This is a genomic window from Bacillus sp. FCW2 (assembly GCF_021228595.1).
Taxonomy (GTDB): Bacteria; Bacillota; Bacilli; order Bacillales; family Bacillaceae; genus Bacillus; species Bacillus velezensis.
Genome location: NZ_CP089436.1, coordinates 1,979,159 through 2,023,183, shown reverse-complemented (window position 1 = coordinate 2,023,183; position 44,025 = coordinate 1,979,159). Strand labels below are relative to the sequence as shown.

Annotated in this window: 40 protein-coding genes, 1 riboswitch and 1 other annotated feature (1 of these 42 running past the window's edge); of the genes, 38 read left to right on the top strand and 2 right to left on the bottom strand. The window is 46.5% G+C overall.

Features of this window, described 5'->3' with window-relative positions; genetic code table 11:
* Positions 1-17: 17 nt before the first annotated feature.
* Entirely contained in the window at positions 18-1,265 is a 1,248-nt protein-coding gene (locus K3G25_RS10285; RefSeq protein ID WP_021493721.1) for a nucleotidyltransferase, read from the bottom strand.
* A gap of 208 nt (positions 1,266-1,473) precedes the next feature.
* On the opposite strand from K3G25_RS10285, the gene K3G25_RS10280 reads away from it, so the two are divergent.
* From K3G25_RS10280 to gerR, 3 genes are all read left to right on the top strand, one after another.
* Entirely contained in the window at positions 1,474-1,992 is a 519-nt protein-coding gene (locus tag K3G25_RS10280) for a YceD family protein (RefSeq protein ID WP_029973505.1), read from the top strand.
* Positions 1,993-2,013: 21 nt separating this feature from the next.
* Positions 2,014-2,193 (top strand): 50S ribosomal protein L32, encoded by a 180-nt coding sequence (gene rpmF, locus K3G25_RS10275; protein WP_003154457.1) that lies wholly within the window; start codon positions 2,014-2,016, stop codon positions 2,191-2,193.
* A gap of 157 nt (positions 2,194-2,350) precedes the next feature.
* On the top strand, positions 2,351-2,926 hold the full coding sequence (gene gerR / locus K3G25_RS10270) for a sporulation-specific transcriptional regulator GerR (RefSeq protein WP_014417712.1): 576 nt from the start codon (positions 2,351-2,353) through the stop codon (positions 2,924-2,926).
* Positions 2,927-2,966: 40 nt separating this feature from the next.
* Here the strand turns inward: gerR and K3G25_RS10265 are convergent, their stop codons facing one another.
* Complete coding sequence (locus tag K3G25_RS10265; RefSeq protein ID WP_012117497.1) at positions 2,967-3,449, bottom strand: N-acetyltransferase; 483 nt, start codon at positions 3,447-3,449, stop codon at positions 2,967-2,969.
* Between the two features lie 162 nt (positions 3,450-3,611).
* Between K3G25_RS10265 and K3G25_RS10260 the strand changes: the two genes are divergently transcribed.
* From K3G25_RS10260 to pyrP, 35 genes are all read left to right on the top strand, one after another.
* Entirely contained in the window at positions 3,612-4,493 is an 882-nt protein-coding gene (locus K3G25_RS10260; RefSeq protein ID WP_031303996.1) for a 2-dehydropantoate 2-reductase, read from the top strand.
* Positions 4,494-4,579: 86 nt separating this feature from the next.
* On the top strand, positions 4,580-6,199 hold the full coding sequence (gene bshC, locus K3G25_RS10255) for a bacillithiol biosynthesis cysteine-adding enzyme BshC (protein WP_232489723.1): 1,620 nt from the start codon (positions 4,580-4,582) through the stop codon (positions 6,197-6,199).
* 125 nt (positions 6,200-6,324) lie between these two features.
* Positions 6,325-6,756 (top strand): division/cell wall cluster transcriptional repressor MraZ, encoded by a 432-nt coding sequence (gene mraZ / locus K3G25_RS10250; RefSeq protein ID WP_003154445.1) that lies wholly within the window; start codon positions 6,325-6,327, stop codon positions 6,754-6,756.
* Between the two features lie 69 nt (positions 6,757-6,825).
* Positions 6,826-7,761: a 16S rRNA (cytosine(1402)-N(4))-methyltransferase RsmH gene (gene rsmH, locus K3G25_RS10245; RefSeq protein WP_232489722.1), complete on the top strand. Its 936-nt coding sequence runs from the start codon at positions 6,826-6,828 to the stop codon at positions 7,759-7,761.
* A 39-nt stretch (positions 7,762-7,800) separates the two neighbouring features.
* A complete protein-coding gene (gene ftsL / locus K3G25_RS10240; protein WP_003154442.1) occupies positions 7,801-8,154 on the top strand; it encodes a cell division protein FtsL in 354 nt (117 codons plus the stop codon).
* 6 nt (positions 8,155-8,160) lie between these two features.
* Positions 8,161-10,305 (top strand): penicillin-binding protein 2B, encoded by a 2,145-nt coding sequence (gene pbpB, locus K3G25_RS10235; protein WP_095060016.1) that lies wholly within the window; start codon positions 8,161-8,163, stop codon positions 10,303-10,305.
* Positions 10,306-10,418: 113 nt separating this feature from the next.
* The gene (locus K3G25_RS10230) at positions 10,419-12,338 is read left to right on the top strand and encodes a stage V sporulation protein D (protein ID WP_014417716.1); all 1,920 of its coding nucleotides are present in this window, start codon (positions 10,419-10,421) and stop codon (positions 12,336-12,338) included.
* A 195-nt stretch (positions 12,339-12,533) separates the two neighbouring features.
* Positions 12,534-14,006, top strand: coding sequence for a UDP-N-acetylmuramoyl-L-alanyl-D-glutamate--2,6-diaminopimelate ligase (locus tag K3G25_RS10225; RefSeq protein ID WP_014417717.1), 1,473 nt, complete (start codon positions 12,534-12,536; stop codon positions 14,004-14,006).
* A 107-nt stretch (positions 14,007-14,113) separates the two neighbouring features.
* Positions 14,114-15,088 carry a phospho-N-acetylmuramoyl-pentapeptide-transferase gene (gene mraY / locus K3G25_RS10220; RefSeq protein WP_007409707.1) on the top strand — a complete coding sequence of 325 codons (975 nt, stop codon included), beginning with the start codon at positions 14,114-14,116 and terminating at the stop codon, positions 15,086-15,088.
* The gene (murD, locus tag K3G25_RS10215) at positions 15,089-16,444 is read left to right on the top strand and encodes a UDP-N-acetylmuramoyl-L-alanine--D-glutamate ligase (RefSeq protein ID WP_232489721.1); all 1,356 of its coding nucleotides are present in this window, start codon (positions 15,089-15,091) and stop codon (positions 16,442-16,444) included.
* A gap of 58 nt (positions 16,445-16,502) precedes the next feature.
* Entirely contained in the window at positions 16,503-17,603 is a 1,101-nt protein-coding gene (gene spoVE / locus K3G25_RS10210) for a stage V sporulation protein E (protein ID WP_003154430.1), read from the top strand.
* 116 nt (positions 17,604-17,719) lie between these two features.
* On the top strand, positions 17,720-18,811 hold the full coding sequence (gene murG, locus K3G25_RS10205; RefSeq protein ID WP_232489720.1) for an undecaprenyldiphospho-muramoylpentapeptide beta-N-acetylglucosaminyltransferase: 1,092 nt from the start codon (positions 17,720-17,722) through the stop codon (positions 18,809-18,811).
* Positions 18,812-18,836: 25 nt separating this feature from the next.
* Positions 18,837-19,748: a UDP-N-acetylmuramate dehydrogenase gene (murB, locus tag K3G25_RS10200; RefSeq protein ID WP_015388267.1), complete on the top strand. Its 912-nt coding sequence runs from the start codon at positions 18,837-18,839 to the stop codon at positions 19,746-19,748.
* Positions 19,749-19,876: 128 nt separating this feature from the next.
* Positions 19,877-20,665 carry a cell division protein FtsQ/DivIB gene (locus tag K3G25_RS10195; protein ID WP_232489719.1) on the top strand — a complete coding sequence of 263 codons (789 nt, stop codon included), beginning with the start codon at positions 19,877-19,879 and terminating at the stop codon, positions 20,663-20,665.
* Between the two features lie 549 nt (positions 20,666-21,214).
* Positions 21,215-22,528: a cell division protein FtsA gene (ftsA, locus tag K3G25_RS10190; protein ID WP_003154425.1), complete on the top strand. Its 1,314-nt coding sequence runs from the start codon at positions 21,215-21,217 to the stop codon at positions 22,526-22,528.
* Positions 22,529-22,563: 35 nt separating this feature from the next.
* Entirely contained in the window at positions 22,564-23,712 is a 1,149-nt protein-coding gene (gene ftsZ / locus K3G25_RS10185) for a cell division protein FtsZ (protein WP_014417721.1), read from the top strand.
* A 272-nt stretch (positions 23,713-23,984) separates the two neighbouring features.
* Entirely contained in the window at positions 23,985-28,280 is a 4,296-nt protein-coding gene (locus K3G25_RS10180; RefSeq protein ID WP_232489718.1) for a S8 family peptidase, read from the top strand.
* A 216-nt stretch (positions 28,281-28,496) separates the two neighbouring features.
* Positions 28,497-29,426 (top strand): sigma-E processing peptidase SpoIIGA, encoded by a 930-nt coding sequence (gene spoIIGA, locus K3G25_RS10175; protein WP_014417723.1) that lies wholly within the window; start codon positions 28,497-28,499, stop codon positions 29,424-29,426.
* A gap of 57 nt (positions 29,427-29,483) precedes the next feature.
* A complete protein-coding gene (gene sigE / locus K3G25_RS10170) occupies positions 29,484-30,203 on the top strand; it encodes an RNA polymerase sporulation sigma factor SigE (protein ID WP_007409714.1) in 720 nt (239 codons plus the stop codon).
* Between the two features lie 140 nt (positions 30,204-30,343).
* A complete protein-coding gene (sigG, locus tag K3G25_RS10165; protein ID WP_003154420.1) occupies positions 30,344-31,126 on the top strand; it encodes an RNA polymerase sporulation sigma factor SigG in 783 nt (260 codons plus the stop codon).
* 128 nt (positions 31,127-31,254) lie between these two features.
* On the top strand, positions 31,255-32,052 hold the full coding sequence (locus K3G25_RS10160; RefSeq protein ID WP_022553375.1) for an ABC transporter ATP-binding protein: 798 nt from the start codon (positions 31,255-31,257) through the stop codon (positions 32,050-32,052).
* A 4-nt stretch (positions 32,053-32,056) separates the two neighbouring features.
* A riboswitch (TPP riboswitch) is annotated at positions 32,057-32,161 on the top strand.
* Positions 32,162-32,236: 75 nt separating this feature from the next.
* Positions 32,237-33,517 (top strand): acetylornithine deacetylase, encoded by a 1,281-nt coding sequence (locus tag K3G25_RS10155; protein ID WP_232489717.1) that lies wholly within the window; start codon positions 32,237-32,239, stop codon positions 33,515-33,517.
* A gap of 60 nt (positions 33,518-33,577) precedes the next feature.
* Positions 33,578-33,829, top strand: coding sequence for a YlmC/YmxH family sporulation protein (locus K3G25_RS10150; protein WP_003154415.1), 252 nt, complete (start codon positions 33,578-33,580; stop codon positions 33,827-33,829).
* Positions 33,830-33,983: 154 nt separating this feature from the next.
* Positions 33,984-34,820 carry a peptidoglycan editing factor PgeF gene (gene pgeF / locus K3G25_RS10145; RefSeq protein WP_014304972.1) on the top strand — a complete coding sequence of 279 codons (837 nt, stop codon included), beginning with the start codon at positions 33,984-33,986 and terminating at the stop codon, positions 34,818-34,820.
* A 4-nt stretch (positions 34,821-34,824) separates the two neighbouring features.
* Positions 34,825-35,517 (top strand): YggS family pyridoxal phosphate-dependent enzyme, encoded by a 693-nt coding sequence (locus K3G25_RS10140; RefSeq protein ID WP_022553373.1) that lies wholly within the window; start codon positions 34,825-34,827, stop codon positions 35,515-35,517.
* Positions 35,514-35,972, top strand: a complete 459-nt coding sequence (gene sepF, locus K3G25_RS10135) for a cell division protein SepF (RefSeq protein WP_007409719.1) — start codon at positions 35,514-35,516, stop codon at positions 35,970-35,972. The genes K3G25_RS10140 and sepF overlap by 4 nt, the downstream gene beginning before the upstream one ends.
* A gap of 6 nt (positions 35,973-35,978) precedes the next feature.
* On the top strand, positions 35,979-36,257 hold the full coding sequence (locus tag K3G25_RS10130; RefSeq protein WP_003154408.1) for a YggT family protein: 279 nt from the start codon (positions 35,979-35,981) through the stop codon (positions 36,255-36,257).
* A gap of 61 nt (positions 36,258-36,318) precedes the next feature.
* Positions 36,319-37,089: a YlmH family RNA-binding protein gene (locus tag K3G25_RS10125; protein ID WP_163093979.1), complete on the top strand. Its 771-nt coding sequence runs from the start codon at positions 36,319-36,321 to the stop codon at positions 37,087-37,089.
* A 94-nt stretch (positions 37,090-37,183) separates the two neighbouring features.
* On the top strand, positions 37,184-37,678 hold the full coding sequence (divIVA, locus tag K3G25_RS10120) for a septum site-determining protein DivIVA (protein ID WP_003154406.1): 495 nt from the start codon (positions 37,184-37,186) through the stop codon (positions 37,676-37,678).
* A gap of 61 nt (positions 37,679-37,739) precedes the next feature.
* Positions 37,740-37,968: a binding site (T-box leader), on the top strand.
* Positions 37,969-38,019: 51 nt separating this feature from the next.
* A complete protein-coding gene (ileS, locus tag K3G25_RS10115; protein ID WP_095060020.1) occupies positions 38,020-40,785 on the top strand; it encodes an isoleucine--tRNA ligase in 2,766 nt (921 codons plus the stop codon).
* Between the two features lie 149 nt (positions 40,786-40,934).
* Positions 40,935-41,306, top strand: coding sequence for a TraR/DksA family transcriptional regulator (locus K3G25_RS10110; RefSeq protein ID WP_003154399.1), 372 nt, complete (start codon positions 40,935-40,937; stop codon positions 41,304-41,306).
* Positions 41,307-41,407: 101 nt separating this feature from the next.
* On the top strand, positions 41,408-41,869 hold the full coding sequence (gene lspA / locus K3G25_RS10105; protein ID WP_014417726.1) for a signal peptidase II: 462 nt from the start codon (positions 41,408-41,410) through the stop codon (positions 41,867-41,869).
* A gap of 1 nt (position 41,870) precedes the next feature.
* A complete protein-coding gene (locus K3G25_RS10100; RefSeq protein ID WP_021493711.1) occupies positions 41,871-42,785 on the top strand; it encodes an RluA family pseudouridine synthase in 915 nt (304 codons plus the stop codon).
* A gap of 188 nt (positions 42,786-42,973) precedes the next feature.
* On the top strand, positions 42,974-43,519 hold the full coding sequence (gene pyrR / locus K3G25_RS10095; RefSeq protein WP_232489716.1) for a bifunctional pyr operon transcriptional regulator/uracil phosphoribosyltransferase PyrR: 546 nt from the start codon (positions 42,974-42,976) through the stop codon (positions 43,517-43,519).
* Positions 43,520-43,673: 154 nt separating this feature from the next.
* On the top strand, positions 43,674-44,025 hold the 5' portion of the coding sequence (gene pyrP, locus K3G25_RS10090; RefSeq protein ID WP_025649477.1) for a uracil permease PyrP. It continues 959 nt past the right edge of the window; only the first 352 of its 1,311 coding nucleotides appear in the window; its start codon is at positions 43,674-43,676; the stop codon falls past the right edge of the window.

Below are 44,025 nucleotides of genomic sequence, written 5' to 3'. Positions count from 1 at the left end.
ACAGTCAGGTGCTTTTTTTACGCATTCAAAAAACGCTTTTCGTCTTCATCATAGCGGATCGGGGCTTGTGAAAATTCCTGCTTCTCAAACAATGTGCGTTCAGGTTCTTTTATCGGCAGGCTGTAAACCCGTCCCGCCAGTATGTCCAGATCCAGAGCGGGATGAGAGAAAGAAGAGAGCTTGCTGACGAGAGGTGCGGTAAGCTCTTTTTTCTTTGCCGACAGGTACGCCTGTCCTTTTTTCGTCATTCCGAGAAGACGGATATAAGGAGCGCTTGAAGGCTGCAAGAGCCGATGCATGTCTTCTTTTTTCGTCCGTGTCAGAATGTGCGTGTTCATCCGCTGCAGCCTCGTCCACGTGTATCGTTTTGTTTTCAATCGTTCCATCATTTCGCGATAGGATCGGGCTTGTCTGATGGTGCGCAGAATTCTGTGCTCAAGGCCTTCTTCCACTTCATAGATTCGGCTCAATTCTTCAGCGGAAAGAGTGCTGAGGCTGTATTTTACATATGAAAAATAGTCTTCCGTGCTGTGCCATATTCCGTATGAATTTCTGTATGCCTCCAGCTGACGCGCAGATGCTTCCGGGAGAAAGCTCTTTGCGGCCGCCGTTCCTTTTTCTATCAGCGCTCTCCGGATGCTTGTTGCGCTGGCTATCCGGCTGTTATCTCCGGGAAGCTCGGCGTCATGATATTGGGAAGCGATTCTGGCTGTTGTATAAGGCTTCATAGCGGAACCGGAGGTGTGTATCGCTCTAACGTAGTGAAAACCGAGAATATTGTTCGGCTTGGACAAATCGAGCATGTCCCGCCCTTTGAATATGTGTGAAAAAGCTTTTGAGGCGGCGGCCGGATAGCTGAGACCCTTTTTCAGCTCCTCTTTCAGAATCAGGCTGCAGTCATCTTCCTTTCGGCTGAACGCTTCAGACGCTTCAATAAAGGGTTCGATCCGCCCGTTTTCGCTGCCGAAAAACAAGCTGCTGCATCCTAAATGATGAAGAAGCGAAACGCTGCCGCGCGCGAATAATTCCGCTTTTTGTACGGCATATATATAAGGGAGCTCAATGACGATATCCACGCCGTTTTCCAGCGCCATTTTTGTCCGGGCCCACTTTGAGACGGCGGCCGGTTCCCCGCGCTGCAAAAAAGGGCCGCTCATCACCGCCGCCGCGACGCTGCTGTCCGTTTTGATTTTTGCTTGTTCCGCATGATAGCGGTGTCCGTTATGAAAGGGATTATATTCAACAACCAGGCCGACTGCTTTCATATTTGTCCCGCCTTTCTTGCTATGTTTTGCTTCGTGTGGTACATTTGCAAATGAAGTGCATATTTTAGTCCGTTTCGTTTAGTGTATGCATAGCCTATCCGGCTGTCAACGATTGCATGACGGCGGCATTATGCTGTAAAGAAAAAATATTGACAAAAACATTCTGAAAAGCTATAATCATGTTTGTTGCTTTCCTGAGGTGATACAAATGAAATGGACGATTTATCAGCTTCATCAAATGGCGAAAAAGAGCTTTGAATTTGATGAAACAGTTGAGTTAAATGAGCTGACAAAATTGAATTCTGACATCCGCCGCATTTCTCCCGTCCGGGTGAAGGGCCACGCGGAGATTGAATCCAAGCAAGTTTCGTTTGACTTTACGATTTCAGGCGAAATGGTTTTGCCGTGCTCAAGAACTTTAGTTGATGTGCCGTATCCATTTACAATCGCGACAAAAGAACTGTTTAGATTTCATAAGTCGGATGATATAGAAGATGAGGACGTTCATATTGCTGAAGACGATACCGTCGACTTAACTCCGATCGTAAAAGAAGAGATTCTTTTAGAAATTCCTATGCAAGTCTTTTGTGAAACTGAACAAAAAGAAGGAGCCGCTCCCCAAGTGGGGAAGGATTGGCAAGTGATTTCTGAGGAAGACAAGAAAAATCAAATCGACCCCAGACTTGCGGATCTGAAAAAGCTCTTAACACAAGATGATGAATCTTAACTCTTTAAGGAGGTGGGAATAATGGCTGTACCTTTTAGAAGAACTTCTAAAATGAAAAAAAGATTGCGCCGTACACATTTCAAACTAAATGTACCTGGTATGACAGAATGCCCGTCATGCGGAGAGATGAAATTGTCTCACCGTGTATGTAAAGCATGCGGATCATACAACGGCAAAGACATAAATGTTAAAAGCAATTAATGTATGAAGAAAAGCGCGGGAATCTCGGTTCCTGCGCTTTTCTTTTTTTTGCCCCTCCGGCCTGCTTCCGCCGAAAAAATTGTGAGCGCCAGTAGTCTATCTAATCTATCAGCGGCATATGTATGAGGTAAATGAGCAAATATGGAGGGAGATACGATTGACGATAACGAGACAAGACGCGTGGACGCAAGATGAAGATTTGCTGCTGGCCGAAGTGGTGCTCAGGCATATTCGGGAAGGCGGGACCCAGCTTTCCGCTTTTGAAGAAGTCGGCAGAGCGCTGACGAGAACGGCTGCCGCCTGCGGGTTCAGATGGAATTCTTATGTCAGAAAACAATATCAGTCAGGGATAGAACTGGCGAAAAAACAGCGGAAGGAATTAAGAAAGCAGATCGGGGTGCATTCCGCCAATATGCCGGGAACCGTCAAACAGCCTCCGATCCGCAGGGCGGAAGGAGAAAAAGAGCTGTCCATTGATGATGTCATTTTGTTTCTGCAGCAATTTAAAGAGTCGCCGGCCGCAGCGGATGTGCGTCATGAAAAAGAAAAACTCACAGAACAGCTGACCGCGCTGCAAAAAGAAGTCGAGGATCTGCGTGAGGAAAATGAAAGCTTGAGAAACAAGCTGGAGATGACGGAAGAAGATTATAAAGCGTTAATTGACATTATGGACAGAGCGAGAAGGATGGTAAATTCAAAAGAAGACGACAGAAAATCGGCGCAGAGCCTGTAAAATGAACCGGCCTGGGGGCGGCGGCCCGGCCGGTTTTTTATTATGCCGTTTCTCCGGATGTCATTTCACCGTCCATATCGGGATGCCAGATATAAGGATTTTCTCCTTTATCACGCGCCATATCATATTTAACGGGCTCAAAATTCATCTTATCCCAGAAATCTGCTGATTTCATGCGTGAATTTGTCCTGATCGGCATTCTGAAGGATTTTGCAAAATCAACAAGCGCTTTTCCGTATCCGTTGTTTTGATAGCCCGGAAGAACCTCAAGCTTCCAAAGTTCCAAAAAGTCCTGACGCTGATCAAAATACGGATTCGTGCCTCCGTTTACCTGATATAAACTCATTCTCGCCACTAGTTTATCCCCGAAGTAAATCCCGTAAAAAGGCGAGGTGCTGTCATTTTCAATGATATTATCCTGAAGATCTTCAAGCATCGACAGCTCCTGCATCCCGTATTCCTTAAACCTTTTAAATTCTTCGAGTGTCTTAAAGTTGATGAGCAGTCGCTCTATTTTCAACACAAACTCCCCCTTTGTTGTGTTCTACCATTATTGTAAACGCTTTAATTGAAAATTCCAACTATAATATGCTTGCCAGTCTTTTTGCTCAAAACGAAATTGAAGTAATTTGCGGCGGCTTCTGCTATGATAATATGGAAAAATGCAGATATAGGGTGTGACAGTGTGAAAATCGGAATTATCGGCGGCGGAGCGGTAGGCCTTTTATGTGCTTACTACTTATCGTCCCGCCATCAGGTAACGGTCATTACGCGGCGGACGGAGCAGGCTGATGCGATTAACTCAGGCGGTATACGGCTTTTGAAAGACGGAATAGAATGTACGGCGGCATGCAGAGCGCAAACAGGCATCACTTCCGGATTCGACCTTTTAATCGCAGCCGTTAAACAGCATCAGCTCAGTGCTGTGCTGCGGGATCTTGAGACGATAAAAGGGACGAATGTGCTGTTTTTGCAAAACGGCATGGGACACATACACGACATGAAAGATTGGCAAACAGATCATTCGCTTTATGCCGGCACAGTTGAGCACGGAGCAAAAAAGATATCAGATCATGCCGTTGAACATACGGGAGCGGGAGCCGTAAGATGGAGTGTATTCAGCGCATCCCGGCCGGAAACGATCAAAAGCATCTTTTCCGGCATGCACCGGGATTTTCCCGTATATGATGAAAACGACTGGTATCGGCTGTTAACGGGAAAACTGATCATAAATGTATGCATCAACCCGTTAACTGCATTGCTGCGCGTGAAAAACGGAGAGCTGTTAAGAAATGACGCTTACAAAAAGTATATGAGAAACGTATTTGAAGAAGCGGAGACAATTCTTGGCCTCGCCGATAGAGAAAAAGCGTGGAACAAGGTTTGCGAAGTGTGCAGACTGACGGAAAAAAATCATTCTTCCATGCTCGTCGATATCATGGCAGGCAGGCGGACAGAGGTTGATGCGATTATCGGCTACCTTGTAAAAGAAGCGGAAAGCTGCGGATTGCCGGCCGTTCATCTCACGTTTTTACACCGCAGCATAAAAGCGTTAGAAAGAAACTGAAACAAAGTCTTTTGAGGTTTTCCGGTAACATGCTATACTCATTTCGGAAACCTAACTATTTATTGGAGAAAGGAAGTTCCAGACAGATGCAGCTAACTGAACTTTCCATCAAAAGTCAAAATAAGTTTGTGCAGCACTATATAGATGGAGAAAACATGTCTTCATTTTTTGATTATGATATTCATTCAGAGGACGTATGGCAAAAGCGGCTCCATGACTTGTCTTCGCGGCCGTTTGCCAGAGAGGAATTAGCGGATTATTTATCCTCCTATCACGAAAAATTTCACTCCGCCGCCATGCAGGCCTCCATCGAAAAACTGAGAGATCCAAAAAGCGCAGCGGTTGTAGGCGGCCAGCAGGCCGGTCTTTTAACGGGGCCTCTTTACACCATACATAAAATTATCTCCATTATCGTACTTGCCAGACAGCAGGAAGAGGCGTTACAGATTCCTGTCGTTCCGATTTTCTGGGTGGCGGGTGAAGATCACGATCTGGAAGAAATCAATTTTGTGCATACGTCAACAGAGAATAAAGGTCCGGTGAAACAGAAACTGCCGCAGTCGTACTGGAAAAAAACATCGGCGGCTAAAACCGAGCTTGATCAGGAAAAATGCGCGGCTTGGATTGATGAAGTGTTCGCTGCTTTTGAGGAAACGGATCACACAAACACACTCCTTCAAAACGTGAAGCGATGTTTACGCTCATCAGAGACATTCACGGACTTTTTTGAGCTGTTGATCGCCGACTTGTTTCAAGAAGAAGGCCTTATTCTGATGAATTCGGGAGATCCGGGGATTAAAAAGCTCGAAACGGGTATGTTTCAGCAGATTTTAAAACACAATCATGAGCTTGCCAAAGCCGTTTCAGACCAGCAGCGTTTTATGCGGGAAGCCGGTTATCAACCGATTATTGAATCGGACAAAGATCAGGCCAATCTGTTTTACGAACATGAGGGAGAGCGTTTCTTAATTGAAAAAGAAAACGGCGTTTTTGTCATTAAGGAGCTTGACCTGAAGTGGACGAACGACGAGCTTCATTCCCATATGGAAGAAAAACCGGAATGTTTCAGCAATAACGTTGTGACAAGGCCGCTTATGCAGGAGTTTCTCATCCCGACTCTGGCGTTTATCGCGGGACCGGGGGAGATCAATTATTGGGGTGAGCTGAAGCAGGCTTTCTCATTAATGGGCTTTCGCATGACGCCGGTAGTGCCGAGACTGAACATTACGATTCTTGAGCGCCATATTGAAAAGAAGCTTTCAGAACGGAATATCCCGCTTCAGGAAGCGATCGAACACGGCACCGGACACCTGAAAGACAATTATTTTGAAGAGCAGATTCCGGAAGAGTTTTCTTCTGTAATGGAGCAGGCGAAGTCTCAGATTGAAGCTGTCCATAAAAGCGCAAGGGACGAAGCGCTGAAGGTCGATTCAAGCCTTGAGCCGCTCTTACAGAAGAATGCCGCTTTCATTCAAGATCAGCTCTTGTTTTTAGAACGGACGGTAACGAAAAGAATTGAAGAAAAAGAAGGCTTTGTGCTGCGTGACTATGAAAGAATCCAAAACAGCATCAGACCGCTCGGCGCTCCGCAGGAACGGATTTGGAATGTGATGTATTATCTGAACCGCTACGGTCCAAAATTCTTCACAACCTTCAAACATCTGCCATTTTCTTTTCAAAACCAACATCAGATTGTCAAACTTTGAAATAAAGTTTTAAAGAACCCTGAATAGTTCAGGGTTTTTTTTTATGTGTAAACAGTGTAAAATGAGGTTGTGGAGAGAAGTGGCGGATAGTGGTGAGTTTAGGGGAGAAAGTGGGGGTCCTTATCATGTTTATGGGTGAATACCGGCATACAATTGATGCAAAGGGCCGCATGATCGTACCCGCAAAATTCAGAGAAGGCCTCGGTGAGCAGTTTGTGCTGACCAGAGGACTGGACCAATGCCTTTTCGGCTATCCGATGAATGAATGGAAGCTGATTGAAGAAAAGCTGAAGGCTCTGCCGCTCACCAAAAAAGACGCCCGCGCATTTACCCGATTCTTTTTTTCCGGTGCGACCGAATGCGAACTGGACAAGCAGGGAAGGGTTAATATTGCGTCATCTCTTCTGAATTACGCAAAACTGGAAAAAGAATGTGTTGTCATCGGGGTTTCCAATCGAATTGAATTGTGGAGTAAGGTAATATGGGAACAATACACAGAAGAGCAAGAAGATTCATTCGCTGAAATTGCTGAAAACATGATTGGATTTGATATATAATGGATCTTCGTGCATCACAACAACAACTGACAATTCAATTCATTCCTTATAAAGGTGGGACCGACACAAATGTTTCAGCATAAGACAGTACTTCTTCGTGAAACCGTCGACGGTTTAAATATCAAACCGGACGGAACCTATGTGGACTGCACCCTTGGCGGCGCCGGGCACAGTACATATTTATTGCAGCAATTATCGGAAAAAGGACGCTTGATCGCCCTTGACCAAGATGACACAGCACTTGAAAACGCAAAGAAAACATTGTCCGAATACAAAGGACAGCTTATTCTGGTGAAAAGCAACTTTCGTTATTTAAAAGAGTGTTTACATGAACACGGCATTACGAGTGTCGACGGAATTTTATTTGATTTAGGAGTATCCTCTCCGCAGCTTGATACACCGGAACGGGGATTCAGCTATCATCATGACGCACCGCTGGACATGAGGATGGACCAGTCGGCCGCCCTTACGGCGAAAGAAGTCGTAAATGAATGGCGGTATGAGGACCTTGTGAGGATTTTCTTTAAATACGGAGAAGAAAAATTCAGCAAGCAGATCGCCCGAAAAATTGAAGAGGCTAGAGAAAAATCGCCTATTCAAACAACCGGCCAACTGGTCGATCTAATAAAGGACGCGATACCGGCTCCGGCGAGAAGAAGCGGAGGTCATCCGGCCAAACGTGTATTCCAAGCCATTCGAATCGCCGTAAACGACGAGCTTCAAGTATTTGAAGAGGCCCTCTTGCAAGCGATAGAGGTGCTGAAGCCGGGCGGAAGGGTGTCTGTGATCACTTTTCACTCGCTGGAAGACAGAATGTGCAAGACGACATTCAAGGAAAAATCATCACTTCCCGAACTGCCTCCGGGTCTTCCCGTGATACCGGAAGAATTTGAACCGGAATTAAAACTGATTACGAGAAAGCCCATTACGGCATCAAAAGAGGAGCTTGAAGAAAATAACCGCGCCCGGTCAGCGAAGCTCCGCATTGCGGAGAAACGAAAATAACGGGCAGCAAATGACAACATTAAAGGAGGTCATCAGCCTATGAGCAACTTAGCTTACCAGCAGGAAAAACAACAACGGCCAGTGATAAGTCCCGAAAAAAAGGTGATTGTCAAAAAAAGGGCTTCCATTACACTCGGGGAAAAGGTGCTGCTCGTCCTGTTTGCCATTGCCGTTCTCTCCACATCAATGTTTATCGTATCAAAGGCATACGCGGCGTACCAATCCAATATTGAGGTGCAAAAACTGGAGGAGAAAGTATCTGAGAAGAATAAGCAGATCGGTGATCTCGAAAAGACGGCTGCTGACTTAAGCCAGCCGCAGCGCCTGATGGATATCGCCAAAAAGCACGGTTTGAATCTGAAAGATAAAAAAGTGAAAAACATACAGGAATGATAACCCATGCCGAAAAAAAATAAGTTTATGAACAGAGGAGCAGCGATACTCAGTATTTGTTTCGCTCTCTTTTTCTTTGTCATTCTCGGGAGAATGGCGTACATTCAATTAACCGGTAAAGCAAACGGTGTAGAACTTGCAACAAAAGCGACCGAGCAGCACGAAAAAAAGCGGACGATAGAAGCGAGCCGCGGCTCTATTCTTGACCGGAACGGCAAAGTGCTTGCAGAGGACACGGCGACATATAAGCTCATTGCCGTGCTTGATAAAAAGATGACGACCGACAAGAAGCATCCTCAGCATGTCAAAGACAAAGAGAAAACGGCGGAAAAACTGGCGACCGTTATCAATCTTGATAAAAGCGAGATTCTGGACATCTTAAACAGGGATGGCGCGAAGCAGGTGGAATTCGGTTCAGCCGGCCGCGATATCTCTTATGCGAAAAAACAAAAGATCGAAAAAATGAATCTTCCGGGTATTTCTTTCTTAAGAGATACGAAGCGCTACTATCCGAACGGCATATTTTTGTCAAATGTTCTCGGCTATGCCGATGTGAATGAAAAAACAAACGAGATACAGGGCTCTTTAGGGCTTGAAAAAATACTGAACAACTATCTGACGGAACGCGACGGATCTGTCACTTACGAAAGTGATAAATCCGGCTGGAAACTTCCGAACAGCAAAGAAAAAATCACCGCACCTAAAAACGGTGACAATGTATATTTAACCATTGATCAGAAAATTCAAACCTTTTTAGAAGACAGCATGACGAAAGTAGCGGAAAAATATAAACCGAAAAAAATTATGGCGGCTGTCGTAGAACCGAAAACAGGCAAAGTGCTTGCGATGGGGCAGCGTCCGAGTTTCGACCCGAATATCAGAAACGTCACCAATTATTACAACGACTTAGTGTCGTACGCGTATGAACCGGGTTCAACGATGAAGATCTTTACGCTTGCCGCGGCGATTCAGGAAAATGTGTTTTCCGCAAACGAGAAATATAAATCAGGAACATATAAAGTGGGAGGCGGGCCTGTTAAAGATTGGAACGATGGCGCCGGATGGGGTATGACAAGCTTCCGTGACGGCCTCATGAGGTCATCCAATGTTGCTTTCGCCAAACTGGCCAACGAAAAACTGGGGTTTGACCGGTTTAATGAGTACCTGCACAAATTCGGGCTCTATCAAAAAACAGGGATTGATCTGCCCGGTGAAGTATCAAGTAAAATTAACTACAAATATGATTTTGACAAAGCGTCTACGGCTTACGGCCAAGCATCGGCGATAACGCCGATCCAGCAGCTTCAGGCCGTCACGGCGATTGCCAATAACGGCAAAATGATGAAACCTTACGTCATTGATCATATTGTCGACCCCGATACGAAAAAAGTCGTCAAGCAGACAAAACCAGAGCAAGTAGGCACGCCGATTTCAGCCGATACGGCGAAAAAAGTCCGGAACCTGCTCGGAGAAGTCGTGACGTCAGACATCGGAACGGGAAAACCTTATAAAATTGAAGGATTTGACGTCGCGGGTAAAACGGGAACCGCGCAAATCGCCGGGACGGGCGGATATTTAAAGGGAACGAGCAACTATGTGTTTTCATTCATGGGCATGGCGCCGAAAAATGATCCTAAGCTCGTCATCTATGTAGCCGTGCAGCAGCCGCAATTAAAAGCGGGTCAAAGCAGCTCTGATCCTGTCGCGGAAATCTTTAACCCGACGATGAAAAACAGCCTCCACTACCTGAATATTGAACCGACGGAAAAAACAGATTCCGGTCAGGAAGAAACGAAAAGCCAAAAGATGCCTGACCTGACAGATAAGACGGTCAAGAGCGCTGAGAAGGAAGCGAAAAATGAACATCTCACACCGATTGTCATTGGCAGCGATGTTGCCGTAAAAGAGCAGTATCCGACAGCTGGAGAAGATGTGATCACCAATCAGAAAATCTTCTTAAAAACAGACGGAAAGATGACGATGCCGGATATGTCCGGATGGTCGAGACGGGAAGTGCTTCAATTCAGCAAAGTATCAGGTATTCACATTGATGTGAGCGGTGAAGGTTACGCTTCAAGCCAAAGTGTGAAAAAAGGCAAAGAACTGAAAGAAAATACCGTGATCAAGGTGAAATTTAAAAATCCTGATTAACGGGACAGAGAAGTCCGCGGATGCCCGCGGGCTTCTTTTTTATACGCCGCCGTTCTATGTGTCCAAGCTGAGGCATAAATTGAAACAAGCCTAAATAAGGAGTGGACGGTCCCTTGCGCGTTTCAAATGTAACGGTTCGAAAACGTTTATTACTGGTTTTGCTTTTTGGCGTAATCATTTTTTTGATCATTGACAGCAGATTAGGCTATGTCCAATTTGTGATGGGAGAAAAGCTGACTTCACTGGCTAAGGATTCCTGGAGCCGGAATTTGCCGTTTGAGCCTGAGCGGGGAGAGATTCTTGACCGAAACGGCGTGAAGCTGGCTACTAATAAAAGCGCGCCGACCGTCTTTGTCGTACCGCGCCAGATCCAAAATCCCATAAAAACGGGCAAGCTTCTCGCGTCAGTTTTAAATATGTCGGAAGAGAAGGTCTACAAACACATTACTAAGAAAACCTCCATAGAAAAAATCTCACCCGAGGGGCGGAAAATTTCCAATAAAAAAGCGAAAGAAATCAAAGCGCTCGACTTAAAGGGGGTTTATGTGGCTGAAGACAGCATCCGCCATTATCCGTACGGAAGCTTTTTGTCCCATGTTCTCGGTTTTGCCGGTATTGATAACCAGGGCCTTCTCGGATTGGAGGCTTATTATGATGATGACTTAAAAGGTGTAAAGGGATCTGTGAAATTTTATACGGATGCCAAGGGGAAGAAAATGCCTGATGAAGCGGATGATTACAACCCTCCGAAAGACGGACTTGATATGAAATTGACGATTGATGCCAAGGTTCAGACGATTATAGAAAGGGAGCTCGACAATGCAGCGGCGAAATATAACCCGGATGGAATGATTGCGGTCGCAATGAATCCGAAAAACGGGGAAGTGCTCGGCATGTCAAGCCGTCCTGATTTTGATCCGGCTGACTATCAATCGGTGGATCCGTCCGTTTACAACCGGAACCTGCCGGTATGGAGCACATATGAACCGGGTTCGACCTTTAAGATTATTACGCTTGCGGCGGCTCTCCAAGAGCAAAAAGTAAACTTGCAAAGAGACCACTTTTATGACAAAGGATTTGCCGAGGTCGACGGCGCCCGCCTCCGATGCTGGAAAAAGGGCGGCCACGGTTCGCAATCTTATCTTGAAGTCGTTCAAAATTCCTGCAACCCCGGGTTTGTACAGCTGGGGGAACGGCTCGGAAAACAAAAGCTGTTTCAATATATTAAGGACTTCGGCTTTGGAAAGAAAACAGGCATTGATCTGCAAGGGGAAGGAACGGGGATCTTATTCCCGCTTGACAGAGTCGGACCGGTCGAACAGGCGACAACCGCTTTCGGACAAGGGGTTTCCGTCACGCCGATTCAGCAGGTGGCAGCCGTTTCCGCGGCAATAAACGGCGGAACGCTTTATACTCCGTTTATCGCCAAAGAGTGGGTTGATCCCGTTACGAAAAAAACCGTTAAGAAACAATCGCCGATTGCGAAAAGGCAAGTTATTTCCCAGGAAACGTCAAAGCAGATCAGATATGCTTTAGAAAGCGTCGTCGCTCAGGGAACGGGGCGGAATGCCTTTGTGGAAGGATATCGCGTCGGCGGAAAAACAGGTACCGCACAAAAGGTTAAAGACGGCAAATATCTCGAAAACAACCATATCGTCTCCTTTATCGGTTTTGCGCCGGCTGATGACCCGAGCCTTGTCGTATATGTCGCGGTTGATAATCCGAAAGGTACGATTCAATTCGGGGGAACCGTCGCCGCGCCGATTGTCGGAAATATGATGAGAGACAGTCTGCCTGAGCTCGGCGTCAAACCGCGAAAAAATCAAATCGAGAAAAAATATCAATGGAACGACACAAAAACAATAGAGGTTCCGAATGTTGTAGGGATGTCTGTCTCTGATCTTGAGTCGCTGCTTGTCAATTTGAATATAGACTCCTCAGGAAAAGGAAGCAAAATTGTGAAACAATCACCTGCAGCCGGAACGAAAGTAAAAGAAGGCTCAAAGATCCGTGTTTACTTGAGTGAAGAATGAGTCTTTTTGAGGCAGCCGATTGTTTTCGGCTGCCTCTTATCATAAAGAGAAAAAAAGAAGATAACTTTTAAGATTAACTGGATGTATCCTTTTATTTACGCTAAAATATGAACTGTATGTTTAAAAGCCATTCTGACTTTTATAAACGGTTATCATGATAAAAGAATGAATAGAATTTCTGAGAGGTTTGATACAATGAAACTTACAAAGCTGCTTACATATTTAATGGCCGAACCTGTTCAAAATGACTTTCATGACCCTGACATAACTTCAATTGAGATGGACTCCAGGGAAGTGAGAAAAGGGAGTCTTTTTGTATGTATAAAAGGGTATACGGTAGACGGACATGATTTCGCCCAAAAAGCCGCAGAAAACGGCGCAGCGGCCATCGTTGCCGAGAAAGAGCTTGACGTCGATGTTCCTGTCATTATCGTCCGCCGGTCACAGCGGGCGCTCAGCGTTCTTTCTGACGCGTTTTACGGGCAGCCGACAAAGCAGCTTCAGCTTATCGGCATCACCGGCACAAACGGCAAAACATCAACGACGCACATGGTTGATGAGATTTTCAAAAAAGCGGGAAGGCAGACCGGTTTAATCGGAACGATGTACATTAAAATCGGGGATGAGACATTCCCGGTCAAAAATACAACGCCCGAAAGCGTCACACTGCAAAAAACGTTCAAGAAAATGAATGATGAGCATGTTGACACAGCTATTATGGAAGTGTCTTCTCACGCTCTGTCACTCGGCAGGGTTCACGGCTGCGATTATGATATCGCCGTATTCACGAACCTGACGCAGGACCATTTAGACTATCACAAGACGATGGAAGACTACAGACAGGCTAAAAGCCTCCTGTTTTCCCAGCTGGGCGGCTCCTTTAACCACGAAAAGCCGAAGCGGGCCGTTTTAAACGCAGATGACAAAGCCAGTGCTTATTTTGAAAAAGTGACGGCGGCGCACATCCTTACATACGGAATCGAGAACGATGCCGATGTCATGGCGAAACAAATCGAGATCTCTGCGCAAGGCACAAGCTTTGAACTCGTTACGCCAAAAGGAACAAAGCAGATCACGGTTTCACTCGTCGGCCGCTTCAACGTGTATAACGTACTGGCTGCAGCGGCGACAGCGATCGCAGCGGGTCTGCCGTTTGATACGATCACAAGCGCTCTTGAAGAGCTGCAAGGTGTCAGAGGCCGGTTTGAACTGGTGAATCATAATCAGCCGTTTCCTGTGATCGTCGATTACGCGCACACGCCTGACAGTCTGGAAAACGTTCTGAATACATGTAAAGACATGACAGAGGGCAAGCTTTTCGTCGTCGTCGGATGCGGCGGAGACCGGGACAAAACGAAACGCCCGAAAATGGCGGAAATTGCGGTGCGGATTGCCGACGAACCGATTTTTACTTCAGATAACCCGAGAAGCGAGGACCCGCTGGCCATATTAAGAGATATGGAAAGAGGGGTAGAAGGCACTTACTATCACAGTATCGCAAACCGCGAGCAGGCTATCTTTTTTGCCATTGCCAACGCGAAAAAGGGAGATGTGGTTCTGATTGCCGGGAAAGGGCATGAAACCTATCAGCAGATCGGCAATGAAACATTCGACTTTGATGACGCCGAAGTAGCGGGTAGAGCTATTGTTGAGCTGAATAAAAAGTAAAACAGGAAAGAGTGTTAGAATGAGGGAAATGAAAAGAATTACGGGGACACAATGTGAATATGATAAATACGTATGTCGTTTGAACGAAACGGGAGGAGAAAAGAGCAATGCTTGAGCAAGTGATTTTATTTACAATAATAATGGGATTTTTAATCAGTGTTCTGATATCTCCGATTCTTATCCCGTTTTTAAGACGTTTAAAATTCGGCCAAAGTATCAGGGAAGAGGGGCCGAAATCACATATGAAAAAATCAGGGACGCCGACGATGGGCGGAGTCATGATTATCGTATCCATCGCCATTACGGCGATTGTCATGACGCAGAAATTTTCGCATCTGAGCGCGGAAATGTTTCTTCTGCTGTTTGTCACGATCGGATACGGCCTGCTCGGCTTTCTGGATGACTATATTAAAGTAGTAATGAAACGGAATCTCGGATTGACGTCGAAGCAGAAATTGATCGGCCAGATCATTATTGCCATTGTATTTTACGGAGTATATCATTATTGCCATTTTTCAACCGGCATCCGGGTGCCGGGCACACATCTGTCAATCGATCTCGGCTGGGGATACTTTATCCTCGTTCTCTTTATGCTTGTCGGAGGTTCAAATGCCGTCAACCTGACAGACGGTCTGGACGGTCTCTTGTCCGGTACCGCGGCTATCGCATTCGGCGCTTTCGCCATCCTTGCATGGAACCAGTCACAATATGACGTTGCGATTTTCTCGGTTGCCGTTGTCGGCGCCGTTCTCGGTTTTCTTGTATTCAATGCCCATCCCGCCAAGGTATTTATGGGGGATACCGGTTCGCTTGCGCTCGGAGGAGCGATCGTGACCGTTGCCATTCTGACGAAGCTTGAAATTCTGCTCGTCATTATCGGCGGAGTATTTGTTATTGAGACCTTATCTGTTATCTTACAAGTCATCAGCTTTAAAACGACAGGAAAACGAATCTTTAAGATGAGTCCGCTTCACCACCATTACGAATTGGTCGGATGGTCTGAATGGAGAGTTGTCGTCACATTCTGGACTGCGGGACTGCTGCTTGCCGTTTTAGGAATTTACATCGAGGTGTGGTTATAAGTGGAAAACGAACTTTTTTTGCAAAAACAAAACTTTCTGGTCCTCGGACTGGCGAAAAGCGGATATGCGGCTGCGTCGATTCTTCATGAAAAAGGCGTTAACGTCGTCGTGAATGATCAAAAAGCCTTTGAAGAGAACGAACCTGCCCAAAGGCTTGCAGAAAGAGGAATTGAAGTCATCTGCGGTGAGCATCCGACGTCACTTTTTGATCAGCATCACATTACCATTCTGATCAAAAATCCCGGAATCCCGTATGAAAATATCATGGTGGAGGAAGCGCAAAGAAGAGGCATCCCGGTCTGGACGGAAATCGAGCTTGCGTATTATATCACCAATGCAAAATTCATCGGCATTACAGGTTCAAACGGGAAAACAACAACGACGACCCTGATTTATGAAATGCTGAAAGCTGACTCGATAAAGGCGCTGATCGCAGGGAATATCGGCACTGTCGCCAGTGAAGTGGCTTATCATGCTGACGGTGATGAATGGATCGTCACAGAGCTTTCTTCGTTCCAGCTTATGGGGACTCATGCGTTCAGACCTGAAATCGGCCTGATTTTAAATGTATTCGACGCTCATTTGGATTATCATCACAGCCGTGAAAACTATGAAAAAGCCAAGCAGAACGTGTATCTTCATCAGCTTGAGAGTGATACGGCCATCGTGAATCAAAGCGATGAAACAGTCGTGCGGCTTGCCGAAAGCGGAAAAGCCGGCACCGTTCCGTTTTCAGTTCACCAGGAACTGTCAAGCGGCGCATTCATTAAAGACGGAATGCTGATGTTCGGCAATGAAGCGATTCTGCCTGTTGATGACATCGTACTGCCGGGCGCGCACAATTTAGAAAATATATTGGCCGCTGTAGCCGCGGCAAAAACGGCGGGCGCGTCTAATAAAGCGATTCAGAAGGTGCTGACAAGCTTTACCGGTGTCAAACACCGTCTGCAGTATGTAACTGCGATCCAGAATCGTAAATTTTATAATGACAGCAAAGCGACGAATATTTTGGCCACAAGCAAAGCGCTCTCCGCATTCAAAGCACCGGTTATTCTGCTTGCAGGCGGACTGGACCGCGGCAACGGTTTTGACGACCTGAAACCGTATATGGACAATGTCAAAGCGGTCCTGGCGTTCGGACAGACAGCGCCGAAGATAGAAAAACTGGGCAATGAGCTGGGAATACAACATGTCAAACGTGTCGATAATGTTGAACAAGCAGTATCTGCGGCGTTTGCGCTCTCAAATGAAGGAGACGTCATCCTCTTGTCACCCGCGTGTGCAAGCTGGGATCAGTTCAAAACATTTGAAGAACGCGGTGACATGTTTATAGATGCCGTGCATATGCTTAAGTAAGGGCTTGTCTCTGTTCATCGGCAGCCCTAAATGACTTATGCTTGGGGTGTCGATTGCTTTGACTACTAAAAAAACAGCGCCTGATTTGTTATTAGTTATCATTACGTTATTGCTTTTAACAATAGGATTAATTATGGTCTACAGTGCAAGTGCGGTATGGGCGGATTATAAATTTGACGACTCGTTTTTCTTCGCGAAACGGCAGCTGCTGTTTGCGGGGATCGGCGTCATTGCCATGTTTTTCATTATGAATGTGGATTATTGGACATGGCGCACATGGTCGAAGCTGCTTCTGATCATTTGCTTTTTTCTGCTTGTGCTTGTGCTGATTCCGGGAGTCGGAATGGTGCGGAACGGTTCAAGAAGCTGGATCGGAGTGGGAGCGTTCAGCATTCAGCCTTCGGAGTTTATGAAACTCGCGATGATCGCGTTTCTGGCTAAATTTCTTTCTGAAAAACAGAAGAATATTACGTCATTCAGACGCGGATTCGTTCCCGCGCTCGGAATCGTGTTTTCTGCATTTATTATTATTATGTGCCAGCCAGACCTGGGAACGGGGACGGTAATGGTGGGCACGTGCATCGTGATGATTTTTGTTTCCGGTGCGCGAATCGCTCATTTTGCGTTCCTCGGACTCATCGGTTTAAGCGGATTTGCGGCACTAGTTCTGTCCGCTCCTTATCGGATTAAACGGATTACCTCTTACTTAAACCCGTGGGAGGATCCGCTTGGAAGCGGATTTCAGATCATTCAGTCGCTCTATGCCGTAGGTCCGGGCGGTCTGTTCGGGATGGGGCTCGGCCAAAGCCGGCAAAAGTTTTTTTACCTGCCGGAGCCGCAAACCGATTTCATTTTTGCTATTTTATCTGAGGAACTCGGCTTTATCGGCGGTTCGCTCATATTGCTGCTGTTCAGTATTTTATTATGGCGGGGCGTCAGGATTGCCCTCGGCGCGCCGGATTTATACGGAAGCTTTGTCGCCATCGGTATTATTTCTATGATAGCTATTCAAGTCATGATTAATATCGGCGTTGTGACGGGGCTGATCCCGGTAACAGGAATTACGCTGCCGTTTTTAAGCTACGGAGGCTCATCACTGACGCTGATGCTCGCAGCGGTCGGCGTGCTTTTAAATGTCAGCCGGTACTCGAGGTATTGATCTGTATCTTGCCTCATCACTCATGATTTATTCGTTATCTATAAAAAAACAGACAACATCAATAACCCTGTCCTAAAAAACAGGGTTATCGCTATGTGATTAAGGGGGACATACGAATGCGTATTGCAGTAAGCGGAGGCGGAACCGGAGGACATATTTATCCGGCCCTGGCCTTTATTAAAGAAGTTCAGCGCCGGCATCCGGATGTGGAATTTTTGTATATCGGAACAGAGAACGGTCTTGAGAAAAAAATTGTTGAACGGGAAAATATTCCGTTTCGCGCCATTGAAATTACAGGTTTCAAACGAAAACTTTCTTTTGAAAATGTAAAAACCGTCATGCGTTTCTTAAAAGGCGTGACGAAAAGCAAATCATATTTAAAAGAGTTTAAACCGGATGCCGTTATCGGTACAGGCGGCTATGTATGCGGTCCGGTCGTATACGCGGCGGCAAAAATGGGGATTCCGACGATCATTCATGAGCAAAACAGCCTGCCCGGCATCACAAATAAGTTTCTCTCGAAATATGTTAATAAGGTGGCAATTTGCTTTGAAGAGGCAAAATCGCATTTTCCTGCTGAAAAAGTTGTGTTTACGGGAAACCCGAGAGCCTCTGAAGTCGTCTCAATTAAGACAGGCCGCTCATTAACTGAGTGCGGGCTGAAAGACAATCAAAAAACGGTGCTCATTTTCGGCGGAAGCAGAGGCGCGGCTCCCATTAACCGTGCCGTTATAGAGATGCAGGAAGAATTGAAAACGAGACCTTACCAAGTCCTTTATATTACCGGGGAAGTGCATTACGAGAAGGTAACGGCTGAGCTGAAAGGCGGAAAAGCCGCTGATAACATGGTGACAAAACCGTTTTTGCACCAAATGCCGGAGTACTTACAATCAATTGATGTCATTGTGGCAAGAGCCGGAGCGACGACGATTGCGGAGATCACCGCTCTCGGCATTCCGAGCGTGCTTATTCCGAGCCCGTATGTGACAGCCAATCACCAGGAAGTCAATGCGAAGGCGCTCAGCCAGCATGACGCTGCAATCGTACTGAAGGAAACCGAGCTCAGCGGAGAAAAACTGATCGCTGCGCTGGACAAAATCGTCATGAATGAAGAAACCTTAAAAGACATGAGTGAGCGGACAAAATCACTCGGTGTTCCGGATGCGGCAGCCAGACTGTACAGTATCATGGAAGACATAAAAAAATAGAGCAAATGGAATGCGGAGGTTTATGATGGAGAACGTAATTCAGGAATTAAGAGACCGCGAAGTCGGCAAAGTGCTGGAACAAGAACCGCTCGCGAACCATACAACGATGAAAATCGGCGGTCCGGCGGACATTTTGATCATCCCCAACCGTGTGGAAGCGGTCAAAGATATTATGGATATTGTGAAGAAACATGATCTGCCATGGACGGTTATCGGCCGCGGTTCAAATCTGCTCGTGCTTGATGAAGGCATAAGAGGAGTTGTCATCAAACTGGGCGCGGGTCTGGATCATTTGGAGATTGACGGTGATCAAGTGACGGTCGGAGGCGGCTATTCGGTCGTCCGGCTTGCGACTTCCATGAGTAAAAAAGGAATGTCCGGTCTCGAATTTGCAGCGGGCATTCCCGGATCAATCGGCGGAGCCGTCTATATGAATGCCGGGGCGCACGGATCTGATATGAGTGAGATTCTTGTGAAAGCCCGTATCTTATTTGAAGACGGCACAATCGAGTGGCTGACAAACGAAGAGATGGATTTCAGCTACAGAACGTCTGTTTTGCAGAAAAAACGCCCCGGTGTCTGTCTCGAGGCAGTTCTTCAGCTTGAGCAGAAGGAACGGGAAGCCATTACGGCGCAAATGCAGCAGAACAAAGATTACAGAAAAAATACTCAGCCGTATTCAAGCCCCTGCGCCGGAAGCATATTCAGAAATCCGCTGCCGAATCATGCCGGAAACCTCGTTGAAAAAGCGGGATTAAAAGGACATCAGATCGGCGGAGCGAAAGTATCCGAAATGCACGGGAATTTTATCGTCAATGCCGGCGGAGCGACTGCCAAGGACGTTCTAGACCTGATTGAGTATGTGAAAAAGACAATCCGTGAGCAGTATGATGTTGACATGCATACAGAAGTTGAAATCATCGGAGGGAATCGTTAAAAGGTTCTCTGATTACATGAGCTCATGTGATATACTTTTAACAAATGTCAAACGGCATCACAGCATGCCGTTTGTTTTTCAATCAGACGAATGTCAAGCTGTTTCATTCTTAGTGAGGTGGACAGGCAGTGAACCCAAATCATGAAAGAGAAAAAATCGTAAATATTGAAGAGCGGATTCCGAAAATCAAAGAGCAGCGGAAACAAAAAGCAAACCGCCGGCTGATTTCATTCATTGTGCTCTTTTTTATGATGGTGCTGATCATCGTGTACTTGCAGATGCCGATCAGCAAAGTGTCTTCTGTCACCGTTTCCGGAAACGAAAACGTGTCTGTAAAAGAGATCAACGCGCTTTCTGATATACATAACGGACAAACCGAGTTCTGGAGTCTGAACAAGAAACAAACAGAAGAAAAGATTGAGCAGAATAAGCTGGTGAAAAAGGCGGAACTTGCAAAAGTATTTCCTAACAAAGTCAGCATTCACATTGAAGAATACAAGACGATCGCGTATCTGCAGCGACATGATGTGTATTATGAAGTGCTCGAAAACGGCACTGTGCTGCCGAACGAAGTCACACCGGATGACGCGGGCCCGATTTTGGTTGACTGGACAAACGCGAAAAAGCGGGTCAAAATGGCGGAGCAGCTTGATAAGCTTTCCGGTTCGCTAAAGCAGTCGATTTCTGAAATCTATTATACACCGGTAAAAATGGATCAGGACCGGATCAAGCTGTATATGAACGACGGGTATGTAGTTACCGCTTCTATTAAAACGTTTGCCGGCCGGATGAAGACCTATCCTTCTATCGTTTCCCAGCTGGACGGCGGGAAAAAGGGGATTATCCACTTAGAAGTCGCTACGTATTTTGAAGAATTTAACAAAGGTAAATCCGGCAAGAAAAAAGAAAATGATTAATAGTTCTAAAGAACTAATTTAAAGGTGATTCAAAAGAATCTATTACAATCAGCGGGGCAGCCGATATAACCGATAGCGGAATCATTATGACTATGTTTGTTTTTGCCCGGGATATGGCTGCCGGACAAGCGGAAAATTCTCAATGCAATGGGCGTGTCTTCTGCAATGAGCATTGCATTTGGAATTTTCCTCCTGTTTCTTCTTTTTTCGGATGTTTCTGGCAATATCTATAGCTTTTCTGGAGGTTCATCTTAGTGTAGACTAATGGAAAGCGGGTATATTTGCATCTGGTTTGCACATTATGGCACCGTGACAGGAAATCTTACGGTAAGGTGGGCCGTCTCTAAAAAAAATAAAAAAAATGCGATATAAAAGAGGATATACATAGAATATAACGAATAGTTTCATTAAACATAAATTGTGAGAAATCAGATAAGAATTTGTTGATGCTGTTGTTTTTGTTACACACTTGTAAAGCCACATTCATTGTATTGTTGTTCCGCAAATAATAGAATAGAATTTGATCGAAATGTGAGGAGGTGCCATAGAATGAACAACAATGAACTTTACGTCAGTCTTGACATCGGTACGTCCAATACAAAAGTGATCGTCGGAGAAATGACAGATGATTCCCTTAACATTATCGGAGTGGGAAATGTACCGTCTGAAGGGTTGAAAAAAGGCTCAATCGTTGATATAGATGAAACCGTTCATTCTATAAGAAAAGCGTTTGACCAAGCTGAAAGAATGGTAGGTTTTCCGCTGAAAAAAGCCATTGTCGGCGTTAATGGAAATTATATTCATATTCAAGATACGAACGGCGTTGTCGCTGTTTCCAGTGAAAACAAAGAAATTCACGTTGAAGACGTCCGCAGGGTAATGGAAGCGGCACAGGTCGTGTCAGTTCCGCATGAGCAGCTGATCGTTGACGTCGTTCCTAAACAGTTTATCGTTGACGGAAGAGACGAAATTACCGATCCGAAAAAAATGCTCGGCGTGCGCCTGGAAGTAGAAGGCACGCTGATTACCGGCTCCAAAACGATCTTACATAATTTACTTCGCTGTGTGGAGAGAGCGGGCGTTGAAATTACTGATATCTGCCTGCAGCCGCTTGCGGCCGGTTCGGCGGCTTTGTCAAAAGACGAAAAAAACCTCGGAGTCGCCATGATTGATATCGGAGGCGGCTCGACGACGGTGGCGGTATTTGAACAGGGGCACCTGAAGGAGACAGCCGTCATTCCGCTCGGAGGCGAAAACATCACGAAAGATGTATCGATCGGATTGCGCACTTCCACCGAAGAGGCTGAAAGAGTAAAAAAACAATTCGGACATGCATTCTATGATGAGGCTTCAGAAGATGAAGTATTTGAAGTCACCGTCATAGGAACGAATCAAAAGCAATCTTTTACACAGCAGGAAATTGCCAATATTATTGAAGCAAGAGTGGAAGAGATTCTTGAGATTGCCGCAGCCGAAATTGAGCATATGGGAATTACAGATCTGCCCGGCGGCTTTGTGCTGACCGGCGGACAGGCCGCAATGCCCGGAGTGCTTTCATTGGCACAGGAAGTGCTGAGGCACAATGTAAGGGTCGCAAGCCCGAATTATATCGGTGTAAGAGACCCTCAGTATATGACGGGTGTCGGCTTGATACAATTTGCCTGCCGAAATGCCAGAATTCAGGGAAGAAAAATAGGCTTTCATATGCCGGAAGAAGCCGTGCAGGAAATCGCGGTCTCTCACGAAGAAGAACATCATCAGCGGCCAGAGGCGCAGCAGCGTCCAAAAGCAAAACAAAAAACACAAGCCGAACACAACAAACCGAGCAAAATGAAAAAACTATTAAGCATGTTTTGGGAATAGATTGATAGTCATTCGGCAGATTAGGAGGATTTAGCATGTTGGATTTCGAAACAAACATAGACGGCTTAGCATCAATTAAAGTAATCGGAGTAGGAGGCGGCGGTAATAACGCGGTCAACCGAATGATTGAAAATGAAGTACAGGGTGTAGAGTACATTGCGGTAAACACGGACGCGCAAGCTCTTAACCTGTCAAAAGCGGAAGTGAAAATGCAGATCGGGGAAAAGCTGACCCGCGGTCTCGGAGCGGGAGCGAATCCGGAAGTCGGCAAAAAAGCCGCTGAAGAAAGTAAGGAACAAATCGAAGAAGCGCTAAAAGGCGCTGACATGGTGTTCGTTACAGCCGGAATGGGAGGCGGTACCGGAACGGGAGCCGCACCGGTTATCGCGCAAATCGCAAAGGACTTAGGCGCTTTGACTGTCGGTGTCGTAACAAGACCGTTTACATTTGAAGGAAGAAAACGCCAGCTGCAGGCTGCAGGCGGTATCACGGCAATGAAAGAAGCCGTTGACACACTGATCGTTATTCCGAATGACCGCATTCTTGAAATTGTCGATAAAAACACACCGATGCTTGAAGCATTCCGTGAAGCTGATAACGTGCTTCGCCAAGGGGTGCAAGGTATCTCTGACCTCATCGCAACGCCTGGTTTAATCAACTTGGACTTTGCCGATGTCAAAACCATTATGTCCAACAAAGGTTCAGCATTGATGGGTATCGGGATCGCTACGGGCGAAAGCCGTGCTGCTGAAGCCGCCAAAAAGGCGATCTCCAGTCCGTTACTGGAAGCGGCAATCGACGGAGCGCAAGGTGTTTTGATGAACATTACGGGAGGTACAAACCTGAGCCTCTACGAAGTGCAGGAAGCAGCCGACATCGTCGCTTCTGCATCTGACCCTGATGTCAACATGATTTTCGGTTCAGTTATCAATGAAAATCTGAAAGATGAAATCGTCGTCACCGTTATTGCGACCGGTTTTATCGAACAGGAAAAAGATGACTCAAAACCGCAGCGCCCGACTTTAAACCAAGGATTGAAGTCTCAAAGCCAAAACGCTGCGAAACGTGAGCCGAAACGAGAAGAAACACAGCATCAAAACACGGCGAACCGCCATACATCACAGCCGGCGGATGATGCCCTCGACATTCCTACATTTTTAAGAAACCGCAACAAACGCGGCTGATGTAAAAAAGGACAAGACCACATGGTTTTGTCCTTTTTCTTTTTTGTGCCAGTCTTCCTTCCTATCCCCATGATCTATACAGTGAAAAAAGAAACTTTATACCTATGACGAATTGATTGTTTTTTAGTTTCATACGGCTTTCTACAGAATGTGACAATATCTGGATGGAAGATTGTCTACATTTAACGTACAGCATCGAAATGACAAACGATTCCAATTGTGAAGGAGGGATACACATTTTATAGGGCGTTACCAAATAAGGGGGGATACGATTGAAGAAAAAAACGAGAAACAGATGGACAGGCTCCGTTTTAAGCGCGATTGTCGTCAGTTCCCTGTTGTTTCCGGGTGCAGCCGGAGCGAACAGCACACCGGGGGCAGTTTCTTTCACCAAAGATCTTTCTTCCTCTAAGAGCATTCAGCATAAGATTTCCGATTCAGTCAAGAAGCGTTTTGAAAAAAATGATAAAGTCACGTTTCTTATCAAATTTAAAGAGAAAGCCAATACGAAAAAAGCGGTCAAAGAAGCAGAAAAAAACGCCAAGTCTCAATCGCTTTCCGCAGCAAAAATCGAATATCAAAAGCGGTCAGCCGTCGTTTCTTCTTTAAAACTGGCGGCTCATGATGCGCAGCAGAATCTGAAAACATATTTGGAAAAACAAAAAAAGAAAGGCAAGGCTGATCACATCCATTCCTATTATATTGTCAACGGAATGGCAGTCACTGCTTCGAAAGAGGTAATGGAAAAAGCCGCCTCATTTCCTGAAGTAGAAAAAGTTCTTCCGAATGAAAAACGTCAGCTTACTCAACGACAATCAATAGCTCCTTTTCAAATGAAGAAAAAACAAAAAGAGATCAAAGCAAAGGAAGGCATCGAATGGAATATCAGCCAAATTGATGCGCCGCAGGCCTGGGCCTCAGGATACGACGGAACCGGCACGGTTGTCGCCTCCATTGATACGGGAGTTCAGTGGGATCATCCGGCGCTTAAGGAAAAATACCGGGGTTACGATCCTGAAAATCCCGCAACGCCGAATCATGAGATGAACTGGTATGATGCCGTGTCCCATAAAGACGCTCCCTACGATGATCTTGAACACGGCACTCATGTAACAGGGACCATGACGGGTTCAGAACCTGACGGCTCAAATCAAATCGGTGTGGCTCCGGGGGCGAAATGGATCGCAGTAAAAGCATTTTCAGATGACGGAGGAACCGATGCCGATATTTTGGATGCCGGTGAATGGGTGCTCGCGCCTAAAGATAAAAACGGCACGCCGCATCCCGAGATGGCGCCGGATGTTGTTAATAATTCCTGGGCAGGCGGTTCGGGAATGGACGAGTGGTACCGCGATATGGTGAATGCGTGGAGAGCGGCAGGGATTTTTCCGGAATTCTCTGCGGGAAATGAAGACTTATTTACACCGGGAGGACCGGGTTCAATCGCAAATCCGGCCAATTATCCTGAAGCATTTGCGACAGGTGCGACTGACATCGACAAGAAACTCGCTGATTTCTCACTTCAAGGCCCCTCACCGTATCATGAAACAAAACCGGACATTTCGGCTCCGGGAGTGAATATCCGTTCTTCGATTCCTGGAGGAACATACGAAGGCGGCTGGGACGGAACTTCAATGGCCGGGCCGCATGTGGCGGCGACGGCGGCTTTGTTAAGGCAGGCAAACGCCTCTATTACGGTCGATGAAATGGAAGACGTTTTGACGCGCACCGCGGAAAAGCTGACAGATTCCGTTTTTCCGGAATCACCGAATAACGGTTACGGCCACGGTCTCGTTAACGCTTTTGATGCCGTTTCTGCCGTAACGGACGGAATCGGAAGCGTAGAAGGCAAGGTCTCTTCTGCGGGCGAAGATCACAATCCGCCCAGCTTTCACCATGAACCGGTCTCAGTGGCTTACAAAGGGGCAAACCTTCCGTTAACGGTTACAGCAGAAGACGATGTAAGCGTAACTGAAGTCATCCTTTCCTATCAGTTTGATGAAGGAGAGTGGAAAACGACAGCCGCCGTTCAAAAAAGCGGTGATGAAAAAAAGGGAACATACCAGGCGGAAATTCCGGATGTAACGGGAAGCAAGATAAGTTATAAATGGACCATAAAAGATTTCGGAGGTCATTCTGTAGAATCTGATACGTACCGGGCTGACGTGAAACCGAGCGTTACGGCGGGATACAAAGAGGATTTTGAATCACAGCCGGCGGGCTGGTCCAGTTACGGGACACATGACCAATGGGAATGGGGTACCCCGGGTTCAGGGCCCGGCACCGCATTTTCCGGAGATAAAGTGTATGCGACGAATCTGTCCGGCCCTTATGCCGATTCAGCCAACATGAATTTGGTAATGCCTCCGATTCAAGTTCCGGAAACAGGAAGGCTGTTTTTGCAATTTAAAAGCTGGCACAAGCTCGAAGAATTTTTTGATTACGGGTATGTGTTCGTTCTGCCGGAAGGAAAATCAAATTGGGAGCAGGCGGCCGTTTACAATGGTGACTCCGCAGGATGGAACGATGAAGAGGCTGATTTATCTGCGTATAAAGGCCAAAACATAAAGCTCATGTTTAATATGCAGTCAGACGAAGTACTGAATGAAGACGGATGGTATATCGATGATGTCCGGCTTTCAAGCAGCCCTCTCGGCAAGGCGGCCAAAAAAAATAAACACAAAAGACAAACACCTCCCGGCCACCTGAAGAAAAAAGCCGTCAGTCCGAAACAGGCCAAACCGGCAGTGAAATCACCCGGAAAAAGAGTGAAACGTGAAACAAACCTCCTGCCGCTCAGAGCGCAAATCAGTGTCTCCGAGACGGGGAAATCCGTATATTCCGACCCTGCAAGCGGAAGCTACAGCCTGTCACATAAGGCGGGAAGCTATACGCTGAAAGCCGAGGCTTACGGATTTAAGTCCGCTTCGAAACAAGTTTCTATTCAATCAGACAAAACCGCACAGGCAGACTTTACACTGGAGCAAATGCCGTCCGGCACGCTAAAAGGAACCATCACCAATCAGTCAACAGGTAAACCGGTAAAAGGGGCTGCGCTTTATGTGGCTGAGGATGCCGCAATTGAACCGGCGGTGACAAACGATAAAGGGGAATATTCGCTTAAGGCGTACGAAGGCTCCTACACAATCAAAGTAGCGGCAAAAGGCTTTTACAATAGCGAATTTTCTGTTGACATCAAAGGGGATGCTGAAAAAAACGTCAAGCTTAAGCCGTATATCGGTTATGAAGGGGAAATTGCCTATGATAACGGGACGGAAGAAGCCGCGCTGTCATATTTTAAAGCCGGCAGCAAATCTGCCGTTAAGATGACGCTTAAAGACGGAAAAGAACACGGTATGCTGACGGGAGGCCTTTTTAAATTTTGGGGCGCCGACTGGCCTGATCCGGGAGGTACCGAATTTCAAGCAGAAGTATATGATGCATCCGGCCCTGATGGAGCTCCGGGCAGCAAAATTGCCGGCCCGTTCCAAGCTGAAGCGCTTCGAAACGGCGAATGGACCAAAGTGGATCTCAGCTCAAAAGGAATCGCGGTAGGAAAGGATTTTTATCTTGTGTTCCGCCAGACGAAACCCGATCCTTATACACCTGCCCTGTCATCTGATGACGGCAGTCCGTACTCGAACAGAAACTGGCAATACCTCGACGGCCGCTGGTCAAAAGCCGATAAATCAGACGGAAACTATATGATCAGAGCTTTGGTCGACTACGAAGCTTCTGTGCCTGACATAACGTCGCCTGAAGACCGATCATTTACAAACAAAAAGTCAATCACGGTGAAAGGAACGGCTTCACCAAAAACCGCTGTCCGTCTTACCAATAACGGTAAAACCGCCGCTGAAACGAAAGCAGATGCAGACGGCAATTTCCAGGCCGATGTCACACTCACTAAAGATGCCAATCGGCTGACGGCGGCATCTGTGACAGACAGCGGGTCAACCGATGAGTCACGCCCTGTCACGGTCATACTAGATGAGGATAAGCCGGATGTGACGATTGACAGTCCGGCAAACGGTGATAAAACAAATAAAGAAGCAGTGACTGTAAAAGGAAAAGTGCACGACGCCCATTTAAAATGGGTAAAGGTGAACGGAAAAAAAGCTGAAGTAAATAACGGTTCTTATCAAGCGAGAACCCTTCTGGAAAACGGCAGCAATGAGATCAAGGTCACGGCCTCAGATGAAGCGGGTAACAAAACAACGAAAAAGACGGTAATCGATGTCAATTACAATGCTCCCGTCATTTCCGGATTGGTTCCCGGAGCGGATAAGGAATTAAAAGCCGGAGAATCAGTGAAAATCGCTTTTTCAAGCGGAAAGAAATTAGACGCTTCCTTCGTGATCCGTCTGCCTCTGACAAACGCCCGGGCAGGGAGCCAAAACGCAACAGAGCTTCCGCTGAGAGAAATTTCTCCGGGACGATATGAGGGTTACTGGACGGCGACTTCTTCCATCAAAGCAAGCGGAGCAAAAATTGACGTTATCGCAAGAGATGACTACGGAAATGAAACGAGACAGACGGCTAAAGGAAAACTTTATATCAATGAGTAAAAACAGAGCGCTGCCAAATCACGGCAGCGCTTTTTTAGTTTAAGGGGACAATAGGAAATCAACCCTTTCGGCCCTCGACAAATAAAACGGTTATCCCTTAAAAATTGTACTTTACCCTCAACATTAATTGACAGACTTTCCCACAGAGCTTGCTTTATACTTATGAAACAAGAGAGAGAAACAGATAAGTAAGACAAAAGAGGAAAGGGGTCAGATGTGAAAATCTATCTGGATGTCATTTGGCTGTTGAACTTTTGTTTTGATTCTCTTTTGCTTTTATTGACCGCCTTTATTTTAAAACGCCAGGTGAAAAAAAGAAGAGTGGCCGCCGGCGGTTTCATCGGGTCAGCCATTGTGCTTCTGATGTTTACGCCTGTTTCTCCCTTTGTGGAGCATCCGGCGGGAAAAATGGCGTTTTCAGTAGTCATCGTGCTTACGGCTTTTGGCTTTAAACGGTTCCGATACTTTTTTCAAAATTTGTTCGCCTTTTATTTCGCGACTTTTCTCGTCGGCGGGGGAATGATCGGCGTACATTCCCTGCTGCAGACAGAATCAATTGTGCAGCAAGGCGTAATGGTCACAAGCCAGACCGGATTCGGCGACCCGATCAGCTGGATGTTTGTAGTTATCGGATTTCCGGCCATATGGTTTTTTTCGAAAAAGAGAATTGAAGACATCGAGACGAAGTCCATTCAGTACGATGAACTTGTCATGGTGCAGGCGGAATTCAGCGGACAGACAATCCGCGCGAAAGGATTGGTGGATTCCGGGAATCAGCTGTATGATCCGCTGACAAAAACGCCGGTCATGATCCTTTGCATTGACAAATTCGCTCCGATTCTCAGCGAAAAGGAAACGGACCTCATCAAATCCGCCAGTCCGCTTGAAGTGATAGAGCAGCTTGATGATTCGTTCCGCCATGCGGATAAGCTGAGGCTGATTCCGTACAGGGGCGTCGGCCAGGACAATCAATTTTTACTCTGTTTAAAGCCGGATTACGTCACGATTTTAACAAAAGACGAAATGATCGCTTGTGAAAAATGCCTGATCGGCATCAGCACGAAACCATTATCCGCGGACGGTGAATTTGACGGAATCGTTCATCCGAAGATGCTGACAGGGAAGGCTGTAAAACATGTTTCCTGACGAAAAGTCTGTTATTCATCATACTCAAAATGCATTGTATTTAGAAGGGGGAGGAAGATGAAAAAACTTAAGCTGCGTCTGACATATTTGTGGTATAAATGGCTGATGAAACTCGGACTGAAAAGCGATGAAGTATATTACATAGGAGGAAGCGAGGCGCTGCCGCCGCCTTTGTCTAAAGAAGAGGAGCAGGTGCTCTTATTAAAGCTGCCGAGCGGGGATCAGGCGGCGCGGGCCATCCTGATTGAGAGAAACTTACGTCTTGTCGTTTACATTGCCCGCAAATTCGAAAACACCGGCATCAATATTGAGGACTTAATCAGCATCGGCACCATCGGTTTGATCAAAGCGGTAAACACTTTTAATCCGGAAAAGAAAATCAAACTCGCCACCTATGCATCGCGATGTATCGAAAACGAAATTTTAATGTACTTGCGCCGTAACAACAAAATCCGTTCAGAGGTATCCTTTGATGAACCGCTGAACATTGATTGGGACGGAAACGAACTGCTGCTTTCGGATGTGCTCGGCACAGATGATGATATTATTACAAAAGACATTGAAGCCAATGTGGATAAAAAACTTCTGAAAAAAGCGCTTGAGCAATTAAACGAAAGAGAAAAGCAGATTATGGAACTGCGTTTCGGGCTTGTCGGAGAAGAAGAAAAAACACAAAAAGATGTAGCCGACATGATGGGGATTTCACAATCTTATATCTCCCGGCTCGAAAAGCGGATTATCAAAAGACTGAGAAAAGAGTTTAACAAAATGGTGTAAAATTTTTTCCATCTGACAGCCCTTACTGCTGCAAGGATTGCCGCAACCGGATGTTTATTTCTGTAAAATGGCGGTGCATATTTTTCCCACCCGAGGAGATACTTAACGTTGTACAGCAGCTCCTAGTGGGAGGGAAAAACGTGTCAAGAAATAAAGTCGAAATTTGCGGGGTGGATACCTCCAAATTACCGGTGCTCAAGAATGAAGAGATGAGAAAGCTGTTTAGGCAATTACAGGATGAGGGCGATGATTCAGCGAGGGAAAAGCTTGTAAACGGCAATCTGCGCCTTGTCTTAAGCGTCATTCAGAGGTTTAACAACAGAGGAGAGTATGTTGATGACTTATTTCAGGTCGGCTGCATCGGACTAATGAAATCCATTGATAATTTTGACCTAAGCCATAATGTTAAGTTTTCAACATACGCTGTACCGATGATCATCGGAGAAATCCGCAGATATTTGCGGGATAATAATCCGATCCGCGTCTCGAGGTCGCTTCGCGATATCGCATATAAAGCGCTTCAAGTAAGAGAGCGGTTAATCAGTGAGACAAGCAGGGAGCCGACAGCAGAGGAAATCGCCAAAGTTCTTGAAGTGCCCCATGAAGAAATTGTGTTTGCCCTTGACGCCATCCAGGATCCGGTTTCACTGTTTGAGCCGATTTATAATGACGGCGGCGATCCGATTTACGTGATGGACCAGATCAGCGATGAGCGCAACAAGGATACACAATGGATTGAGGAGCTGGCTCTGAAAGAAGGCATGAGAAGACTGAACGAACGGGAAAAAATGATTTTGCGAAAGCGCTTTTTCCAAGGGAAAACCCAAATGGAAGTCGCTGAAGAAATCGGCATATCCCAAGCTCAGGTCTCAAGGCTTGAAAAGGCAGCCATTAAACAAATGAATAAGAATATCCATCAATAACGGAAAAAGCCTTTAAACCTTGTTTAAAGGCTTTTTTCATGCGATGGTTTACGTTTGCAAAGAAGTGATGTATTCTAATGTGTAAAAGTTTTTAGAAAATTTAAATAAAGCAAACGGGGGAAACTGCAATGATTTTACAGCTGGACAGTGTGTCATTAAAAAGAAACGGGAAATGGATTTTGAAAGATATCAACTGGCGCGTCGAGAAAAACGAAAATTGGGTGCTGTACGGATTAAACGGAGCCGGGAAAACGGCTTTGCTGAATATGTTATGCTCTTATTACTTCCCCACTTCAGGAGAGATGCAGGTGCTCGGCCATCAATTCGGCAAAACAGAGCTCGGTGACAGGCTCAGAAGGAAAATCGGCCTTGTTTCGGCAGGTCTTCAGCACAAATTATATGCCGCGGACTCCGCTTTTGAAATCGCCCTCAGCGGCGCGTACGCCTCAATCGGGCTGTACGAAACTCCGAGTGAGCAAGTAAGGGAAAAAGCGATCGGTCTTCTGAAGGATTTGGGCGCCATCGGTTATGCCGACAGACGGTATGAAACATTATCACAAGGGGAAAGACAAAGAGCGCTGATTGCGCGGGCGCTTATGGCTGATCCGGAACTGCTGATTTTGGACGAACCCGTGACGGGTCTTGATTTTATGGCAAGGGAGCAGCTGCTGGACACGATTACGTCGATCGCCGAAAAAGAAAATGCGCCGTCCATCCTTTATGTCACCCATCACGCTGAAGAAATTCTGCCGGTATTTGATCAGGCGCTGCTTTTAAAACAGGGCGAGGTGTTCGCCTCCGGGAAAATCAGGGACATGCTTTCTGACGAGCGGCTTACAGCGTTTTTCGATATGCCTGTCAATGTCTTATGGAACAATGGCCGCCCGTTTTTAACACGTGCAAATGAGGCATCATCCGTAAAATAACATAAATTCACCCTGGGGGTGCTGCCACGCGGCTGAGAGAGACGTTGTCTCAACCCTTAACGGACCTGATCCGGATCATGCCGGCGGAGGGAAGCGGTGAAAAAAGCGGAGGAAGATCCGTTTTTTACCCGTTTCATTTCATGAATGAACGGGTTTTTTGATACAGCCAAAGGGGAGATTTCCAATGCATCAGATTGATATGCTGTTACACCAGGCGGAGAAACGGCGGCACGACTTCATACATATTGCTGAAAGACTGATAGCCTTTCCCACTCCGGCCCCGCCAGCAAGAAATACGGCAGAAGCCCAAAAGTGGGTGGCCGGCTTTTTAAAAGAAACGGGCTGCTCGGTCGATATGTGGGATGTGTATCCGGAAGACCCGAATGTAGTCGGTGTTTTAGAAGGGACAGATTCAAGCAGGCATCAAAGCCTGATTTTAAACGGACACATTGATGTGGCAGAAGCCGGGGGCGAAGACTGGCACTCTGACCCGTTTCAGCCGCTCGTAAAAGACGGCATGCTGATCGGAAGGGGCGCCGCTGATATGAAAGGGGGATTGGCGTGTGTTCTTTTCTCTCTGAAGCTGATCCATGATGCCGGCATTAAGCTTCCGGGCGACCTCATTGTACAGTCTGTAATCGGAGAAGAAGTCGGTGAGGCGGGGACGCTGGAATGCTGCAAACGCGGCTACCACGCGGATTTTGCGGTTGTCGCGGATACGAGCAGCCTGCATATTCAAGGGCAGGGCGGTGTCATCACCGGCTGGATAGAATTGAAAAGCAAACAAACATTTCATGACGGCATGAGGCGCAATATGATTCATGCGGGCGGAGGCACATTCGGAGCGAGCGCCATCGAAAAAATGGCGAAAATCATCGCTGCCTTGGGAGAGCTGGAGCGCCACTGGGCGGTAACGAAAAGCTATCCCGGCTTTGCGACCGGCACCAATACGATCAACCCCGCCGTCATTGAAGGCGGAAGACACGCAGCGTTTGTCGCCGATGAATGCCGGTTATGGATCACCGTCCACTTTTATCCGAACGAAACGCACGAACAAGCAGCCGCAGAAATCGAAGACTATATTAATCGTGTCGCTGACAGTGATCTGTGGCTCAAAGAAAACAGGCCGGTGTTCAAATGGGGCGGATCTTCGATGATTGAAGACAGAGGAGAGGTGTTCCCGGCGCTGAAAATCGACCCGGACCATCCGGCAGTTTCTGTCTTGGCTGCATCACACTCAGCCGTCAAAAAACAGGAGCCCGTCATTGATGTTTCCCAAACCGTAACAGACGGAGGGTGGCTTTATCATGCCGGGATTCCGAGCGTCATATACGGCCCCGGCGATTTAAAAAACGCCCACTCCGTAAACGAGGAAGTGTCCGTTGATGAGCTTATGGACTATACGAAAATCATACTGAGATTTATCCTCGGCTGGTGCAGCCGCAAAAAAGATTGCCCGATGTGACAAGGTTCAGCCCGGCCGTTCATATAATAGGAAAAAGAACGGGCAAAGGGCGTGATACGGATGATCAGCATATCTGAATTTCAAATAAAAGATGTGGTAAACGTGTCGAACGGAAAAAAACTCGGAAGCATCGGTGATATTGATATTAACGTGACAACGGGAAAAATTCAGGCGATTATTTTAGGCGGAAGCGGAAAAGTTCTCGGTTTTTTCGGAAAAGAAGAGGAAATGATCATTCCTTGGCGAAATATAGTTAAAATTGGGGAAGATGTCATCTTAGTGCGTGTAAATGAACCAAAGGGGGGAGCGTAATCCTCCCTTCACTTGTAAAAAGCCGGAAATCTCAATGTTTCCGGCACATTTATTTATCTCATTTTTCAATCAGCCGCTAAACGTATGCTTAAAATTGTGTTAAAATGAGTGGGAAATTACGCTTTTTTAATGTTTGTCGAAAGGTTGGATCTCCATGAATACATATCACCCGTTTAGTCTTACCACCCCCTCGGCACTCATGATAGAAGACTGGAACTGTGTGAATCAGCTTAACACAAAGGTCATCGCCGGATTCACGACGAAAAACGGCGGGGTCAGCAATCCTCCGTATGAGTCATTAAATACCGGATTGCACGTCCGGGACGAAGCTCATGATGTTGTGACAAACCGTGAAGTCATAGCGTCCTTATGCGGTACTGATCTGGATTCCTGGGTGTTCGCCGACCAGACACATGAAAACCGCGTCCGGCGCGTGACAGCCGGGGATAAAGGAAAAGGAGCGAGAGACTATTCTTCCGCATTCCGCGGGACGGACGGGCTCTACACGAAAGATGCGAATCTTTTTTTGGCCCTTTGTTTTGCGGACTGTGTGCCCTTGTATTTTTATGACCCGGTGAAATCCATTATCGGCGCTGCCCATGCCGGATGGAAGGGGACGGTCAAACAAATCGGACGCATCATGACGGAACGCTGGGTAAACGAAGAAGGCTCCCGTTTAACAGATATTCAGGCTGTCATCGGTCCGTCCATCAGCGCGGGAAGCTATACAGTCGACGACCGCGTCATCAATGAAGTGCGGGCGCTGCCTTTTACGGCTGAATCCGCCATATGCGAAACGGAAAAAGGCCAGTATCAGCTTGATTTAAAAGAGGTCAACCGTCTTCTTCTGATACATTGCGGCATTCCGGAAGAAAACATTTCAGTCAGCGGTTTATGCACCGAACGAGAGCGTGAACTATTCTTTTCACACCGCCGCGACAAAGGGAAAACGGGACGCATGATGTCCTTTATCGGAATGAAGGAGGCGTAAGATCTTGCGTGTTGCTGATCAATTACGACATATAAACGAAAGAATAAACGAAGCATGTAACAGATCGGGCCGAAGCCCCGAAGATGTTACCGTCATCGCGGTTACAAAATACGTATCAGCCGAAAGGGCTCAAGAGGCCGTTGATGCCGGTATTACAAGTCTGGGAGAAAACCGGGATGCCGAGCTTATCCGTAAGCAGGAAGTCATCAAAGGCAGCCCGGAGTGGCACTTTATCGGCAGTCTTCAGTCCAGAAAGGTGAAGGCCGTCGTTGACCGTGTGTCTTATATTCATTCCTTAGACAGACTGTCATTGGCAAAAGAGATTGAAAAACGGGCGCAGCATACGGTTCGCTGTTTTGTGCAGGTGAATACTTCGCTTGAGCCGTCTAAGCACGGTTTGAAAACAGAGGAGGTCATCCCCTTTATCAGAGAGCTTTCTGAGTTTAGAAACATTTCTGTAGAGGGCCTGATGACGATGGCTCCCCTGACAGACGATACAGAAACGATCAGAGCCTGCTTCCGGCAATTGCGTGATCTGAGGGATCAGGTGCAAAAACTGAATCTGACAAACGCACCGTGCCGGGAACTGTCAATGGGCATGTCAAATGATTATGAAATCGCTGTTGAAGAGGGCGCAACTTTTATCAGAATCGGCTCTTCATTAGTCGGAAATGAACCGGGGGGTGTAAACAAATGAGCATGAAAAATAAACTGAAAAACTTTTTCTCAATGGATGAGGAGGAGTACGAGTACGAATACATTGAAACGGAGCAGGATCATCCGGAAGAGCATGAACAGCAGAAAGATAAACAGCCTGCTTACGCTCAGAAGCCGCAGGGCAAGCAGAACGTAGTAAGCTTGCAAAGTGTTCAGAAATCCTCTAAAGTGGTGTTGAGTGAACCGCGTGTATATGCGGAAGCGCAGGAAATCGCCGATCATTTAAAGAACAGGCGGGCGGTTGTCGTCAATCTGCAGCGCATCCAGCATGATCAGGCGAAAAGAATCGTCGACTTTTTAAGCGGTACCGTCTACGCCATCGGCGGCGACATTCAGAGAATCGGTTCAGATATTTTTCTGTGCACGCCTGATAATGTCGACGTTTCCGGCACGATTTCGGAGCTTATAAATGAAGACGAACATCAGAGGTGGTAAAGCAGGATGATTCTTTATCAAATTTTTTCCGTTCTGAGTTATTTAATTTACATCTACTCGTTTGCCCTGATCATCTATATCTTTATGTCATGGGTGCCGAGTACGAGAGAAACGGCGGTCGGACGGTTTCTCGCAGCGATTTGCGAACCGTATTTAGAGCCGTTCAGAAGGATCATTCCGCCCATTGCCATGCTGGATATATCCCCGATTGTAGCGATTATCGTGCTTCGGTTTGCCACGACGGGACTTTGGGGCCTATACCGCATGATCGCAATGTATACTTGAATGCGACAGTTTGATACGGGCTTGGCACCAGCCAAGCCTCTTTACATAGAAAGGAAAGAACATGAGCGATATTTACCAGCACTTCAGACAAGACGAGCGGCCTTTTATTGATCAGGCGCTTGAATGGAAACAGATTGTCCTGGACCAGTATCTGATGAAGCTGACTGATTTCTTAGATCCCAGAGAACAGGTGATTGTAAAAGCCGTTATCGGCGACGCCTGCGGTCTTGCGTTTTTCGGAGGATATGACAGAGCTGAGCGCAAACGCGCGATTTTATACCCTGAATATATGGAACCTGAACAGGATGATTTTGAGCTTCGGGCTTTTGACGTTCAATACGCTGAAAAATTCGTCAGCATTGACCACCGCTCTCTTCTCGGATCATTAATGGGGATCGGCTTAAAGCGGCAGAAATACGGCGATCTGATTTTCTCAGAGGAAGCCGTGCAGCTCATCGTCTCCGGTGAAATCGCCGATTTTGTCAGCACTCAGCTGACCAAAGCGGGCAAAGCGCCGGTAAAGCTTGAGAAAATCGAGCTTTCCGCTCTTCACATTCCCGCTTCAGATGTCGAAATAAGGGATGACACGGTTTCTTCATTGCGTCTCGACGCCGTCTGCGCTTCAATGAGCAGGCAATCCCGTCAGAAAGCGCAGGCGCTTGTGAAAAACGGGCTCGTTAAGGTGAATTGGAAAGCCATTGAAGATCCGTCTTATCAGGTTGCTGAAGGGGACATGCTCTCGATTCGCGGCTTCGGACGATGCAGTTTGGCAAAAGTTGACGGAAAAACGAAAAAAGACAAATGGAAAGTTACATTTGAACGGCAAAAATGAGTCGTTTTTTCAGTTTTTTTCTCCATCTGTGCCGTATTTGTTTTATAATGTGAACTAGATAACCGTACTGAAATGTAAAAATGGAGGTGGCAATATGCCATTAACGCCGAATGATATCCATAACAAAACGTTTACAAAAGGTTTTCGCGGATATGATGAAGATGAAGTAAATGAATTTTTAATGCAGGTCAGAAAAGATTACGAAATCGCACTCCGTAAAAAAACGGAGCTTGAGGCGAAAGTGAACGAGCTGGACGAAAAAATCGGCCACTTTGCCAATATCGAAGAAACGCTGAATAAATCAATTCTCGTAGCCCAGGAAGCCGCAGAAGACGTAAAGCGCAACTCGCAGAAAGAAGCGAAGCTGATCGTCCGTGAAGCAGAAAAAAATGCTGATCGCATCATCAATGAGTCGCTTTCCAAATCAAGAAAAATCGCAATGGAAATTGAAGAGCTGAAAAAACAGTCTAAAGTCTTCAGAACACGTTTCCAAATGCTGATTGAGGCGCAGCTCGACCTGCTGAAGAACGATGATTGGGATCATCTGCTGGAATATGAAGTCGACGCGGTTTTTGAGGAAAAAGAATAATTTTCTGATTTTCTTGACATTCTCTGGCCCGTTCGAATATAATACGTTCATAAATTCAGATGAAAAGACGATTGAAAGGGACCGGCATGACTCAAAACAGGCTATAAAGCGACCCGGGGAAGGTGAAAGCCCGGGATGGCCGGAATCATGCGGATCAGCCCTTTAGTTTCCTTTCTGAACCGAGAGTAGGAAAGGACGTTCCATCACGTTACGATGTTCGAGAGGAAAAGACGGATGATCCGTTTTTTCTAAAAGGGTGGTACCGCGAGATAAGCTTTCTCGTCCCTTATGGGATGAGAGGGCTTTTTTTATTTTCTGAAAAATGTTGTGGAGGAATGAAAATGGATTACAAAGATACGCTGTTAATGCCGAAAACAGATTTTCCGATGCGCGGAAATCTGCCGAATCGTGAGCCGGACATGCAAAAAGACTGGGAGGAGCAGGACATTTACCGTCTTGTTCAAGAACGGACGAAAGACCGCCCGAAATTCGTGCTGCATGACGGACCTCCTTATGCAAACGGAGACATCCACATGGGCCATGCCCTGAACAAAATCCTGAAAGACTTCATCGTCCGCTATAAATCAATGAGCGGCTACAACGCACCGTACGTGCCGGGCTGGGATACGCACGGACTGCCGATTGAAACGGCGCTGACGAAAAACAAAAAGGTCAACCGCAAAGAAATGTCAGTAGCGGAATTCCGCAAACTATGCGAAGAGTACGCTTGGAAGCAAATCGAGGGACAGCGTGAGCAATTCAAACGTCTTGGTGTCCGCGGTGACTGGGAAAACCCATACGTGACATTAAAACCGGAATACGAAGCGCAGCAAATCCGCGTATTTGGTGAAATGGCAAAACGAGGCTACATTTACAAAGGCCTTAAACCGGTTAACTGGTCACCTTCAAGTGAGTCTGCTCTGGCTGAAGCCGAGATCGAATATCAAGACAAACGTTCAGCATCTATTTACGTCGCTTTTGGTGTAAAAGACGGAAAAGGCGTTCTTGAAAACGGCGAGCGCATCATCATTTGGACAACAACGCCTTGGACAATTCCGGCGAACCTCGGAATCTCAGTGCACCCTGATCTTGAGTACAGCGTGATTGCAGTAGGTGAAGACCGCTTTGTCGTAGCAAGTGCCTTAGTCGAAAGTGTTGCATCAGCATGCGGATTTGATCAGTATGAAGTGACAAGAACGGTCAAAGGAAAAGACCTTGAGAACATTACCGCTGAACACCCGCTATATGGCAGAGACTCTCTCGTTATGCTTGGTGAACACGTAACAACTGATGCCGGAACAGGCTGTGTTCATACAGCGCCAGGACATGGGGAAGATGACTTTATCATTGGCCAAAAATACGGTTTAGATGTGCTTTGCCCGGTCGATGAAAAAGGTGTAATGACAAGCGAAGCTCCTGGGTTTGAAGGCATGTTCTATGATGATGCAAACAAAGCGATCACACAGCAGCTCGATGAAAAAGGCGCACTTGTGAAGCTTGAATTCATTACTCATTCTTATCCGCATGATTGGAGAACAAAAAAACCAACCATTTTCAGAGCGACAGCGCAATGGTTTGCGTCTATTAAAGATTTCAGATCAGACCTGCTGGATGCCATTAAAGAAACCAAATGGGTTCCTGAATGGGGTGAGCAGCGTTTGCACAACATGGTTCGGGACCGCGGAGACTGGTGTATTTCCAGACAGCGTGCGTGGGGTGTGCCGATTCCGGTATTTTACGCTGAAAACGGAGAACCGATTATTACAGATGAAACCATTGAACATGTTTCTGAATTGTTCAGACAGCACGGATCAAACATTTGGTTTGAAAAAGAAGCAAAGGATCTTCTTCCGGAAGGCTTTACGCATCCTGGCAGCCCGAACGGCACATTTACAAAAGAACAGGATATCATGGATGTTTGGTTTGATTCAGGCTCTTCACATCAAGCAGTACTTGAAGAACGTGATGACCTCGTTCGCCCGGCTGATTTATACCTAGAGGGATCTGACCAATATCGCGGCTGGTTTAACTCTTCTCTTTCTACAGCAGTAGCCGTAACAGGAAAAGCGCCGTATAAAGGTGTGCTCAGCCATGGGTTCGCACTGGATGGAGAAGGACGCAAGATGAGTAAATCAATCGGTAACGTTGTTGTTCCGGCTAAAGTCATGAAACAGCTTGGTGCCGACATCTTAAGATTATGGGTATCGTCAGTGGATTATCAGGCGGACGTTCGCGTGTCTGACGCCATTCTGAAGCAGGTTGCGGAAGTATACCGGAAAGTCCGCAACACGTTCCGCTTCCTTCACGGCAACCTGTTCGATTTCAATCCAAGTGTCAATGCCGTTGATGTAAAAGATCTCCGCGAAGTGGATCAATATATGCTGATCAAGCTGAATAAGCTGATTGATAAGGTGAAAAAAGCGTACGATGAATATGAATTTGCGGTGGTTTATCACAGCATTCACAATTTCTGTACGATCGAGCTCAGCTCCTTCTATCTTGATTTTGCAAAAGATGTTGTGTACATCGAGCATGCGGATCATCCGGACCGCCGCAGCATGCAGACCGTCTTTTATGAAACGCTGCTGGCGTTAGTGAAGCTGACGGCGCCGATTCTCCCGCATACGGCGGATGAAATGTGGTCTCACTTATCATTTGTTGAAGAAGCAAGCGTGCAGCTGACAGATATGCCGGAAACCATTGCTGTTCCGGACAGTCAAGCGACAGAAGAAAAGTTCGACCGCTTCATGGAGCTTCGAAACGACGTGCTGAAAGCTTTGGAAACAGCCCGTAACGAAAAAATTATCGGAAGATCATTGGAAGCGAGCCTGACTTTGTATCCGAACAAAGAAAACCGCGACCTCTTGTCATCCATTAAAGAAAACATCGCGCAGCTGTTTATCGTCTCAGAACTGACAGTAAAAGACGAAAGTGAAGCGCCTGAAAACGCGCAAAGTTTCACAACAGGAAAAATGACCGTAGAAAAAGCGGAAGGCCAGATGTGTGAGCGTTCCCGCGTCATTTCTAAAGATGTCGGAGCCAATCCGAAATATCCGACATTATCACTGCGCAATGCAGAAATCGTTGAAAAATATTATCAAAAATAATAAATGGGAAAGCGCCCGGTGTCAGCCGGGCGCTTTTTTACATGCCAGCAATGTCATCGATTAGAACGACAGGAAAAATCTTATGGGCTTCAAATGGCGCTCTGGGGGCAACAATAAAGCCATAACATCAAGAGCAGGAGTTGTGATGAATGAATGATCAACTGACCGCAATCCACACGGAGCTTCTCATGATGAAAGAAGAACTTCAATCAAGATTATTCGAATATTCTTGCTTTCAAATGTCAGCATCTGTTGAACCTTCAATGAACGACCAAGAAGCAACTCTGATCTATCATATAAAAGAAGAACTTCAGGACGTTCTTCTTGCCCTGTCTAAGTTTGAAAACAATACGTACGGTTATTGTGAAAAAACAGGCGCCCCCATTCCGATTGAAAAACTTGCGGTGTTGCCGACGGCCAGAACCGCTGATGATTTTTATTATCCCGCTCAATTTGAAAAGAAAACCCTTCCATATTGGGAACCCGGAGATTATGCATATGATCAGGCGCTGTATGAGTGACAGCGTCTGTTTGCATGCGCTTATGATCTGCCTTTACTCTGGCATCTTTTACTGATAAAATTCATAAAGGATAAAAGTAACTGTATACTGGAGGAACGTGTGTGCTTTATTATCTTATCGCTCTTTTTATTATTATTGCCGACCAATTGACCAAATGGCTTGTCGTCAGCCATATGGAATTGGGACAAAGCATACCTGTCATCAATCAGGTGCTTTATATCACATCTCATCGCAACACGGGAGCGGCGTGGGGGATTTTAGCCGGCCAAATGTGGTTTTTCTACGTCATTACCATCGCCGTGATTATCGGAATCGTTTATTACATACAGCGTTATGCAAAAGGGCAGATGTTACTCGGAATTTCTCTCGGCTTAATGCTGGGCGGTGCGGCCGGAAACTTTATTGACCGGGCAGCGCGCCAGGAAGTGGTGGATTTTATTCATGTCATCATCGTGGATTATCACTATCCGATTTTTAATATCGCGGACTCCTCACTGTGCGTCGGTGTAATACTTTTATTTATTCATATGCTGTTTGACAGCGGTAAAAAGAAGGAGCAATAACATGAATCAATTTGAGATAACCGTTCAGCCTGAACAAAAGAGCGAACGGATTGATAAATTTTTGGCTTCAACGGGAGAAAACTGGTCACGCACTCAAGTGCAGCAATGGGTAAAAGAGGGACTGGTATCCGTTAATGGCAAATCCGTAAAAGCGAACTACAAAATGCAGCCCGGCGATCAGGTAAACGTCACCATTCCTGAACCGGAAGAACTGGACGTGCTTGCGGAGCCGATGGATTTGGACATTTACTATGAGGATCAGGACGTCTTGGTTGTGAACAAACCGCGGGGCATGGTTGTACACCCGGCGCCCGGCCATGTGACAGGGACGCTTGTAAACGGATTGATGGCTCACTGCAACGACCTTTCCGGCATTAACGGCGTCATGCGCCCGGGAATCGTCCACCGTATTGATAAAGATACTTCCGGTCTGTTAATGGTCGCTAAAAACGATATGGCGCATGAATCACTCGTTAATCAGCTCGTCAATAAAACCGTGACCAGAAAGTACACAGCGGTTGTCCACGGGATGATTTCACATGATGACGGAACGATTGACGCTCCGATCGGGAGAGATAAAAAAGACCGTCAAAGCATGACCGTAACAAGAGAAAGCAGCAAAAACGCAGTTACGCATTTCCACGTGCTTGAGCGTTTTCAAGATTTCACGCTCGTAGAGTGCCGTCTTGAGACCGGAAGAACGCATCAGATCCGTGTTCATATGAAATATATCGGGTTTCCTTTGGCAGGCGATCCGAAATACGGACCGAGAAAAACCGTTGATTTTAACGGTCAGGCGCTTCATGCCGGAATATTAGGTTTTGACCACCCGCGGACGGGCGAATACATTGAGTTTGAAGCGCCCCTTCCTGAAGATATGAAAAAACTCATTGAAGATTTAAGAAATAGCCATTGACAGCGAGTTTCTTTTCTGAAATAATAAAAACAAGCTGAATAGATTCTTTAACACAGTCCAGAGAGGCTGAGAAGGATAACGGATAGGACAGAAGAGATACACGTGTGTCTTCGTCCTGGAAAGGAACCCCTCTATGCTCTGGCAGGAGGGGTTTTTTCTTCTTATATACGAATGGAGAGGTGTCACGAGTGAATCAAAAAGCTGTTATTCTCGACGAACAGGCCATCAGAAGGGCGCTCACAAGGATAGCCCATGAAATGATCGAACGGAATAAAGGAATGTATGACTGCATTCTTGTAGGAATTAAAACAAGAGGCATTTATTTAGCGAAGCGGCTGGCCGAGCGGATCGAACAGATTGAAGGGAATCCGGTCACCGTCGGGGAAATCGATATCACCCTTTACCGTGACGATCTCACGAAAAAAACGAGCAATGAAGAGCCGCTTGTAAAAGGCGCGGACATTCCGGCCGATATCACAGACCAAAAGGTCATTGTGGTTGATGATGTGCTTTATACCGGCCGGACGGTGAGAGCTGCGATGGATGCCCTCGTTGATGTCGGGCGGCCGTCATCAATACAGCTTGCCGTGCTTGTCGACAGAGGGCACCGGGAACTGCCGATCAGAGCGGACTATATCGGGAAAAACATTCCGACCTCAAAAGCTGAAAAAGTGATGGTTCAGCTGAGCGAAGTTGATCAGACTGATATGGTCGCCATTTATGAAAATGAATAATCACCCTTTTTAAATGCATTCCAGAGAGTTTGCAAAGAGGATTTTAAAACACAAAGCCGGGCGGATCGACGCGGCCGGGTTTTGTATGCCTCTTTGCGCAAAAAGCAAAGAGGTTTTTTTATACCATTTGAAAGTCAACCGGGAGGAAAACGCCATGAGTAAGAAAAAAGTAAACCTGGGAGTCAGGGACGTCCCCAATCCATTGTCCTGGCTGTCATTCAGCCTGCAGCATTTATTCGCCATGTTCGGCTCAACCATACTCGTGCCGAAACTGGTCGGAATGAGCCCGGCAGTGGCGCTTGTCACGAGCGGAATCGGGACACTCGCCTATCTCTTGGTGACAAAAGGCCAGATTCCCGCTTATCTCGGCTCATCATTCGCCTTTATATCACCGATTATCTTGGTGAAGGCGACGGGAGGGCCGGGGGCTGCCATGGTCGGCGCTTTCCTGGCGGGAATTGTGTACGGCCTGATCGCACTTCTCATCAGGCAGCTTGGAACGGGGT

What these genes read in the sequence shown, in the direction of transcription:
- K3G25_RS10285 (WP_021493721.1), bottom strand. Translation starts at nt 1,265, where the DNA reads ATGAAAGCAGTCGGCCTGGTTGTTGAATATAATCCCTTTCATAACGGA.
- K3G25_RS10280 (WP_029973505.1), top strand. Translation starts at nt 1,474, where the DNA reads ATGAAATGGACGATTTATCAGCTTCATCAAATGGCGAAAAAGAGCTTT.
- rpmF (WP_003154457.1), top strand. Translation starts at nt 2,014, where the DNA reads ATGGCTGTACCTTTTAGAAGAACTTCTAAAATGAAAAAAAGATTGCGC.
- bshC (WP_232489723.1), top strand. Translation starts at nt 4,580, where the DNA reads ATGCAGCTAACTGAACTTTCCATCAAAAGTCAAAATAAGTTTGTGCAG.
- mraZ (WP_003154445.1), top strand. Translation starts at nt 6,325, where the DNA reads ATGTTTATGGGTGAATACCGGCATACAATTGATGCAAAGGGCCGCATG.
- rsmH (WP_232489722.1), top strand. Translation starts at nt 6,826, where the DNA reads ATGTTTCAGCATAAGACAGTACTTCTTCGTGAAACCGTCGACGGTTTA.
- ftsL (WP_003154442.1), top strand. Translation starts at nt 7,801, where the DNA reads ATGAGCAACTTAGCTTACCAGCAGGAAAAACAACAACGGCCAGTGATA.
- pbpB (WP_095060016.1), top strand. Translation starts at nt 8,161, where the DNA reads ATGCCGAAAAAAAATAAGTTTATGAACAGAGGAGCAGCGATACTCAGT.
- K3G25_RS10225 (WP_014417717.1), top strand. Translation starts at nt 12,534, where the DNA reads ATGAAACTTACAAAGCTGCTTACATATTTAATGGCCGAACCTGTTCAA.
- mraY (WP_007409707.1), top strand. Translation starts at nt 14,114, where the DNA reads ATGCTTGAGCAAGTGATTTTATTTACAATAATAATGGGATTTTTAATC.
- murG (WP_232489720.1), top strand. Translation starts at nt 17,720, where the DNA reads ATGCGTATTGCAGTAAGCGGAGGCGGAACCGGAGGACATATTTATCCG.
- murB (WP_015388267.1), top strand. Translation starts at nt 18,837, where the DNA reads ATGGAGAACGTAATTCAGGAATTAAGAGACCGCGAAGTCGGCAAAGTG.
- ftsA (WP_003154425.1), top strand. Translation starts at nt 21,215, where the DNA reads ATGAACAACAATGAACTTTACGTCAGTCTTGACATCGGTACGTCCAAT.
- ftsZ (WP_014417721.1), top strand. Translation starts at nt 22,564, where the DNA reads ATGTTGGATTTCGAAACAAACATAGACGGCTTAGCATCAATTAAAGTA.
- sigE (WP_007409714.1), top strand. Translation starts at nt 29,484, where the DNA reads ATGAAAAAACTTAAGCTGCGTCTGACATATTTGTGGTATAAATGGCTG.
- K3G25_RS10160 (WP_022553375.1), top strand. Translation starts at nt 31,255, where the DNA reads ATGATTTTACAGCTGGACAGTGTGTCATTAAAAAGAAACGGGAAATGG.
- K3G25_RS10155 (WP_232489717.1), top strand. Translation starts at nt 32,237, where the DNA reads ATGCATCAGATTGATATGCTGTTACACCAGGCGGAGAAACGGCGGCAC.
- K3G25_RS10150 (WP_003154415.1), top strand. Translation starts at nt 33,578, where the DNA reads ATGATCAGCATATCTGAATTTCAAATAAAAGATGTGGTAAACGTGTCG.
- pgeF (WP_014304972.1), top strand. Translation starts at nt 33,984, where the DNA reads ATGAATACATATCACCCGTTTAGTCTTACCACCCCCTCGGCACTCATG.
- sepF (WP_007409719.1), top strand. Translation starts at nt 35,514, where the DNA reads ATGAGCATGAAAAATAAACTGAAAAACTTTTTCTCAATGGATGAGGAG.
- K3G25_RS10130 (WP_003154408.1), top strand. Translation starts at nt 35,979, where the DNA reads ATGATTCTTTATCAAATTTTTTCCGTTCTGAGTTATTTAATTTACATC.
- K3G25_RS10125 (WP_163093979.1), top strand. Translation starts at nt 36,319, where the DNA reads ATGAGCGATATTTACCAGCACTTCAGACAAGACGAGCGGCCTTTTATT.
- divIVA (WP_003154406.1), top strand. Translation starts at nt 37,184, where the DNA reads ATGCCATTAACGCCGAATGATATCCATAACAAAACGTTTACAAAAGGT.
- ileS (WP_095060020.1), top strand. Translation starts at nt 38,020, where the DNA reads ATGGATTACAAAGATACGCTGTTAATGCCGAAAACAGATTTTCCGATG.
- K3G25_RS10110 (WP_003154399.1), top strand. Translation starts at nt 40,935, where the DNA reads ATGAATGATCAACTGACCGCAATCCACACGGAGCTTCTCATGATGAAA.
- K3G25_RS10100 (WP_021493711.1), top strand. Translation starts at nt 41,871, where the DNA reads ATGAATCAATTTGAGATAACCGTTCAGCCTGAACAAAAGAGCGAACGG.